The sequence below is a fragment of the Pseudosporangium ferrugineum genome, assembly GCF_003002065.1.
Classification (GTDB): domain Bacteria; phylum Actinomycetota; class Actinomycetes; order Mycobacteriales; family Micromonosporaceae; genus Actinoplanes; species Actinoplanes ferrugineus_A.
On the sequence record NZ_PVZG01000004.1, the window covers coordinates 57,672 to 112,929 of the forward strand.

Genomic DNA, 55,258 nt, shown 5'->3' on the forward strand with positions numbered 1-55,258 from the left:
CCGCGCCGACGGCCAGCGCCGCATCCGCGCTCGCCGGCGAGCCGACCGTGCCGCGCCCCTGGCCGCCCTGGTTGCCCGCGGCCACGACGAACAGGGTGCCGTGCTCGGCCGTGAGCCGCTCGACGGCCTCCTCCAGCGCGTCGGTCCCGGCGTCGTCGGGGTAGGTGAGGCTCATGTTGACCACCGGGGCCCGCGGGGCCGCCCACTCCATGCCGGCGAGAATGGCCGACTCGGGGCACCAGCCGTGCTCGCAGACCTTGCCGCTGACCAGCTTCGCGCCCGGCGCCACCCCCCGGAACTTCCCGCCGGACACGGCACCGCTGCCGGCGATGGTCGAGGCGACGTGCGTACCGTGCCCGTCGACGTCGTCGGCACCGGCGTCGGGCACGAAGTTCTCGCTCGCCACGACCTTGCCTTCGAGGTCGGGATGCCCGCCGTCCACACCGGAGTCGAGCACCGCCACCGTCACGCCGGTGCCGTCGAGCCCCTGCTGCCAGGCGGTCGGCGCGCCGACCTGCGGCACGCTGACGTCCAGGGTGGTCCGGCGCTTGCCGTCCAGGTAGATCTTCTCGATGCCGGCCCGCAGCGCCGTGCCGTTCCCGCTGGTCAGCGACTTCCACAGGTCGGCCCGCTCGGCGCGCGGCCCGCGCACCGCGAGCAGGTCCAGGCCCGGGAGGTGGCGACCCAGGCGGGCCGTCGCCCTGACTGCCGCCCGCGCGGTCCCGGGTCCCTTGTGCTGACCGCCGTCCGGGTACGCCAGGAGCAGCGGAAGATCCTTGCCGCCGGTGTACCCGAACTCGGCGAGCGTCGTGACGTCGAACAGGCGCTGGTCGAGCTTGCCCTTGCGCAGCAACGGCAGCGCGTCGGCCGGGACCACGTGCCGGTGCCCCTCGCTGGTCCAGCTCATGAACCGCACGCCGGCGCGGCCGGGTCCCCGCTCGACGGCCGTACCCCGCTCGGACACGATCACCCGGTCACCGGTGATCAGCGTGACGGTGGTCGGCCGGTCGGCCCGCTGATCCCCCACCAGCACGGGAACCTGCGCCGCGTCGCCCGTGTGCGGCAGCGCCGCGGCGAACGCGAGAGCGGTCCCGCCGGCGAGCGCGACGGCCAGCAGTCTTCGTAAGTGCATCGAACGACCCTTCAGGAGGCGATGGAGCCGAAGCTCATCTCGGCGATCCCGGGCGGTCCCGGTCTCGCTCCACACCTCCCTTACGCATCAGCCTCCCGATCCATTTACCTCCGGCACTGTCTTACTCTCGGCGCTGCCTCTCCACCCGGCGCTGCCTCCGTTCCCGGGCACCTCGCGGCCGTGGCTCGGTGCCCGGGGACGGGAGACCCTGGATCAGGCGTTCTCGTGCCAGGGGTTGGCGAAGCTGCCGACGAGGCCGCGCACCGCGACCGGGCGTCCGGCGTCGGCCGGCGCGCCGGCGGGAGTGGTGACCGCGCAGCCGAACTGCGGAACGACCCGCTGCTGGACGTACCCCGACTCGAACTTCAGCTCGATGCGCACGTCACCGGCCTCGCCGCCGTAGCAGGCGATGGCGTTGCCGGTCTCCCAGTTGATGCTCAGAGTGCTGCGCTCCACGCCGTTCTGGTCGACAATCGGCCACGGCCCACTGTCGGCGAAGTTGACGGCACCGGCGCCGGCAACCTGGACGGCGGGTGCGGACGCCTGGGCGGCACCGGCCGACAGGGTCAGAGCGCCGGCGAACGCCGCCGCGGTGGCCAGGCCGAGAGTGATGGTCCTGCGCAGATACATCCTTGCTCCTTGCTGCTCGGGAACTTGTCGATCTCGACTCTAAGCAGCAAAAAAGAACAAGAATTGCCAATAACGAACGCAACGACGCATAACAGTGCGACCTGCGTCACGCTCAATGAGCCCCCGGTCACACTTGGTATCCAGGGGTGCCCCTCACTCCGTCCGGAACTTCTCCGCCAGGCCCCTCTCCAGGTACTCCTCCGGCAGGTCGTGGATGACCACCTCGGCCTCGGCGCGCTCGCTGTGCAGCCGCCAGTAGGCGTCGGCGATCGCGTCCGGCTGGGAGGCGGGCCCGCCCTCACCGATGTACGCGGCGATGGCCACATGCACGGCGTGGACACCGGTGCCCGCCAGGTCGGCGTGCAGGTTGAGGATCCAGTTCCGCAGGCCCGCCGTGGCCACCTGGATGTTCGCCACGTGCGGAACGATCAGCGGGCCCGACCCGGCGCCGCTGGTGACCAGGACGGTGCCGGCGCCGCGTCGCAGCATTCCGGGCAGCACGTGCCGGACGGCCGCCACGCCGCCGAGCAGATACAGGTCCAGCTGGGCCAGCACCGCGTCGACGGTCAGCTCGGCGGCCCTGACGATCGGCGCCCGCACCAGGTCGGCCGGGGTCGACGCGGGCGAGTACTCGAGCACATCGATCGGCCCCAGCCGGTCCTCGGCGGCGGCCAGCGCGGCGTACAGGGCGGGACGGTCGGTCACGTCGGCGGGAAACACCCCGACCCGCGTACCGTTCTCCGCGACGTCCCGGGCGACCGACTCCAGCGTCTCCCGCGTACGGGCGATCAGGGCGACGTCGAACCCCTCGGCGGCGAACCGCCTGCCTATCGCACGTCCCAGCTGCGGACCCGCCCCGACGATGGCTATCGTGCTCAATTTCCCACCTCATGATCGATTGACCTCGGCAGGGACCATAGAACGATCGCCGGCGCGGAGGCTCGGATCCGCGCGCCAACCGGGAAGGGACGATCGCGACACCGATGAACGGCACCTTCACCGGCGCTGACGCCTACGGCGACTTCGCCCGGACCTGGGAGACACGGATCGGACGGCCGTTCCCGCTGGCACCGCTGAGCCCGGCGACCATCGCGGCCTTCCGGGCCCGATCGCACGGCTTCCGCATCCGGGACGTGATGGTCAACGGCTTCACCACCGAAGCGGCGCTCCGGACGACGGGCACGACCGTAGGATCGGACGATCACGTACGCCTCTGGATCGTACGCCGGGGAGCCTGGCACCTCGGCGACCGCCGCGGCACCGAGCACCCGGCACCGGCCGGCCGCTTCATGGCCCAGGCGGGCCGGCTCTCCCACTTCACCGCGGCGCCCCACACCACCGCGCAGGTGGTGGTCCTGCCCGCCGCGGCCGTCCCCCACCCCCGCGACCGGATGTCCTCGGGCCCGGCCACCGCCGCCGAGCTACGCCTCCTGACCGCCCACGCCGACATGATCCGCCGTACGCTCGACAACCTCGGCCCGGCCGGCCTCGACGCGGCCCGCGACACCCTGATCGAACTGGCCAGGGCGGCCATCCAGGGCACCGTCGACGAGACCGAACCCCGCCTCGCCCCGGCCCTCGCCCACGCGGCCCGCGCCCTGGCCGACCGCCGGCTCACCGACCCCACCCTCTCCCCCACCACCCTGGCCCGCCACCTGCACGTCTCACTCCGCACCCTCCAACGGGCCTTCGCCGCCGACGGCCTCTCGGTGAGCGCCTACATCCGCGACCGCCGCCTCGACGAGGCCCGCCGAGCCCTCACCACCCCGGGCCGCCCGACCACAATCGCGGAGATAGCCGCCCGCTGGCAGTTCGCCGACAGCGGCCACTTCGCCCGCGCCTTCCGCCGCCGCCACGGCCAGAACCCCACGGACTACGCCGCCTCCGCCACCCGCGAGCTCCCACCACCCCGCCCCGCACCCGAATCGCACGGCCCGTAGTCCACCGCCCGGCCACCGAACCCACCCAGCCGACCCGAAGGACCAGCCACCGCAAAGACAGCAGCCCCGGCCCGGCGCCAAGCACCGGCGCAGACCGCCCACCCGCACCAGCGTTAAGCGACGAACCGCAAACAGCGCCGGCGCTCCGCGAACGGAAGTCGAGCGGCCGCAACGCGGGCGGGAACCGGCAAGCGGCCGACAGCGCCGGCACGCGAGAGTGCAGACGCCCAGGCGAGCGTGCTCACGGGCGGAGGCGGCGCGGGCGGACGTGCGGTGCGGTGCGGTGGAGAAGGAAAACCGTCGGCACAGGCACGACGCACGTGCGCCCAGCCGAGTCCAACGCGCCCGCCCGCGCCCGACCGGATCCAGCCGGATCCAACCGGGCCCGGCCAGGTCCGAACCGGGACCGACCGGGTCCAACCGGGCCCGGCCAGGTCCGGACCGGGTCCGCACGGGCAAGTCCCGCGCGGCGCCGACCGCGGATGCTGCGTTGCGATGGTCGAGGTGGGTGGGTGGCGGGTGGGCCGGCGCCTTGGCGAGTCGCGGTGGTGCGAGTCGGGTGGGGTGCCGGCCCGCCCGCCGGGTTTGTCAGCGGCCGTAGGCCACCAGGCGGCCCGTTGCCGGTACCAGGAGGACGCCCTGGGCCGCTGCCAGGCCGGTCAGGGGGGAGGAGACGTTCTGCTCGTCCGGCGGGGTGATCTCGGCGCCCGTGTCGGCTGACCAGACGGACCGGCCCGTGGCCGGGTCGACCGCGTAGATGGTGCCGCTCTGGGAGCCGACGTAGATGTAGCCGTTGACGACGATCGGGGCGCTGCGGAGTTGGGCGCCGTCGCCGGTGAAGGTCCAGATGGGCGTGTCGGGGGTGGCGGCGTCCGCGGCGCGCAGGGTGCCGCCGCTGACGAAGTAGCCTGTGCGGCCCGCGAAGGCCGGCGCGGGCATGCTCCACGAGCCGAAGCGGTTCTTCACCTCGCCGGTGTTGAGGTCCAGCACCGGCAGCGGGCCGTCGAAGGTCTCGCGGACCCACAGGCCGCCCGCCGCGACGACCGGCGTCTTGCCGCCGCCGCCCGAGCAGCCGGTGGAGTGGACCCAGCGGGTGGTTCCGGTCGCCGGGTCGAACTTGTACGACTGCTCGCACGCGTACGAGACGTAGACGCCGTTGGAGGTGACCGCCGGTGAGCTGTTGTCGCCGTTCGCCACGGGGGCGGTCCAGACGACCGCGCCGGTCGCGGCGTTCACCGCATACACGGTGCCGCCGGAGCCCGCGCCGCCGGTGTAGACCATGCCGGCGCGGTACGTCGGCGCGGAGCTGAACGACCACTGGCCGGGCAGGTCGGTCTGCCACAGTTGCCGGCCGTTGCGGATGGCGAACGCCGTCAGCCGGCCGTCGCCGTTGACGGCGTAGACGCGCCCGTCGCCGAGGGTCAGCGCGGACCAGAAATACGTGCCGCCGAGCTCGATCGGGCCCCACACGTCCTTGCCCGTGCGGGTGTCGATCGCGTAGAGCGAGGTGCCGTACTCGTCGCCGGTGCGCACGGTCACGAACGCCTTGTGGTCGGCGATGACCGGGTAGGACACCGCCCGGCCCAGGTCGCGGTGCCACTTCTCGGTCAGCGGCGGCGCGGCCACTCCGGACGGGGAATTCCCGTCGTGCAGGGCGTTGATCTGGTACGCCGAGGCGACGCCGGTGTCCGCCGCAGCCCGGCCGGGCGCGGCGCCGAGGGTCAGCGCGAGTGTCGATGCGGCTGCGGCGGCGACAGCACCGCGCAGCACTTGTCGGAGGTCCATGGTAGAGCTCCTCCCCGTGTGGCATCCGGCCGGACAAGAACCGGATGTCTAACCAGGACTCACTCTAGAAGCGGGGTACGACACTTCGCTGACCCGTGCGGGGCCGGCCCGGAGGATTCCCGTGCCACGAATGCGGCGCCAAGAGAACCACGGCAGCAGCGCCGAGGAAGGGCCACCGAACCGACGCCCAGCAAGGGCCACCGAACCGGCGCCAAGGAGGGGCACGAGAGCAGCGCCGAGGGAGGGCACCGGGGGCGGCGCCAAGGAAGCTACCGCCGGGCCGGCGTACCGATCAGTGGTCTTCGGGGTCGTCGGGCGGGAACGTCGGGAAGGGCGGCGGCGTCACCGACGGGTCGGCCGTCGGGGGCGTGCCCGTGACCGGCGGCTGCGACACCGGGTGCCCGGGTGGCAGCGGGAGGCCGGGATCGCAGTCGGGGTCGGCGGGGTCGCAGGGGTCGTCGCCGCCCGGCGGGAACGGCGGCGGGGTCGGCGCCTCGCCCGAGGGCGGGGCGGGCGGCTCGGCCGGGCCGGACGGGATGGGCTTGTGGGGTGGTTCCGGGAAGCTCGGCTCCGCCGAGACGGCGGGCCCGAGCCCGGGTGTCTCGCCGGCGAAGGCAGGCCAGGCGGCGGCGAGGAGGCCGGTGGTGACGGCCGCCACCACGGACAGGGACAGGGCTTGCTTGCGTCGCATCGTGTTCCCCCGTTGCGGATCACGAGCCGCCGGGAGGCGGCTCGGCGCGAGCAAAGCTAACAGTCGATCTCCGGCGCCGCAGCCCCGTTCAGGTCAGGTACGTCCCGTGCCCGCGCACGACGAGACCGTCGCGGAAGGTGAGGACCTCGTTCACCAGACCCCCGTTCTGGTTGCGGAAGTTGATCACCACGGTGTCGATTCCCGCGTACGTGGCCAGGATCTCGAAACGCAGGTCCGGCATCCGCGCCAGCGCGGTCGTCCAGTAGTCGCGCAGCGCCGCCTTGCCGGAGACCACGCCGCCGGAGCCGGGGATCATCCGCGCCGCCACCGGCGAGGAGAAGGTGACGTCCTCGGCGAAGTGTGCGAGCAGGCTGTCGAGGTCGTGGTTGTTCCAATCGACGAGCCACTTGTCGGCGAACGCGATCGCCTCGTGATTGTCCATGCCGGCATCATGCCAAGCAAGGCCGCGGGCCCGCCAATATCCACCGTGGATCGGCGGCCTTGCCCGGGGTGAGCTCGTATGCGAGTATCGGATTCGAGCAATCCGAGCGGCACACACAGTCGTTTTGCAGCGTCGAATATGCAATGCGAAAACGCGGGGGTAACACTGTGTCCTGGATCCGGCCGACCATTCCCACCTGTCAGAACCTCGACAGATTGACCTCGGAGATCCGGCGTATACCGCCGGGTGCGGATACCTCCCTGGCCGCCCATCTGCCCGAGGGCGACTATTTGTTCCGGGTCCGATTCACGGCGCACGGCGTGCACATCGGCGCGCGGGCGACCTTCCGCGAGGAATGCGGCGCGGGCGGTTCCTGGTGGACGGCGCGCACCCGGCATGCCGGCGCGGCGTCGGGCCCGGATCTGCACGACCGGATCGCCGACGCGATGCTGGACGAGGTGACCGCCCTGCGGGACCGCTTCGACCGGCTCCGGGACCGGGCAGCCGCGCAGAGCGGCGCGGCCAGGCGGGACAGCGCGGCCAGGCGGGACAGCGCGGCCAGGCGGGACAGCGCGGCCAGGCGGGACAGCGCGGCCGGGCAGGGCGGCGCGGCCGGGCAGGGCGGCGCGGCCGCGCAGGGCGGCGCGGCCGGGCGGGGCGGAGGCTGAGCAGCGGTGCAAGCCTCCGACAGGCATCGGCGGGGCGACGTCCGTGCGTGACGCCGTCATCATCGGGGCCGTCCGCACGCCGATCGGGCGCCGGCAGGGTGCGATGTCCCGGCTGCATCCCGTCGACCTGGCCGCCCACGTGCTCGAGGGTCTGCGGGCGCGGGTGGGTTTCGACCCGGCGGACGTGGACGACGTCGTCTGGGGGTGCGTCTCGCAGGTCGGCGAGCAGGCGCTCAACATCGGGCGCAACGCCGTGCTGGCGGCCGGCTGGCCGGAGTCCGTGCCCGCGTACACGGTGGACCGGCAGTGCGGGTCGGGGCAGCAGGCGATCGTGTCGGCCGCCGCCGCGGTGATCTCGGGCCAGGCGGAGCTGGTGGTCGCGGGCGGCGTCGAGGTGATGAGCCGGATCCCGATGGGCTCCTCCGCCGGCGCGGAGCTCGGGCTGCCGTACGGGCCGGCGCTGCGGGAACGGTACGCGGGAACGGAAAGCGCCATTGTCGGGGAACCCATTTTGTTCGATCTGGGTGTCGCGGCGGAGATGATCGCGCGGAAATGGCATGTGAGCCGCGCGGAGATGGACGAATTCGCGTACGGAAGTCATCAGCGTGCGGCCGCGGCGGCCGACGCCGGGGAATTCGACGCGGAGCTGGTGCCGGTTTCCGGGGTGGCGGCGGACGAATGCATCCGGCGCACCACGTCGTTGCGCAAACTCGCGTCGTTGTCGACGCCTTTCCGGGACGGCGGAGTGGTGACCGCCGGCACCGCCTCGCAGAATTCCGACGGCGCCGCCGCCCTGGCCGTGACCACCTCGGCGTGGGCCGCCGCGTACGGTTTCCGGCCGCTGGCCCGCATCCACACGACGGCGGTCGCCGCCAACGATCCAGGCCTGATGCTGACCGCGCCGATCCCCGCGACCGAGAAGGTGTTGCGGCGGTCCGGGCTGGCCCTTGCCGACATCGGCGTCTTCGAGGTCAACGAGGCGTTCGCGTGCGTGCCGCTGGCCTGGCTGGCGGAGACCGGCGCCGACCCCGCGCGGGTCAATCCGCGGGGTGGCGCGATCGCCCTCGGGCATCCGCTGGGGGCGTCGGGGGCGCGCATCGCGACCACCATGCTGCACTACATGCTCGACCGGCGGTGCCGGTACGGCCTGCAGGTGATGTGCGAGGCGGGCGGCCTCTCCAACGCGACCGTCCTGGAGCTGCTCACCGGGCCAGCCGCCAGCTCATGACCCCGGCACCCCAGGTGAGGCCGGAGCCGAACGCCGCCATGCCGAGGAGACCCGCCGGCCGCAGGGTCTGCTCGCGCCGCGCCTGGGCCAGCGCGACCGGGATGGAGGCGGCCGAGGTGTTCGCGACCCGGTCGACGTTCGCGTAGACCCGCTCGGGCGGCAGGTTCAGCCGGGCCGCGACCGCCTGGATGATCCGCGCGTTCGCCTGGTGCGCGATGAACAGGTCGAGGTCCTTGACGTCCTGGCCGCGGGATTCGAGCAGTTGCTCGGCGGCCTGCACCATCAGGTCGACCGCGTGCTCGTAGACCTCGCGTCCCTGCATGCGCAGCAGCCCGTCGGCGCGGTTCGCGTAGAGCAGTTCGCGATGCTCCCCCGCCGACGCCAGCACGAACGACGGTTCCGGCGCGTCCGGCACGTCCGAGACCACGACCGCGCCCGCGGCGTCGCCGAGCAGGATCGCCGTGGCGCGGTCGTCCCGGTCGGTGATCCGCGAGAGGGCGTCGGCGCCGCAGATCAGCACGTGGCGGGCGCGTCCGGTCTCGATCAGCGCGGAGGCATGGTCCAGCGCGTACAGGAAACCGGCGCAGGCGGCCTGGAGGTCGAAGGCGGCGGGCCGGGGCACGCCCAGCCGGTCCGCGACGTCGACGGCGAGGGCCGGCGTCACCCAGTCGGAGGTGATCGTGGCGACAACGACGTGGGTGATGTCGGCGGCGCTCACGCCGGCGTCGGTCAGCGCCGCGTCGCAGGCCCCGGCGGCCAGCCCGCCGAGCGTCTCGTCGCCGCTGAGCCAGTGGCGCTGCCGGATCCCGGTACGCCGGACGATCCACTCGTCGCTCGTGCCGAGCTTCTCGAACGCGTCGTTGGCGATCGCCTGCCGGGGCAGCGCCGCCCCGGTGCCGATGATGGTGGCGGGCATCAGGTCTCCTCGTCGGACGGCGGTGGACGGTCGGCTCCGCCGGGCGGGCGGCCGTCGCGGACGCCCAGCGACACGGCGTGCATCCCGCCGTCGACGTGCAGGATCTCGCCGGTGATCCCGCGGGCCAGGCCGGACAGCAGGAAGAGGACGGCGCCGGCGGCGACCCGGGAGTCGCGCCGGTCCCAGCCCAGCGGCGCCTCCCGTTCCCAGCGCCGGGCCAGGTCGTCGAAGGTGCTGATGGCGCTGCCGGCGATCGTCTCGACCGGGCCGACGGCCACCAGGTTGACGCGGATCCGCGACGAGCCGAGGTAGAGCGCGAGGTAGCGGCTCAGGGACTCGAGGGCGGCCTTGCTCACGCCCATCCAGTCGTAGCCGTACCAGGCGGTCGCGGCGTCGAAGTCCAGCGCGACGATGCTGGCGCCGTCCGGCGACCGGCGCAGCAGGTCGAGCAGGTGGACGGTCAGCGAGTGCAGGGACACGGTGGCCGTGTGGAAGGCCGCGACAGCGCTCCGCGGCGGCGTGGTGAGGAAGTTGCCGCTGTGCGCGTCGGCCGGCGCGGCGGCGATCGCGTGGACGATGCCGTCCAGGCTGGGCCACCGTCCGGCCAGGTCGGCGGCCAGCCGGCGGTAGTCGTCGGCGTTGGTCGCGTCCAGTTCGAGGACCGGAGCCGGCTTCGGCAGTTGCGCGGCGGCGAGCTCGGTGATCCGCCGGGACCGGCCGAATCCCGTCAGGATCACCTCCGCGCCCGCCGATTGCAGGGCGGCCGCGGTGTGCCAGGCGATCGAGTCCTCGTTGAGCACGCCGGTGACCAGGTAGCGCCGGCCGTCGTGCGGGATCATCGGGCCTCCGCCAGGACCAGGGCCGCGTTGTGGCCGCCGAAGCCGAACGAGGTGGAGAGGGCCACGAGCCCGGCCGGGCCGGCCTTGAGGGTGCGTCCCGCACGGATCAGATCGAGGGGGCCCAGGTCCTCGTCCGGGTCGTCGAGCCCGGCCGTCGGCGGGGCGGTGGCGCTCTGCAGGGCGCGTACGGTGGCCACGGCCTCCACCGCCCCCGCCGCACCGAGCAGGTGGCCGAGATACGACTTGCTGGACGACATCGGGGTGCCGGCCAGGTGCTCGCCGAGCACCCGCCGCAGGGCGGTGACCTCGGCCCGGTCGTTGAGCACGGTGCCGGTGCCGTGCGCGTTGATGTAGCCGAGGTCGCCCGGACCGACCGCGGCGTCGGACAGCGCGGCACGCACCGCCGTGGCGGCGCCGGTGGCCTCGGGCTCGGGAGCGGTCAGGTGGTACGCGTCGGACGTCGCACCGTAGCCGAGCACCTCCGCGAGCACCGGAGCCCCTCGTGCCGCGGCGGCCCCGGCCTCCTCGAGCACCAGTACGCCGGCGCCCTCGCCGAGCAGGAACCCGTCCCGGCGCCGGTCGAAGGGCGCGGTACGCCCACTCTCGGAGAGCACGCCCGCGTTGCGGAAGGTGGCGTGGATCAGCGGGGACACGGCGGATTCGGCGCCACCGACCACCACCGCGTCAGCGGCGCCCGCACGCACCAGCCGCAGGCCCGCGCCGATGGACTGGGAGCCGGACGAGCAGGCGGAGGCGAAGCCGGCCGATTCGCCGCGCAGGCCGTACCGCATGGCCACGTGCGCCGCCGCGGCGTTGCCCATGACCATGGCGGTCAGCAGCGGCGACACGTGGCCCGCTCCCCGGGTGGCGAGGACCGCGCTCTGCTCCTCGGTGGTGGTGATGCCGCCGAGCGCGGAGCCGATGATGCAGGCGATGCGGTCGCCCGGGTACGGCAGCCCCGCGCCCCAGCCGGCCTGCCGCACGGCCTCGTCGGCCGCCGCGACGGCGAGCTGGCAGTACCGGTCCGTACGCCGGAGGTCGCGGCGGGACAGCCAGGCCGCGGGGTCGAAGCCGGCGCACCGCCCGACGCCGGTGTCCAGGCCGGTGTCCCCGGCCACGGCCCGCTCGTGCAGGGCCGTCGCGCCGACTCCCAACGGTGTGACAGCCCCGCAGCCGGTCACGACGACCCGTCTTCTCATACCGCTCCGGCCTGCCGGCACACGAGGGCGACCGCGTCGTGCACGGTGTCGACCTTGTCGAAGTCGGCCGCGCGGATGTCCACGCCGAACTCGTTCTTGATCGCCTGGCGCAGCTCGACGACGTCGATCGAGTCGATGTCGAGCTCGTCGAACTTCGCCTGCGCGGTGATCTCCGACCGCTCGACGCCGAACTGCACCAGTGTGTCGGCCACCAGCCTGGTGACGACCTCGCGGTCCACCACTTGCGCCATGCCGTTCCTGCCTCTCGTCCAAGGATGACCGCCGCGCCCGGGCGGCGGAAGCGCCGCGCCCGGCCGGCGGGGGCCGCGCCCTGGCGGCCGGGGGCGCCGCGCTCAGGCGGCGGAAGCGCCGCTCTTGCTGGCGTGGTACGGCGACCAGTGCCACTGCCGCCAGTAGCTCTCCGCGAGGTCGAGCCACAGTTCGAGCCGCTCCACACTGTCGAGGAAGCGGTGCATGCTCACCACGAGCCAGCTGTACACCGCCTGGCTGTCCCGGCATCCGCCGCAGTCGCCGGAGGTGCAGCAGAACTGGAGCGTCTCGTAGTCGGCGCCCCACACGGCGAAGCCCGGGAGCACCGGGTTGCCGTTGGCCACGCGCTGCTGGTGCACCGGCGCGTCCACGCTGATGCTCGGGCAGACGTCGTAGCCGAACCTGCCGCCCCAGTGGGACCGGCCGGTGATCAGCGCGTCGATGTAGTACGGGTGGCTGACCACCGTCTCGGGGAACAGCTCCTTGACCCGTTGCGCCTCGGCGAGGATGCGGGCCTCGTCGCGGATCCGCAGCGGGGTGTCGGTGCCGTGCTCGCTGTAGAAGTTGAAGGTCACGATGTTGCCGTTGTCGGCGATGCGCCGCACCGTCGGCTCGATGTAGGCCATGCCCGGCTCCGAGAGCGCGAAGATGAACATGACCCGCGGGTCGCCGGTGTAGTGGCCCAGCGCCTTGTCGAAGAGGCCGTCGAAGGTCCTGCCGCTGGGCCGGATCGCCCGCAGGTCGTCGTCGAGCGGCCCGCCGCCGAACAGGCTGACCACCAGGGAGATCTTCTCGAATCCCTGCTTGGGCATCGGGCGCAGGCCGTTGGTGGAGACGGTGACGAACGGCAGCTCCGCGACGAACGCCTCGATCCGCTGCGGCACCAGGGTCGGTTCCCCGCCGATCAGCGTCGCCTGGGTCATCCCGTCGGCGGCGATCCGCCGGGCGAACCGGCGGATCTGCTCCAGGTCGGTGAGTTCCTTCACCGCGTCGTCGAAGCCGCCCTCGAAATACCAGCATCCCTTGCACCGGATGTTGCAGGCCGTCGTCAGGTGGACCTCGCAGGCGCGGACGGTACGGGCGAAGCGCCGTACGTCGCGCAGGCGCCCGGCCAGGTCGGGACGTCCGGTCAGGAGCTCGGCGACGCGGCTCTTGGCCCACCGCCGGTCGGGTGGTGGTGGTGCGATGGATACCGGTACGACCATGTCATGCTCCCGTCAGGCCTGCGGTACGGTCAGGCCGAGCTTCTCGATCCGCGGGGTGACCCGCTCGCGCCACAGGTCGGCGGCCTCGCCGTTGGTGGTCTTGCGGAGCCCGAAGCGCACGGCGAGCTTGGCGCGTTCGGAGCGCCGGCTGCCGAAGATGCCGAGGAACGTCGGCCACAGCCGGTCGAGCGCCTGCTGGAGGCTCTCGCGGCCCTCCTCGGTGATCGCGAGGTTGCGGCAGACCCGGGCGCCGTGCCCGATGTGGATCTTCTCGTCCAGGATGATGGTGCGGACGGCGTCGGCCCACGGCTTGTAGCTGCCCTGCGCGAACTCCTCGAGCATGACCATCGCGGTCTCCTCGCCGACGTACGAGAAGATTCCGCGCTCCGCCCAGGTGGTGCACTGGTGCAGCTCGGTGGCCGAGAACAGCTGCCGCTCGGTCAGCTTCTGCTTCTCCATGTAGCCGGTGTCGATGCCGAGGTCGGCGAGGACCTTGCTGCCCTTCTTGTAGTGGTCGAACTCCTCGACCGCCCGCTCGGCGCACACCATCGCCTCCTCGGCGTTGGGCGCGAGCGGGTAGAAGACCTGGATGTAGTCGTCGGCGCCGGAGAGCTCGCCCTCGGTGTTCACCATGATTTGCCGCAGGGCCACCTCGCGGTATTCCTCGGGCATGCGCAGGAATTCGTCGGGGGTCCGGACGACGACGGCCTCGTCAGGCAGAACGGAAACAGACACGTGACATTCCCTCCGGAATGAATAGGATTCCCGGCGACCCGGCGAGGGCGTCGGACAACGACTCGATAGAGCACCTCGAGGCAATGCGGGCGCCAATGCCCGGCCCGACCGAAATCGGTCAGGCATGCCATTCAATGGCGTACAAAGGCGGCACGTCCGGCGCACGTAACCGTGCACCACAAGGACGGAACTTTCAGGAGATCGACAGGTCGGCGCCCCGTTGACTTTTTTTTTGCAGCGACCGTTCGAGAGCCAATGTACAAGTACCACCCGACCGTAGCAAGGCCCTCGCCCGATTTTGGCAACGGGGTGACTACCCCTGGTGATTGGGCTATGGTTGCCCGGGCGCCGCACCAAAGTGGACGGCCCGAAGATCTTGCTGCGTCGGGTTTCCGGCACCACGGGGGTGTTGATAGCCGGCAATATGTCCTGAACGGACAGACCCTGACAAATTAAGCGCCTCACAATGGTCGTGATCGGCGCGGCAGTGCGCGTCACCACGGGGAGAATCATGATCGAACGCTCTCAATTCATATCTGCTTTCGAGGAATTCGTCGCGGGGATCGGGCCGGATCGTTCGATCACTGCGCTGCAGCCCGGCGACAACCTCTTCGACGCCGGTGTTCTCGACTCCTTCACCGTCGTGCGCGTGATCGTTTTCCTGGAGGAACTGCTCGGCCGGCCGGTCGATCTCGACGACGCCGGCATCGACTCCTTCGCGACGATGGACAGCATCTACGGCACGTTCGTGGCCACCGGATGATCCTCGTGACCGAGCGTGGAGGGTGCCGTGCGGCGGGTTGACTTCCTGGTGGCCCCCGGCGACGGGACGGCGGCGGTCTACCGGCGCTACCGCGCCGGCGAGCCCGTGCTCTGGGAGCCGTCGGTGCAGATGTACTGCGTGTTCCGCTTCGCCGACATCCGTACGTGCCTGACCAGCCCCGACTTCACCGTCGAATATCCGTTCCGGGTCTCGCGCACCGTCTTCGGCCGGACCCTGCTGGACGTCGACGGGCCCTGGCACGTGCGGGGACGGCGCCTGCTGACCGGGCTGCTGCGCGGGCGCATCGAGAACCTGCCCTTCGCCGACATCGTGGACGCGGAGGTGGACCGGGCCGTCGACGCCCTCGCGGACGCCCACCACGTCGACTTCGTCGAGCGGGTCGCCCGGCCGCTGCCGACCGCGGTCACCGCGGCGTTCCTCGGGATCGCGCCGGAGCACCGGGCCCGGATCTTCTCCCACCTGGACTACCTGCTCGACCATCTGGACGGCAGCAGCCGCGAGTTCGCCACCGCCATCGAGCTGCGACGCGAGATCGAGGCCGTGGTCCGGCGGATGCTGCACGACGGCGGCGCCGAGCCCGGGACGGTCATCGGCCGGCTCACCCCGGCCGTGCGGTCCGGCGAGGTCGGCGTCCCCGACGCCATCGGCCTCGTCCTGCTGGTGCTCGCCGCGGGCGTCGAGACCTCCTCGGGCATGCTGGCCAACACGATGGCCGCGTTCGGCCGCTTCCCCGGCTGGGCCGCGCCGGCCGCCGCCGATCCCGAGGTCATGCGGCGCTTCGTCCGCGAGGTGCTGCGCTTCGATCCACCCCAGACCGAGACCGTACGCTTCGCCCGGGTCGACACCCGGCTCGCCGGCGTCCCCATCGCGGCCGGTAGCGCCCTCAAGCTGGTGCTGAGCAGCGGCAACCGGGACGAGACGGTGTTCGCCGACGGCGACCGCTTCGACCCGGCGCGCACCGAGCGGGCCTCGCTGAGCTTCGGCCACGGTCCGCATTCCTGCCTCGGCCTGCCCCTCGCCACCGGCCTGGCCACGACGTTCTTCACCGCCTTCTTCCGGCGCTTCCCGCGGGCCCGGCCCGACGACCCGGTCCCGCCGGCCGAGGGCTCGACCTTCCGCCGTCCCGCGACCCTGCCGACGACGCTGGAGCCGCCCGGCGGCCGGGGGCGGGCGGCCGAGGAGACCAGGTCATGAGCGAGACCAGCACCGTCCAGCGGCTGCGCGCGGTGTGGGCCGAGGCGCTCGACGCCCCCGCCGACTTCCCGGACGAGGCGAGCTTCTTCGAGCTCGGCGGGTATTCGCTGCTCGCCCTGGCCGTCGCCGACCGGATCGGCGCCGAGCTGAGGGTCGAGGCGCCGCGGATGCTGATCTTCGAGCACCCGACGTTCCGCGACCTGGCCGGGTGGGCCGCGGCGCAGGAGCCCGGGCCGGCCCCCGGGGAGCAGGACGCCGCTCCGCAGACCGCACCCGGGGAACCCGCCACGTTCCCGATGTCGCCGCTCCAGCAGGCGTACGTGCTCGGCGAGATCGGCTCGTTCCCGTTCTCGTCACCCGCGCAGTTCGTCGAGGAGTACCGGTGCCCGGCGCTCGACGTGGAGGCGTTCGGCACGGCCGTCCTCCGCCTCGTCGACCGGCACGAGATGCTGCGCGCGGTCTACACCGACGTCGGTGAGGGCCGGGTCGCCGCGCCGCCGGAGCGGGCGCCGGTCGAGGTGCGGGATCTGCGGCATCTCGACGCCGGCGACGCCGTGGAGGTCATCACCGGCAGCCGGGAGGAGCTGGCCCGCACTCCCCCGCCGCTGGGGTCCGCCGAGATCGTCAGGTTCCGGCTGTTCCGGCGTACGGATCACTGGCATGTGCAGGTCGCCGGGCGGCTGCTGACCTTCGACGGGCGCTCCGGCGACGTCTTCGCCGACGAGCTGCGCGACCTGCTCGACGGCCGGCCGCTCCCACCGCTGCGGTACGGCTACCCGCGGTACCGGCGGGCGGTGGCGGATGAGAGCCACGAGGACGACCGGAGGTACTGGGTCGACCGCCTGCCGTCGCTGCCCGCGGCGCCGGAGCTGCCGTACCGGCCGGAGGTGGTGTCGGGGTCGCTGCGGCGGCGCACGGTGACGGTCGAGGGCGACGCCTGGCGGGCGTTCAAGGCGGGCGCGGCACGGCACGGGATCACCACCACGGTCGCGCTGTGCGCCGCGTTCGGTGAGGTGCTGCGGCACTTCTCCGCCGCGCCGGACTTCACCCTCAACGTCATGTACGGCGAACGCCGCCCCCTGCACGACGACGTGCCCGCGGTGATCGGCAACTTCAGCGACACCCTGCTGCTCGCCTGCCACGACGCCCCCGGGGAGACCTTCCTGGGCCGGGCCCGCCGGCTCGGGATGCAGCTCGTGACCGACCTGGCGCACGGCCGGCACAGCGGCGTCGAGACGATCCGCGAGTTCAACCGGCATCACGGCACGAGCCGGCACGCCGCCATGCCCGTGGTGTTCGCCAGTGTCATCGGCAACGGCGCTTCGGACGGCATCTTCCTGGAGCGGCTCGGGTGGGAGCGGCTCGGCGGGCAGATCCACACCCCGCAGGTGTGCCTGGACCACCAGGTCTTCGACGCCCGCGACCGGCTCACCGCCAACTGGGACTGCGTCGAGGAGGCGTTCGCGCCGGGGGTGCTCGACGCCATGGTGGACGCGTACCGCCGGTTGCTCGGGCGGCTGTGCGCGGAGCCCGGGGCGTGGGACGAGCGGCGGTTCGACCTGACCCCCGCCGCGCAGCTCGACGTGCGGGCGGCGGTGAACGACACCGCCCGTACGTTCGCTCCCGGCACCCTGCACGGCGGCGTTCTCGCGCAGGCCCGGCGTACGCCGGCCGCACCGGCCGTCCTGACCTCCCGGGAGACGCTCACCTACGCCCAGCTCGCCGAGCGGGCGACGGCCGTCGCGGCGAGCCTGGCGGCCCGGGGCTGCGGCCCCGGCGACCGGGTCCTCGTCCACGCCGGACGCGGCCCCGCGCAGATCGCCGCCGCGCTCGGCACCCTCGTCGCGGGATGCGTCTACGTTCCCCTCAACCCGCGGTGGCCGGACGCGCGGCTGCGGCAGATCGCCGGGACCGCCGTGCCGTCGGCCGTGCTCACCGACCGGCGGCCCGCCGAGGTGGCCGCGTGGGCGGGGGCGCTGACCACGCTGCCGGTCGAGGGTGACCACCCCGCAGGGCCGTTCCGGGCGCCGCGCACCGACCCGGAGTCGGTCGCGTACGTCATCTTCACCTCCGGCACGACCGGGCGCCCCAAGGGGGTCGTCATCCGGCACGAGGCGGCCCTGAACACCATCGCCGATCTGGAGGAACGCTTCGCCCTCGGGCCGCGGGACCGGATGCTGGCGATCTCCGAGAGCACCTTCGACCTGTCCATCCACGACATCTTCGGCCCGCTGCGGGTGGGCGGCGCGGTCGTGGTCCCGGACGAACGGCAGGCCGACGACATCGCGAGCCTGCACGAGCTGGCGGCAGGGCACGCGGTGACGGTGTGGAACAGCGTGCCGGCGTACCTGACCATGCTCGCCGACTACCGGCGCGTCACCGCGCGGCCGGGCCTGCCCGCGCTGCGGCTCGCCATGGCCAGCGGCGACTGGGTGCCGGTCACGCTCGCCGCCGCGCTGCGGGAGACGCTGCCGGGCCTGCGGGTGGTCGCCCTGGGCGGCGCCACGGAGGCCTCCATCTGGTCCAACTGGTACGACGTGCCGGAGGCGCTGCCACCGGGCTGGCCCAGCGTCCCGTACGGCCACCCGCTGGCCAACCAGCGTTTCCGGGTCCTCGACGCCGCCGGCGCGGACCGGCCGGACTGGGTGCCGGGTGACCTCTTCATCGGCGGCCACGGCCTCGCGGACGGCTACCTGCACGCACCCGGCCTCACCGCCGCCGCCTTCCGCACCGATCCGCGCACCGGGGACCGGCTCTACCGCACCGGCGACCGGGCCCGCTACCGCCCCGGCGGCACGCTGGAGTTCCTCGGCCGCGCCGACGACCAGGTCAAGGTCAACGGCTTCCGGGTCGAGCTGAGCGAGGTCGACGCGGCGCTGCTCGCGCACCCCGGCGTGCGGGCGGCCGCCGCGGTCCTGCGCCGCGACGACCGCGGCGGCACGCTCACCGGCCACGTGGTCCCCGGGCCGGGCGCCGGCCCCGGGCTAGAGCGCGACCTGCTCGCGGCCCTGCCCCGGCGGCTGCCCGACTACATGGTTCCCGGCGCGATCCGGCTGCACGACTCCCTGCCGCTGACCGCGAACGGCAAGGTCGACCGGGCCCGGCTGAGCGCCCTGCCCGCGCAGGAGGAGCCCGGCACGGCGCAGGAGCCGGCCTCCGACGTGGAGCGGCGGATGCTGGAGTTGTGGCGGCAGGCGGTGGCCGTCCGGGGCGTCACGGACGACTTCTTCGCGTACGGCGGACACTCGCTGGCCGCCGCCGCGCTCATGAACGCCGTGGAACGCGAGTTCGGCGTGCGGCTGCCGCTCGCCGCCCTGTACGAGCACCGGACCGTCCGCCGGCTCGCCACCCTGCTCGACCGGCAGGCCGCCCACGGACCGGTACGCGTCCGGATGGGCGGCCGGGGCAGTCCCGTCGTCCTCGTGCACCCGGTCGGCGGCGACATCCTCTGCTACCAGCCGCTGGTTGCCGCGCTGGGCGACCACGCCACCCTGTGGGGCATCGCCGCGAGCACCCACCCGGACGGCGAACGCACCGTCCCCGCCCTCGCCCGGGAGTACGCGGACCTGGCGGACGGCGACACCGTGCGCCTGGCCGGATGGTCCTTCGGCGCCGTGGTCGCGTACGAAATGGCACGGGTCCTGGTGGATCGCGGCCGCCGCTGCGACCTGGTGATGATCGACCCGTGGCTGCCCGCGACGCCCGGCGCCGACGTGGACGACGCCACCCTGCTCGCCTCGTTCGTGCACAACCTCTCCGAGGGACGGCTGCGCGGGCACGCGGCCGGCGGCGACCTGGAGAGCCTGGTCGCGGGCGAGCCGCGGCTGGCCGGGATGAGCGTGCCGGCCCTCACCGAGATGTTCGGCCGCTACCGCGCCAACGCCCGCGCCCTGAACCGCTACGAGTTCACGGCCGACGCGCGGCTGCGGCCCGTGGTGCTGACCGCGACCGAGGGGCTCGGTGCGGGCGGTGCGGCGTACCTGACGCCCCTGTCCGCGTCCCGGTACGCCGCCGCCCTGCCCGGGGCGACCTGGCACGAGGTGAACGGTGACCACTTCTCCGTGGTCGACCCGGTGCGGACGCCGTCGCTCACCGCTCTGCTGCTGGCGGGCCTGCCCGGATGAACCCGCTGGTGCAGGTCATCGGTTTCGGGCCGGCCGCCCTGGGGCTGCCGCTGTCCGCGGACCGGACCGGTGACCTGGCCGCCCTGGCCGACGCCGGCGTCGCGTTCCTGGAGCGGGCACCGGCGGACACCGCGCGGGCCGGCCGGATGCCGTACCTGATCGACTCGAACTCCCCCGCCGCCGACTTCCTCGCCGGGATCGATCCGGGCGGCCGGTTCGGCGCGGTGCTGCGCCGGCGGCCGGCCCGGGCGCTCGCCGAGCGGGGCCGCTCCCCGGTGCCGCTGCGCCTGGTCGCCGGCCTCCTCGGCGACATCGCCGACGCGGTCGCCGCCTGGCTCGCCGGGACCGGCGGCGAGCTGACCTACGGCCGGGACGTCCGCGAGATCCGGCACGGCCCCGGCGGCACCTTCACCAGCGTCGGGGCGGACGGCCGGGAGCTGGTCTCCCGTGCGGTGGTGTTCGCCACCGGCGGCGGCGAGCAGGATCCGCGCCCGGCCGGGCCGCCGCCGGGCGCGGTCCCGGCGCGGGTGATGACCTCGCAGGAGGTGCTGTCCGGCAGCATCCAGCCGGCCGTCGCGGCGCTGCGGGCCGGCCTGCCGGTGGTGATCGTCGGCGGCTCGCACAGCGGCTTCTCCGTCGCCGACCTGCTGCTGCGCAGCTGCGGCACGAAGCTCACCCCCGGGCAGATCACCATCCTGTACCGGCGGCTCGACCTGTGCTTCGACTCGATGTCCGAACTGGACGCCTCGGGCTGGCGGCCGGGATACGCGCCCGCGGTCTGCCCCGACACCGGCATGGTGAACCGGCACCGGGGCCTGCGGGGCCGCTCCCGCGACCTGTGCCTCGCCGTGCTGAAGGGCCGCGAGCGGCGGGTGCGGCTGTGCCGGGCCGAGGCGGAGGCGTACGGCCGGGGTGCCGGCGTGGTGGTCACCGCGACCGGCTACCGGGCGACGGCGCCGCCGCTGATCGGCCCGGACGGGCGGCGGGTGCCGCTGCGGATGAGCGCCGGCCGGTACGAGCTCGACCCTCGCGGCCGGCTCCTCGGCCCGGACGGCGCCGTGCCGGGCCTGTTCGGGATCGGGCTGGGCTACGGCCGGCGCGACGCCCACGGCGACTACGACGTCGGGCTCAACTTCTTCCACGGCCGCCACGCCGAGGAGATCGTCGACGGCCTGCTGCGCCCCGAGCCGGCCCGACCGAGATGACCACGACGAAAGGCAACGAAGATGTCGAAAGCCATCGGTGACCCCGCCGGACCGGGCGCGGACCGCAAGTGGTCGAACAACCTGCGCCGGGGCCGGGTGCCCGGCCCCCGCCTGCCGGAACAGCGGGTCATGGACGACGACCTGGGGATGAGTACGCGCAGCGTGCACAGCGGCACCTACATCGACCCCGCCACCGGATCGGTCGGCACGCCCATCTTCACCAGCAGCACGTACGAGTTCAACGAGCACACGTACGGCGCCTTCGACCAGGGCCACATCCGCGACGTGCCGATCTACGGCCGCTACGGCACCCCCAACCAGTGGGTGGTGCAGGAGAAGGTCGCGGCGCTGGAGAACGCCGAGAGCGCGGTGGCGTTCGCCTCCGGGATGGCGGCCATCACCACCGCCCTGCTGACCCTGACCAACCGCGGCGGCCACATCGTCAGCTCCCGCGACGTGTACGGCGGCACCTACAACCTGCTGCGCGAGGACATGCCGCAGTTCGGCCGGGACGTGACCTTCACCGACCCGACGGACATCCGCGAGATCGAGGCGGCCGTACGCCCGGAGACGCAGGTGCTGTTCTTCGAGACGCTGACGAATCCGCTGCTGAAGTCCATCCCGCTGCCGGAGCTGGGCGAGCTGGCGCGGCGCGAGAACCTGCTGCTCGTCATCGACAACACGTTCCTCACGCCGTACTGCCTGCGGCCCCTGGACCTCGGGGCGCACGTGGTGATCCACAGCGCGACCAAGTACCTGGGCGGCCACAGCGACCTGACCGCCGGGGTGGCCGCGGGTTCGCGCAAGTACATGGACCGGATCTGGACCGAGCTGCTCAAGCTCGGCGGCTCCCTCGACGCGTTCGGTTGCTTCCTGCTCGAGCGCGGGCTCAAGACGCTCGCCGTGCGGATGCGTACGCACATCGAGAACGCCAACCTGCTGGCCGCGTTCCTCAACGAGCACCCGCGGGTCACGGCGGTGCACCACCCGTCGCTCAGCGGATACCCGTACCCGCGGCTGCGCGAATGGTGCGCGACCGGCTTCGGCGGCATGGTCAGCTTCGAGGTCGAGGGCGGTGACGAGGCCGCGCTGAAGTTCCTCGACCGGCTCACCATCCCCGCGGTCGCGACCAGCCTCGGCGGCGTCGAGTCGCTGGTCAGCCTGCCGTTCAACACGTCGCACAGCTTCCTGACCGTGCGCCAGCGCCGCGAGCTCGGCATCCAGCCCGGGCTGGTCCGGCTGTCCGTCGGCATCGAGGACAGCGCCGACCTCATCACCGACATCGACACGGCCCTGACCGGCATCTGACCGCTCGACCCAGGAGGCCCACAGCATGCGTAACGGACTCAACATCAGCGGCGTCTCGGAGATCGTGCACGAGATCCGCGAGAACGGGGCCGAGGCCGTCATCCGCTTCTCCACCAGCACCGCCGTGGCCGGCGACCGGGCGGAGGTCACGGTCGGCACCGCGCACCACGGCACGTTCCGGATGGCCCGCGACTTCCGGCTGGCGCTCACCGGCGCGGAGGCCGCCGATCCCGGCCTGACCCCGGTGGAGGCAGCCGCCGCGGCGATCGGCGCCTGCGTGCTGATCACCCACGTGCACGGCTACTCGGCGCGCGGGATCAGCCTCACGTCGCTGGGTGTCCGGGTCACCGCGACGGTGCCCACCGACGCCGCCGGGCGCGTCGCCGACCCGTCCGCGGGCCTGCGCGACCTGCGGTACGACATCACCGTGGACGCGGAGGCGACCGAGGCGGCGCTGGCCCAGGTGACCCAGTTCGTCACCTGCTTCAGCCCCAACCACCGGGCCTTCCTCGACGCCGGCGACTACGACCTGTCGAGCGTGCTGGTCCGCCCCGGCGGCACCGCCACGAGCCGCCCGGTCCCGGTGACCGCCCCGGCCGCCACCGCGCCCGCGGCCGGCGAGCTGACGGTGGTCGCCGAGTTGCAGTGGGAGTACGGCACCGAGGCGCACGTGAGCACGGCGGTCAGCCCGGGCATCGAGGCCCGCCGGGCGGCTCCCACGCTGGTGGTCGACCAGTCGAAGCAGATGCTGGGGATCGACCGCGGCCCCAACCCGCAGGAGATGCTGCTGACCGCGATCTCCGCGGAGCTGGCCCTCGGCCTCTCCGCGCTGGCCCGGGAGCGCGGCCTGCCGCTGTCCCGGATCGAGGTCGACGGCGGCGGGCGGCTCGACATCCGCGGCATGATGAACGTCGACCCGGCGGTGCCGGCGCGCTTCCACGAGATCCGTTTCGTGGTGCGGTGCGAGGCGGACCTCGACGACGACCCCGACGACGACAAGGTCGCCGCGCTGGTCACCGAGTGCGCCGCGAACAGCACCCTGCTGGCGGTCCTGCGCCGGGCCAACACCGCCGACGTGCGGCTGCGCTCGCCCGGGGCGGAGATCCTCACGCTGCGCAGCGACGCGGCGCAGGTGAGCGCGTTCATCGAGCAGATCGTCCGGCAGCAGCGCGAGCAGCAGGCGGCGGCCGCGCGGGCCGGCGGGGATCCCGCATGAGCGCGCGGCTCTTCCACGAGTACCTGCTGGCCCGCGCGGCGGCGCACCCGGACCGGCCGGCCGTGACCTCGGTGCGCTACCGCCGCACGCTCACGTACGGCGCGCTCGCCGCGCTGTCCCGGCGCTGGGCCGCCGAGTTCGACGAGCGCGGACTGCGTGCGCGGGACGTTCTCCTGCTGGAGCTGGATCCGCGGCCCGAGGCGGTCGCGCTGATGATCGCCGCGGCCTCGCGGGCCATCCCGTTCGTCGCGGTCGATCCGACGCTGCCGGAGGCGCGCCGGCAACAGGTGATCGCGCAGGTGCGACCGGCCGCCCGGATCACCGGCGTGCCGGGCGACGGCACCACCGCCGTGTCGGGGATCCTCGGCGCCGACGGGACGCTGCGCCTCGCCGGGCGGCGGGACCCCGCCACCGGGCCGCGGGCCGCCCGCGAGGACGACCTGGCGTACGTCGTGTTCACGTCCGGCTCGACCGGGGTTCCCAAGGGCATCATGATGTCGCACCGCGCGGTGGTGTCGTTCTGGTCGGGCTTCTGCGGCTTCGGGGTCCGGCCGGGCGTACGGCTGGGCAGCACGTCGCCGCTGCAGTTCGACTTCTCCCTGCTCGACCTCGGCATGGCGCTCGGGGCCGGCGGCACCCTGGTGCAGATCCCGAGCATCCTCACCCACCAGCCGTCCGGGCTGCTCGACACGTTGCGCCGGCAGCGCGTCCAGCAGATGAACGGCGTGCCGTCGATCTGGCGCGACCTGCTCGCCGGCGACGACGCCGCGGCCCTCGCGGACACCGGCGTGGACACCGTCCTGTACGCCGGGGAGGGCTTCCCGGCCGCGGGCCTGCACGCCCTGCGCCGCGCCCACCCGGAGGTACGCATCGTCAACGGCTTCGGCCACTCCGAGTCGATCGCGTGCGCGTACCAGATCCTCGGTGAGCCGCCCACGGACGCCGACGGGCGGGCCCCGTTCGGCACCCGGGCCATCGACGGCATGCGGATGTACCTGGTGGACGACGCCGGCCGGGTCGTCGACGGGCCGGACCGCCCCGGCGAGCTCTACATCGAGGGCGACAGCCTGTTCGACGGCTACTGGGAGAACCCGGAGGCGACCCGGGCCGCGCTGGTGCCCAGCCCGGTGTCCGCCGGGCGGCGCGCGTTCGCGTCGCGCGACCGGGTCGTCCGCGACGCGGCCGGGCAGCACTACTTCCTCGGCCGCCTCGACGACCAGGTCAAGCTGCTGGGCAACCGGATCGAGCTCGCCGAGGTCGACACCACCCTGCGCCGCCACCCGGCCGTCCTGGAGACCAGCACGGTGCTGGCGCCCGGGGAGCCGCCGACGCTGATCTCGTTCGTCCGAGTCGGCGCCGGATGGTCCGGGAACCCGCGCCTGATCACCGAGTTGCGCGCGCACTGCGGCCGGCTGCTGCCGCGCTACATGGTGCCGGGCCGGATCGTGGTCGTGCCCGGCTTCCCGCTCACCCCCAACGGCAAGGTCGACCGCGAGGCGCTGCTGGCCGGGGAGCGGGTGTCATGACCGCGCTCGCCGTCGACGGGATCAGCTACCGGCACGGCGGCTGGCGGGACGTCGACGACCTCCCGGCCGCCCGGCCCGACCAGATCAAGGCGTTGAACGCCGGTGGCCTGCGCCGCTACTCCGTGCTGGACCGGCCGCCCCGGGAGTGGTACGCCGAGTGCGCCACCGAGTCCCTGGAGAAGGCCGGCGTCGCCCCCGCGGACGTGGACGCCGTCGTCTTCATCTCGTCGACGTTCGCCGCGTACGACGACCACGCCGACCTGATCACGCTGGCGCACACCCTCGGCATGAGCCACGCCCTGCCGCTCGGGGTGTTCCTGGGCCAGTGCACGAACTTCTCCCAGGCCCTGATGGTGATCGACGGGCTGTTCCGGGCGGGCCACGCGCGGACGGTGCTGCTGGTCGGCGCGGACGCGCTGGACGAGGGCCGCGCGAGCCGGATCCTCGACGGCAACCTGTCGGTGTTCAGCGACACCGTGTTCACCTGCGTGGTGACGGCCGGCGGCGCGAGCGGCTTCCGGCTGCGGCACGTCCGGCACCGCGTGGTGCCCGAGCTCAGCGCCCTCGACCCGGCCCGGCAGTTCCTGCGGATCATCGATCTGTTCGCCGGGAACCTCGGTGCGCTGTGCAGGGCCACGTACGAGGAGACCGGCCACGGCCCGGACGATCTCGCCCGCCTGGTGCTGGCGAACCTCGCCGTGCCCGTCCTGAAGAACTACGCGGCCGTCGCGGCCGTCCCGTTCGACCGCGTGCCGGCCGCGAACATCCCCCGCTTCGGGCACTGCTTCGCGTACGACCAGCTCATCACGCTGTCCACGCTGGCGGAACGGGACGAGGTGCGCCCCGGCGACCTCCTGCACGTCGTCGGGGTCGGCGGCAACTACGTGTTCAGCTCCCTGCTGGTCAGCCGGCTGTGAGCGCGGAGATCCGGCTCGCCGGGCCGGCGTACGCGCTGGGCCGCCCGGTGCCGGTCGAGGAGCTGGTGCCGTCCGGGGAGCTGGCGGCCCGCCTGCGGGCCCACGGGTTCGACCGTTGCTCGGTGGCGGCGGAGCCACCGTCGGCGCTCGCCCTGCGCGCGGTGACGAGGCTGTTCGAGAGCGTCGCGGTGCGGCCCGGCGAGGTCGACGCGGTGGTCCATGCGAGCTGCAGCTACGGGGCCGAGCCGGGGGCGGGGTCCTCGGTGGAGGCGACGCTGCGCGACCGGGTGCTGCGGCCGGCCGGGCTGGGCGGGCTGCCGGCGTACCCGATGTGGCTCGCCGAGTCCGGAAACCTGGCGAGCGTGCTGCGGGTGGCCCGCGCGCTGGTGCTGCGGCCGGGCGTCCGCACCGTCCTGTGCGTCACCGCCGACCGGATGCCGGCCGGGCCGGGCGAGTACCGGGCGATGCCCAACGCGGTGACCATCAACGGCGACGGCGCCGCCGCGTGCCTGCTCACCACGCGCCCGGCCGGCGACTACCGGCTGGACGGGCTGGCCCAGGTCGCGGCGCCGGAGATGGCCGCGTACGTCAAGGGCCAGGGGCTCGCCAAGCATCTCAAGATCATGAGCGGGGTGCGGCGCGCGGCCACGCGGCTCGCCGAGGAGACCGGTGTCCCGTCCACCGGCTACCGGTGGCTGATCACGAACAACTACGCCGAGCGCACCACCGGCGAGTTCGCCGACATGGCGCAGGTGCCGCGCGACCGCCGCCTGCCGGCCGCGCCGGCGCACGGGCACGTCTTCGCCGCGGACGGCCTGATCAACCTGGCCGCGCTCGGCCCCGACCGGGTGCGGCCGGGCGACCGGCTGCTGCTGCTCGCCAGCGGCCCGCTCTCCTGGGGCGCGATCGGCCTCACCCGTACGGCGCCGCCCACCGACCGAGGAGCATCAGGATGAGGATCACCCCGGAATTCATGCGGAACCCCTACCCCACGTACGCCGACATGCGCGCCGCCGCGCCGCTGCACCTCTCCGACGCCAACACCGGCCGGACCTGGTTCGTCCCGCGCTACCGCGACGTCGTCGACGTGCTGCGCGACGACCGGTTCTCGACCTCGCTGAAGGCGCCCGGGTTCATCAACCAGTTCCCCCCGGAGGCCCGCCCGGAGTTCGAGCCGTTCAACACGTCGGTGGCCGGCTGGATCGTGCTGCAGGATCCGCCGCACCACCGCCCCTTGCGGCAGCTGATGAACAAGGGCTTCACCCGCCGGCTCATCTCGACCATGCGGCCCAAGGTCACCGCGGTGGCCACCCGGCTGGTGGACGCCATGGAACGCCAGGGTTCGACCGAGTTCATGGCCGATTTCGCCCAGCCGTTCCCGGCGGCGGTCATCGCCGAGATGCTGGGCGTGCCGCCGGCCGACATGCAGACGTTCGTCACCTGGTCGGATTCGATCCTGCACTTCACCGGCTCGCTGAAGCCGACGCTGGAGGAGGCGCGCGCGGCCCAGCACGGCCTGCTGTCGATGGGCGAGTTCTTCCGCACCGTGCTGCCCGAGCGCCGCGCGCACCCCGGCGACGACGTGATCAGCCTGCTGGTCGGCGCGCGCGAGGGCGGCGACCGGCTGACCGACGAGCAGGTGCTGGCGAACTGCGCGCAGCTCATCGTGGCGGGGCACGAGACGACCCGCAACCTGGTCGCGAACGGTCTTTGGGCGCTGCTGGCGCACCCCGACGAGCTGGCCAAGCTGCGGGCCGACGAGACGCTGATGACCAGCGCGATCCGGGAGATGATGCGGTTCGACAGCCCGCTGCAATTCATCCGCCGGGTGGCCCGGGAGGACTTCGACTACGCGGGGCAGCGGATCCTGCGCAACGACGGCGTGGTCACCGTGCTCGGCGCGGCGAACCGCGACCCGGAGATGTTCCCCGACCCGGACCGCTTCGACGTGACCCGCAATCCGATCGGGCACGTGGCGCTCGGCTACGGCGCCCACGTCTGCCTCGGCGCCGCGCTGGCCGAGATGGAGTCGGAGGTCGCCTTCCAGCTGATCCTGCACCGGTTCCCCGGCCTGCGCGCCGTCGACGAGGAGCCCGCCCGGGTGCCGAACCCGATGCTGCGCGGCTTCGCCGAGCTGCACCTGACGTGGTGAGCCGCCCGGCCGCGGCGGGCCCCTGCCCCGGCGGCGACGTGCTCGGCGACTGGGAGTCGGCGGCGGCCGGGGCGGTCGCGGCGGCGCTGGCCGCCGGGCAGGTGCGGGCCGCCGACGTCCCGCTGGTCCTGGTGGGTTACGCCCGGCCCGGCACGGGCCGCACCACGCCGCTGCTCGACGGCGAGGTGGCCCGGCGGGCCGTGCACCGGATCCTGGTGGACAACGGCCTGCTCGCGGCGGTTCCCCTCGGGATCGCCGCGGAGGAGGACCGGCTCGCCGACGCCGCGATCGACTGCGCCTCGGCCATCATGGACGCCGAAGGGCTGCCGGTGGCGCTCGTCGTGACGGTCGGCGGCACTCCCCCGCGGGCCCGTTGCCGCGTGCTGCGTCCCGGCGCGGACGGACAACCAGGAGGGACGTGCTGACGTGCGTACGTGGTTCATCACCGGAGCGACCCGCGGGCTCGGCCGCGAGATCTCCCTCGCCGCCCTGCGGCGGGGCGACGCGGTGGTCCTGACCGGGCGCGACCCCGCCGCGCTGGACGCGGTCGTGGAGTCGGCGGGTGCGGCCGGGGCCGCCCTGACCGTGGGCCTCGACGTCACCGACGACGACGCCGTCCGCGCGGCCGTGGCGGCGGCCCTGGACCGCTTCGGCCACCTCGACGTGGTGGTGAACAACGCCGGGTGGGGGCTGATGGGCGCGATCGAGGAGGTGTCCGACGCGGAGTGCCGGGCGGTCTTCGAGACGAACGTCTTCGGGCTGCTCGCCGTCACCCGGGCGGTGCTGCCCCACCTGCGCGCGCGGCGGTGGGGGCGGGTCATCAACATCGGCTCGGTCGGCGGGTTCACGCAGAGCGCCGGCATGGGCGTCTACGGCGCCACCAAGTTCGCCGTGGAGGCCATCACCGAGGCCCTGCACGCCGAGCTCTCCGGGCTCGGCATCCACTCCACCGTGGTCGAGCCGGGCGCGATCCGCACCGACTTCCTCGATCCGTCCAGCCTGCGGCACAGCGAGCGGCGGATCCCCGACTACGACGCCACCGCCGGGGCGCGCCGGGAATGGGCCGAGAAGATCAACGGCAGCCAGCCCATCGATCCCGTACGGGCGGCCGAGGCGATCGTGGCGCTGGCCGACGAGGACGTCCCGCCGCTGCGCGTCCAGCTCGGCGCGGACGCCATCGCCCGGGTCGAGGCCAAGCTGGACCTCGTGCGCCGGGAGCTGACGGCGTGGCGCGAGGTGGGTCTCTCGGTGGACCGTCCGGCCTTGGAACAATGACCGGATGACCGCAGTCACCCTGATGATGCTCGCGCGCATCCCCGAGGACGGCCTCCCGGCGTTCGACACGTACGAGAACACCGTGCTGCCGCTGCTCGCCCGCTACCGGGGAACGCTGGAACGGCGGCTGCGGGGCACGGACGACCGCACCGAGATCCACCTGATCACGTTCGCCAGCGAGGCCGACTATCAGGCGTACCGGAAGGACCCGGAGCGGCTCGCCGCCGCGCCGGGCCTCCAGGCGTCCCGGGCCGAGGTCGAGGTCTTCACTGTCCGCGACCTCGGCTGAGCGCCGCACCACTCATTCGCTGAGGTGCGCGCCGATCTCCGTCTCGCTGACCCGGGTGGGCTCGAGCACGCGGTGCAGGAAGGCGCGGGTGCGCTCCTCCCGCGGCCGGCCGAACACCTCGGCGGGCGGGCCCTGCTCCACGATCACGCCGCCGTCCATGAAGACGACCCGGGAGGCGACCTCGCGGGCGAAGGCCATCTCGTGCGTGACCACGAGCATGGTCATGCCCTCGGCGGCCAGGCCGCGCATGACGGCCAGCACCTCGCCGACCAGTTCCGGGTCGAGGGCGCTGGTCGGCTCGTCGAAGAGCATCAGCTTCGGGTCCATCGCCAGCGCCCGGGCGATGGCGACCCGCTGCTGCTGGCCGCCGGAGAGCTGGGCGGGGTACGCGCCGGCCTTGTCCGCGAGGCCGACGCGCTCCAGGTTCTCCGCCGCGATCCGGTGGGCCTCGGCGCGTCCGCGCTTGAGGACCCGGCGCTGGGCGATGGTGACGTTCTCCCGGACGGTGAGGTGGCCGAACAGGTTGAACTGCTGGAACACCATGCCGATGCCGCGGCGGACCTCGTCGATGTCGCAGTCGGGGTCGGTGACCTCGACGCCGGCCACCCGGATCGAGCCGGCGGTCGGCTCCTCGAGCAGGTTCACGCAGCGCAGCAGCGTGGACTTGCCCGAGCCGGACGGGCCGATGACGCACACGACCTCGCCCGGGTCGACCGACAGGTCGATGCCGCGCAGCACCTCCAGCTTGCCGAACGACTTGTGCAGGCCGCCGATCTGGATCGTGGACATCCCGGTCACTTCTCCCTCCCGGCCCGGCGTTCCAGGCCGCGGACCAGCTGCGACAGCGGCAGGGTGATCACCAGGTAGAGCAGCCCGGCCACCACCAGCGGCGTCGGGTTGACGCGCGTGTTGAGCGCGTCGCCGGCGAACTTGGTCAGCTCGATCGTGGTCGAGGTGACCCCGAGGACGTAGACCAGCGAGGTGTCCTTGGTGAGCAGGATGATCTCGTTGGTCAGCGGCGGGATGACGATCCGGAACGCCTGCGGCAGCACGATGGAGAGCATCGCGCGGGGGTGCGACATGCCCAGCGTACGGGCGGCCTCGAGCTGGCCCTTCGGCACCGCCTGGATGCCGGCGCGGATGGTCTCCGCCATGTACGCCGCGGCGGTGAGGCCGAGGCCGACGGTGACCGAGCCGTACACGCCGCCGGGGATCTCGCGGTCCGGGAAGGCCAGCGGCACGCCGTAGCCGACCATGAACAGCACCAGCAGCGCGGGCAGCCCGCGGAACAGCTCGATGTAGGCCGTGGCGGCCCACCGGTACGGCAGATTCGACGACAGCCGCATCAGCGCGAGGACGAGCCCGAGCGTGAGGCCGAACACGAACGCCATCAGCGTGTACAGGATGGTGTTCCGCAGCGCGACCGTGATCGCCTCGGGGAACATGCTCCGGGCGACGTCGGACCGGAGGAACGCGTCGGACAGCCGGCCCCAGTCCGCGGCGCTCGCCGCGGCCAGGATCGCGAGGGCGAAGACGACGTAGCCGGCGACGCGGACGAGCCGCTGCCGCCGGCGCCGGCCGAGTTTCATGGCGCTCAACTGGCCGGCTTCTCGCCGATCCAGTTCTTGTAGATCTTGTCGTACGTGCCGTCGGAACGGGCCGCGGCGAGGGCGTCGTTGACGGCCTTGAGCAGCGGCGCGTTGCCCTTCTTGACGGCGAAGCCGTACTGCTCGCCGGTGTCGAACCCGGCCGCGACGGCGACCTTGCCGGGGTTGGCCTTGATGTACTCGTTCCAGACCGGGAGGTCGTTGACGGCGGCGGCCACCTGGTTGGTGCTGAGCGCCTGCTGGAGCGCGGCGAGGTCCTTGTACGAGACCACCTCGATCTTGAGGCTCTTCTCCTTGACCTGCGCCTTGATGTAGTCCTCGCCGGTCGTGCCGCCCTGCACGCCGAGGCGCTTGCCGGCGAGCTCCTCCAGCGTCTTGACCTCCTTGCCGGTGACCACGGCGAGCGCCTGGGTGGCGTCGAAGTACGGCTCGGAGAAGTCGAGCACCTGCTTGCGCTCGTCGGTGATGGTCATGCCGGCCGCGGCCACGTCGCACTTGCCGGAGTTGAGGTCGGCGCCGGACTTGATGCCCTCGAACGGCGTGTCGACGATCGCCTGGGTCACGCCCAGCTTCTTCGCGACCAGGTCGATGAGCTCGACGTCGAAGCCGACGACCTTGCCGGTCTGGTCCTTCGCCTGGAACGGCGCGTACGGGAGGTGGGTGCAGGTGGTCAGCGTGCCCGCCTTGATCAGCGCCACCCCGCTCTCGGTGGTGCCACCCTTGTCCTCCTTCGCGCAGCCGGCGGCGCCGCCGATCACCAGCATCGCCGCGGCGGCCAGCGCGCCCGCCCTGTGTCCCAGCTTGTTCATGCATCTCTCCCTGGTCGGCCCCCGTTGTCGCGAGGCCAGGACAGGCTAGTCGAGGAAAATCACAATTGTTGATACACCTGTGACGAGGCCTTCCACACACTCTGTCGACGTTGGTGCGAACAGTCACGGCTCCGATCCCACCGGCACGTGACCCGGCGCGACGCCGAGGCCGAGTTCTCCCACCTGGACCGCACGGTCGACGTGATCGACACCCCGACCGGGCCGGTCAACCTACTACCGGCAGGAGATCCCCGTGCCGGCCGGGTGGACGACCGGCCGTGCGGGTTCCTGCTGTTCGGGCCGCCGTACGACCGCACGGCCGCCGAGGCGCGAGACCGCGGCTGGGCCGTGGAACACCTGCCCGGCGGCCACCTGCACCAGCTGGTCGACCCCGGCTCGGTGGCCGCGCGGCATCCTCACCATGACGGCGAGATGGCGCTCTCCGGCACCCTGACGGCGAACGGACGTGCCAATCATCAAGGCCGTGGGGGGCGCCAGCCGATCTCTTTCCCGCTTGCCTCATGGCCGATGTTTCGTCAACCATTTCTCGACGTCGTCCGCCAACCAGACCCGGCCCTGTGAGAGGCGAGCTACGGGAACGGGAAAGTCGGGCCGGCTCATGGTCGCAGCGGTTTGCCGCCTGCTGACGCCTTCGAGCCGTCGACAGATCTCCTGCGGGCCCATCAGCCTGACGGCCGCGCGTCCGTCAACGGCCGGAGGAGTTGAGCCGGGCCGGTCCTCATGGCGGTGACCAGCTTGGTTCCCGCGTTGCAGGCTCGAGCGTGCCGGCTTCGTGGTCGTCGTGCTTGCCCTGATTTTCATGGCCGCGGTCAGCCGTTCCGGGCGGGTCGCCACATGCGGCGCAGGGGCGGGACACCGTCGGCGATCCGGATCCCGGGTGGCGTCATGGGCTGGTAGCCGTGTGTGGCGTACAGCTTTTCGTTGTTCTCGTCGGTGGCTTCGAGGTAGGCGGCGTGCCCTTGGGCGTCGAGCCATTCATGGGTGTGGTGCAGGAGCATGCTGCCGAGTCCTTGGCGTTGCCGGCCGCGGCGCACTGCCAGGAACAGCAGATGCCAGTGCGGATCGTGCGGGTGGTTGTTCTCCATCTGCCGGTCGAGGTGTTCGAACTGGGGCAGGTCCGCACCGACGAGTGCCGCGAGTCGCTTCGCGTAGTTGCCGGGCTCGCTGCTCTCGCCGGTGCGGTCGAACCACACCGCAACGGCGCTGTCGTCCGCTGTCAGGACGACCCGGCCGGCGCCGTCGATCGCGTGCTGGACGTGCAGTTCGTACCAGGCGCGTGACACCGGGCGGCGTCGTGCCGGGTCCGGGACGAGGAACCGGATGACGCCGAGGGGGTCGAACGCGTCCGCGACGATGTCCGCGGCCACGAGGGCATCGGCTCGTCCGACACCGATGCGCAGGGTGGGGGTGGTACTGGTCATGGTGGGTTCCCTTCTCAGAGGACGGTGGCGCTGCGGGTGCCGCGTCCGATGCCCGCGTACACCGGAGGGTTGAGGAATCTGAGGACCACACCCCAGCCGGTGCCGGCGGCGAAGACGACCAGCAGAGCGATCGGGACGGCCCGGGCCGGGCCGGTGCCGCCCTCGACGGCGTACTGGATGGGCAGACTCTGCAGGGCCTTGACGGAGACGAACAGCAGGATCACGGTCGCGAGCAGCGGGGCGATGCGGCGGTGCCACAGGCTCTCGCCGCGGGAATCACGCCAGAAGTAGACGATGACCGCAGCGCTGGTCAGGGTGATCAGGAGCAGGATGCCGAGACCACCGGTGGTGGAGCCCCAGTAGAAGAGCTGAACCAGCGGGTCCCATCCGGCGATCGCGTACGTCGCGAGCACGCAGAAGGCAAACGCCGTCTGGACGATGGACGCGTTGCGCGGGGCGCCACCTTTGACGGTGGCGCCGAACGTCCGCGGGAGGACACCTTCGCGACCGAGGGCGAACACGTACCGGGCGATGGCCTGGTGGAAGGAAACGGCCGCCGCGAACAGGCTCGATCCCAGTGCGGCCTTCCCGACGAGTAACGCGGTCTGGCCCAGCACCACAGCCGACATGGTGAAGAACAGCTCGCTGCCTTCGGCGCTCGCCCTGCCGATGATCTGCGGACCGCCGGCGGAGATCACCACCACCGAGGCGAACACGTACACCGCGGCGACGACCAGGATGGTGCCGTAGGTTGCCCTCGGGATGGTGCGTTCACGGTTCTTCGACTCTTCTCCGTAGACGACCGATTGCTCGATCCCCGCGTACGCGGTCATCCCCAGCACGATCAGCGTGCCGACGCCGGGCATCCACAGATTGCGCACGGACAGAGCGTCCAGGCTGAAGTGGAAGCCCGGCGTGAGCATGATCGCGACGGTGAACGCCACGACCAGGACCGTTTCCAGGATGACCAGCACCATCAGGATCCGGCCCGACAGCTTGACCTCGTGCGCCCCGAGCAACCCGACCACGGCCCAGGCGGCAAACGCGAAGACCCACCACGCCACGGCAATGCCGGTCGAGCTCCGGATCAGCGGGGACGTGAGCGCTGCGAGCGCCCCGATCCCGCCGTAGCAGCACAGCTGGAAGCTGTTGTAGACGAACAGCGCGAACCAGGCGGTGCCCACTCCGAGCGGCCGCCCGAGCCCTTGGGCGACGTAGGCGTAGAACGCACCGGCATTGTCGATGTGACGCGACATCGCCATATAGCCGACGGCGAAGACCATCAGAATCGCCGCGACCGCGAGGATCGCGACCGGGACGCCGATCAGACCGGTGACGGCGAGCGCGGTGATGACCACCAGGGCCACGACGGTCAACGGCGCCACCGACGAGGCGATCGCTGAGCCGATCTCAAGCACGCCGAGCCGATCGCGGGCCAACGCCCTCGACACACTGGTTGCGGGCACGATGGATTCCTCCTGCATCGTCATGACGGGAAGGTTCGGTGATGTGTCAGCGGACAGCCGCGTCGCTGACGGCGACGTCCGCGGCCTTCAGCAGCGCCCGGGACTGCCCGTCCAGCGCCTTGAGCCGCGAGAGCAGCTCCGAGCGGCAGGCAGACGTCAAAGTGAACAACGCATGCTGATCGAGGCCGGTGACCAGCAGAAGTCCTGTCAGGAGCAAATCCGCCCCGGACAGCTTGAGCCCGTGTTGCACAGCGGTGCGAATCCTGCTCGCCGGAAACCCTGTCACGTTGAAATCGACCGGCTCATGCCGCACCGTCGTGCCACCGAACACCCGCCGGCGCTCTTCACGCCTGACCCGACCCACACGAACGAGCCGTTCCCCAACCAGCAGGTCGGCCCGCCCGTCGTAAGCCAGCCATGACAGATACTCACGCAGATCATGACCGAGCCCGCGGGGATGGAACTGTCCCACCGCCGACGGCCGGATCGAGACGGCTGGCGCCGCTCGCGGCCAGTAAGCACCCACGTCCGGCAACGCATGGACGGCCCGGTAAGTCGCCTGTCGCGGCTGCCGGGACGACGGCGGCCAGTCCTTCTCGTCCAGCCGCATCTGGTCGAGAAGTGCCCGCAGGGCGGCATCCGCGGGCGCATCGGCATCCTCACGAAACAACCGGCCCTCATTCAGCCGGCACCAGCCGCCGTGAATCAATTCCGCGAGCAGCCCCGCGGCCAGTCCGATCCCGAGCGGCCAATCACCGAGCAGCCGTGTCTTACCGACGCCGTCATGCGCCGTCAACCAGAAGTCGCCGGTAGGCCCGGCCGATGCCTCTGACATGACAGATCCCTTCACACATACTCGCCGAAGCAATCTCAAGAAGTCTTGGGAGGCGGCGAAGCGAGGCTGCCTATGCTGACTTCTACGTCTCATTCTCAGGACAGGAGGATTTCATCTCGGCGCCAGGAAAGGTAAGTGCGGAACGCGATCATCAACGCCTATCTCCAGGCCGATCAGTTATACCGATCAGCTCGACCGATCACCGGTTCCGCAGTGGGCGACCTCGGCGTTATCCTTCGGATCACAAATACTGAAAGCATGGAGTGCCCGTGAACTCGACTCGGTCCGACGGGGGTCCTCCCCCGCCGAGCATCTGGGAGAGCCCGCCGATGCGCGCCGCTCTCGCCCGACACGATCTCGCCTCCGTCTTCCGGCACCTGAGCAGGTGCGGGTTCTCTCAACGCCGGATCGGCCAGCTGACCGGGCAATCTCAGTCGGAGATCTCTGAGATCGTGGGCGGCCGGATGGTAATGGCCTACCCCGTACTGCTGCGCATCGCCGACGGACTCCGGATTCCACGCGGCTACATGGGACTGGGCAACTATGACCATGAGGTTCATACACAGGTCGAGGACGCCTTGACCACGGGCGTGACGGGGGCCGGAGAAGCAGAAGAGATCCGTCGCTCACTTCAGCACGCCGCGGAAACCATGATGGGAACTTCCCTGCCAGAGACGGACCGATGGTGGCAGCCGCTCCTGCGCACCCGGACGCCCCCTCCCGGCCTGATCGGGTACAGCGACGTGGACAACCTCGAACACCTGACCCGGATTCTGCGCGCTGTGGACTACCAATACGGTGGGGGCGCTTGCCGCGAGGCGGTCCTGGCGCAAACGGACTACGCCCGCTCGATGTTCGGCGCCAGCTGCACCGACGACGTCCGGCGGCGTCTCTGGTTGGCCACAGCGGACCTGCATAACCTTGCGGGCTGGGCCTCTTTTGACGTTGGGCTCTACACCAGCGCTCGCAGGCATTTCGCGCTCGCCTTGCAGCAAGCCAAGGCCAACGACAATCTGTCCCTGGCCGCAAATGTGCTCTATCGGCTCGGCCGTATACATCTGCACCGCAGCCACATCGAACAGTCGCTCCGGTTCTTCCAGCTCGGTCAGCTCGCCGCTCAGGAAGCAGAGGATCCTCTGACTGTCGCGATGCTGCACGCCAACGCCGGCTGGGCCTACGCTCTGATGGGCAATGGCGACAGGGCCGTCAGCGCTCTCGACCGCGCACAGCAGGAGTTCAGCCGGGGGATGGACAACGTGTCCGCCTGGGTCGCGTTCTTCGGCGCCGCCGACCTCTCAGCGCTCACAGGGATGATCTACGCGGAGCTCTCTGGCCACGAGGGAAACGACGACGGCATGGACAGTGCTGTCCAGCACCTGACAACCAGCATCGAGGCGCGGGGCGCAGCAGACACCCGCAGTGCCATCTTCGAGTTGACCGCGCTCGCCACGGCACGGCTGAAAGCTGGCGACAGCAGGCAGGGGATCGTTGAAGGTCACCGTGCCGTCGACCTGGCCGGCGAGGTGCGGTCCGTGCGAACCGTCGACCGGCTCGTTCCGCTGTTGGAAGCGGTTGAAGGAGAATCCGACGACGAGGCTGCGGCGCTCGCGCAGCGCATTGTTATCCTCCGGGGAGGATGACAGGCAGAAACCCACCGTCGAGCGGGCGGATTCCAGGTGAGCGCTTGCACGCAGTTCTTGCACGCGTGCAAGCGACCGCCGGCATCGATGTGTCCGATGCACATTTAATCAAATTCACCAATAACGCGGTCTTCGCGCTCCCCGCTGCCGGTGTTGTGGCTCGCATAGCGGCATCCACGACGATGGCTGACCGAGTCGACAAGGTAATTCAGGTCGCCCGCTGGCTTGAGGACGGTGGCGTCCCGGCGGTCCGGCTCCTCGGCGGCGACCAGCCCTTGATCGTCGACGACCTCAAGGTGACCCTCTGGCACGAGGTGCCCAGCACCGACCACCAACTGACCGGCGCCGACCTCGGAGCGATCCTGCAGCAGTGGCACGCGCTCGCCCCACCGGAGACCGGCTTTCCATCTTGGAATCCGGTGGGTGAGATCCGGAGCCGCCTCGATGAGCCGGACGGAGTCGATCTCCGAGACCTGGCGTACATGCGTGCCGAATGCGATCGCCTGGAGGATGCAGTCGCCACCCTCACCTACGAACTTCCACCCGGTCCGATCCATGGTGACGCGTTCATGGGAAACCTGATCGCCGGTGTCGGCGGTCCGGCGATCTGCGACTTCGACTCCAGCTGCGACGGCCCCCGAGAATGGGACCTCGTCCCGGTTGCCGTCGGCAAACTGAGATTCGACTACCCGGGCGACGACCACGGAGCCTTGACCGGCGGGTACGGCTTTGACGTGCTCGCCTGGCCCGGCTTCCCCACCCTGCGCCGACTGCGGGAGCTGAAACTGGTCACCAGCCTGGTTCCCGTCCTCGCCAGCCGTCCGGTGCTGCAGCCGGAATGGCGACGACGGCTGGAGACCTACCGCAGCGAAGATGAATCCGCACGCTGGTCCACCTACACCCGCGCCCCGTAGACGGGACCACGGCCGGGTCAGCGCCCGGGCGCGCGCGGGCTGATCAGGGGGCAGGTGCGCGGGGTGTCGGAGCCCGGCTCCGGGATCGTGAAGATCAGGCGGACGGTGGTCCGGGCCGGGCCGCCGCTCTGGATGTGTGTGGCCAGGGCCGTGCAGACGATCTGGTCGGCGCCCGGTGGGGTCACCTCGCCGGCGGCCAGGGGCAGGCGCAGCTCGATCGTGCCGGGGGTGGTGACGGCCTCGGCGCGGGGGGATTCGGAGGGGCTTATGCCGGTGCGCAGGCCGGACTGGCCCGGGCCGTACAGCAGCAGGGTGACCGCCTCGGCGACCGTGCCGAGGCGGCCGGACCTGCGCTGCTGCGGGCGCAGCGTGCCGTTCTGGTCGAGGAAGTAGAGGGTGACGCCGGGGGCGATGCCGGTGGGCGCCTCCGCCGCGTCGGTCACGCCGGAGGGTTGCACGCCGCAGCCGCCGAGCAGCAGCGCCGCCACGACGGTGGCGGACCGGGCCCGGTTCATCGCGTCTCCTGCGCGTCTCGGGGCAGGTGCAGCAGGAAGCGGGCGCCGCCGCCGTCGGCGTTCCCGGCGGTGAGCCGGCCGCCGTGCAGGCGGACGTTCTCCAGCGCGATCGCGAGCCCCAGCCCGTTGCCCGGGCCGGTGCGCGACGAGCCCGCCTTCCAGAACCGCTCGAAGACGTGCGGGAGCGCCGACGCCGCCAGGCCGGGGCCGCCGTCGGTCACCTCGGCCCACACCTCGCCGGGCGTCGCACCGAGGCGGACCCGCACCGGCGGCCCGCCGTGCCGCAGGGCGTTGCCGGCCAGGTTGGCGACGACGACGTCGAGGCGGCGGCGGTCCGCGCGTACCGGAAGGGGGCCCGGCGCCTCCACCTCGACGCGGTCCAGCCAGCCGCGGGCACGCAGGGATTCGCGGACCGCCACGGCCAGGTCGATCTCCTCGACCCGCAGCGCGGCGGTGCCCGCGTCGAAGCGGGACACCTCCATCAGGTCCTCGGCCAGCCGGACCAGCCGGCGCGTCTCGGCGATCGCCAGCCGGGCGGACTCGCGGGCGTCCGGTTCCATGTCGTCGGCCGTGTCCGCGAGGACCTCCATCACCGCGGTCAGCGTGCTCAGCGGGGTCCGCAACTCGTGCGACGCGTCGGCGGCGAACCGGCGGGCGTCCGCCTGCATCCGCCGCATCGCCGCCATGGACGCCTGCACGGATCCGGCCATCTCGTTGATGGTGACGGTCAGGTCGGCCAGTTCGTCGGCGCCGACCGGCGCCGTCCGCGCCCCGAGGTCGCCGGCGGCCAGCCTTCCGGCGGTGTCCCGGAGTTCGCGTACGGGCCGCAGCACGCTGCGCGCCGCCAGCAGGGCGAGCAGGGCGGCCAGCGGCAACGACAGCGCCGCGGCACCGATCGCCGAGCGGGTGAGGTCGTCGATCCGGCCGTCGACGCCGGTCAGGTCGCGGGCGGTGTACACCTCGATGCCGGAGGGCCGGCGGGTGCCGTCCACGGCGGTGATCACGACGGGCGTGCCGATCAGCAGCCACGGCGTGCCGCCCGCCACGACCCGCTGGGTGACCAGGCGGTTCCCGTCGCGTACGGCGTCGCGCAGTTCGGGGGTGACCAGCCCCGGACCGGTGCCGGCGGCCGACCGCAGACCCCGGTACGTGACCAGCGTGTCGCCGCCGACGGCCGCGCGCAGCCGGTCGAGCGTCGCCTGGTCCGGCGGGTAGCTCAGGCTGGGCGTGACCGCGCCGACCTGGTCGGTCACGGTCCGGGTGAGCTGCTGGCCGTGCGAGGCGAGCAGCGCGTCGCCCGCCGATTCCGCGCCGGCCCAGGCGGCAGCGCCGGCCGCGGCGAAGGCGACCAGGGCGCAGGCGGCGAGCAGCCTCACCCGCAGGCCCCGCGGCCACCACCTCACAGCGGCCCGAACCGGTATCCGAATCCGCGCACCGTCTGCACGTACACCGGATCCGCCGGCGTCTTCTCGATCTTCGTCCGCAGTCGCTGCACGCAGTTGTCGACCAGGCGGGAGTCGCCCAGGTAATCGTGTTCCCAGACCTCCTCCAGCAATTGGGTACGGCTGAACACCCGTCCCGGCGCGCGGGACAGCGTGAGCAGCAGCCGCAGCTCGGTCGGCGTCAGCGACACCGGTTCGCCGGCCCGCGAGACCGTGAGGGCGCTGGTGTCGATGCGCAGGTCGCCGTGCGTGCGCACCTCGTCGCCGCCGGACGTGATCCGGCGCAGGACGGCCCTGATCCGCGCGTCCAGCACGGTGGGCTGCACCGGCTTGATCACGTAGTCGTCCGCGCCCGCCTCGAGTCCCTCGACGACGTCCCAGTCGTCGCCGCGCGCGGTCAGCATGATGACCGGCACGTCGCCGGTCCTGCGGATGCGCCGGCACACCTCGAACCCGTCGACGCCGGGGAGCATCAGGTCGAGCACCACCAGGTCCGGCACCGACGCCGCGAACTCCCGCAGCCCGGTCTCGCCGGTCGCGGCGGACCGCACGTCGTGCCCGTGCCGGCCGAGCGCCAGCTCCATCCCCCGGCGTACCAGCGGGTCGTCCTCGATCAACAGCACGGAGGCCATCACCGGAGTATGCCCATCCCGCGCCACCGGCGCCCGGCCGCGAGGCGCTCTGCGACAGAACCGGGACACGACGGCGGAGGCCGCGGGACGCACGGCAGCCAGCCTGGACGCATGGTCAACCTTCGTTTCTCCGTACCCGTCATCGCCGTCCTGTCGCTGCTGCTCGCCGGCGCCTGCGGTGACCGGGCCACGGTCGCCGGCGACGGCTCACCGGCGGAGCTGGGCCCGCCCGGCCCCGGCCTGTCCCGGGTGATCCTCGTCGGCGACGACATCGCGATGAACCACGGCGAGGCCCTCGGCGCCGCGCTGGACGCCGCCGGCGTCGAATTCCACTCGATGGCCTCCGAGGGCGGCGGGACGGTGGTCGGGCCGCTGTCCGGGGACCTCTGGGCCACCCTGCCCGACCGGCTGCGCACGGCGAAGCCGAGCACGGTCGTCTACCAGATCACCGGCTTCGACTGGGGCACCGAGGGGCAGCAGAGGTCCGCGTACGAGCGGCTGCTCACCACGGTGAACGGCGCCGGCGCGAAGCTGGTCGTGGTCACCATGCCCCCGATCCGGCCGCAGGAGCCGTACGCCGGCCACCTCGGCGACCTCGCCCGCGCCCCGCGCGTCGCCCGCCAGGTGACGGAGGCGGCCGGCGACCGCGCCGCCTTCCTCGACGCCGCCGCCGTCTGGGGCGACACCTACCAGCGCGTCCGGGACGGCGCGGCGGACCGCAGCTCCGACGGGATCCACACCTGCCCGCAGGGCGCGGCCCGGTTCACGACCTGGCTGCTGGGCGAGCTGGCGAAGCGGTACCCGGGCTTCACGCCACCCGCGGCCGAGAAGTGGGCGGACACCGGCTGGTCCGCCGACGATCACTTCGTCGGCTGTCCGGCGGCGCAGTAACCGCACACCGATCTATCCCTGACGCAGCTGGGGGAGGGTCAACCGGAAGCGGGCGCCCTCCCCCAGCGCCGTCTCCAGCTCCACGTCGCCGTCGTGGGCGCGGGCCAGGGAACGGGCGATGGCCAGCCCCAGGCCCGCGCTGGCGCCGCCGGAGCGGGCGCGGGAGCGGTCCGTACGGTAGAAGCGGTCGAAGACGTGGTCCGCCTGGCCCGCCGTCATGCCCGGGCCCTCGTCGGCCACCTCCAGCACCGCGCGGCCGTCCGCGGTCCCGACCCCGATGCGCACGGGCGTGCCCGCCGGTGTGTGCGCGACCGCGTTGCCCACCAGGTTGGCGACGATCTGCCGGAGCCGGTCCTCGTCGGCGTGCACCGGCGCGGGACCCGGTGGGCCGTCGCCGCCCGGGCCGGTCAGCTCGACCGGACGGGACGGGTCCAGCGCCCGCAGGTCGTGGCGGGCGTCGGTGGCGAGGGTGCGCAGATCCATCGGGGCCCGGTCGAGGTGGGTCTCCGAGACGTCGTCGAGGCGGGCGAGCAGCAGCAGGTTCTCGGCGAGGGCGGTGAGCCGGGTGGCCTCGTTCTCGATGCGCCGCATCGCCTCGTCGGCGTCGCCGTGACCGGTCACCGCGCCCATCCGGTACAGCTGGGCCGAGCCCTTGATGACGAACAGCGGCGTGCGCAGTTCGTGGCTGACGTCGGAGACGAAGGTCCGCATCCGCGCCTCGGAGGCGGCCCGCGCGGCGAAGGCCCGTTCCAGCTGGCCGAGCATGGTGTTCAGCGACGTCGCCAGGTGCCCGATCTCCGTGCCGGGGGCGGCGTCGACGGGCACGCGCCGGCTCAGGTCGCCGGAGGCGATGGCCGCCGCCGTGTGCTCGATGCGGCGCAGCGGGCGCAGGCCCCGGCCGAGGGCGTACCAGCCGGCCGCCGTCAGCAGCACGAGCAGCACGCCGCCGCTGATCACGCTGGTCCCCCGCACCCGGGCCACGGTGGCGTCGGCCGCGGCCAGCGGCGCGGCGGCGATCGCCGTGCCGTCCGGCCCGGTCGTGGGACGGGCGACGGCCCGCCAGCGGGACGTGCCGTCGGCGCCGGGCAGGTAGACCGGGGCGCCGTCGGCGGGGACGCCCCGCAGCGCGCCGGGGGCGGGCAGGGTGGCCCGGTCCAGCCCGGACGTGTGGACGTCGCGCACCACCGCGCCGCCGCCGTCCAGGTAGACCAGGTACGGCGCACCGATCAGGTCGAGCGCCGGGTCGATCATCGCCGGCGACGCGGTGACCACGGGAGCGCTGGGAGCGGTGGGAGCGGTGGCCGGCATCTGCGCCAGCAGGGCGGTGAAGGAGCGCAGCTGGGTGTCGACCCGGTCCAGCTGATAGCGCTCGAGCTGCCCGGTGACGACCGTGGTGACCAGGGCCAGCCCGGCGAGCAGCAGGGTCGCGGTGAGCAGCAGCAGCCGTACGCGCAACGACAGCAGCCGCAGCAGCCGCCTCATCGCCGGGGCTCGCGCATCACATAGCCGACGCCGTGCACGGTCTGGATGAGCCTGGGCTCCCCGACGTCGACCTTGCGCCGCAGATACGAGATGTACGTGTCCACGATGCTGGCGTCGCCGGCGAAGTCGTAGTGCCACACCCGGTCCAGGATCTGCGCCTTGGACACGACGTGACCGGCGTTCTCCATCAGGTAGCGCAGCAGCCGGAACTCGGTGGCGGTCACCCGCAGCGGCAAGCCGTCCCGCGTGACCTGGTGCCCGTCGGGGTCGAGCGCCAGCGCGCCCACGGTCAGCACGCCGGTGTGGTGGCCGGCGGTGCGCCGCAGGATCGCCCGGATCCGGGCGATCAGCTCCTCGAGGTCGAACGGCTTGGTGACGTAGTCGTCGGCGCCGAGGGACAGGCCGGTCACCTTGTCCGCCTGAGCGTCGCGGGCGGTGAGGAAGAGCACCGGCACGGTCACCCGCCGGTCCCGCAGCCGCCGGACCACCTCGAAGCCGTCCATGTCCGGCAGCATGACGTCGAGCAGGACCAGGTCGGGCGGTTCGCCGATGGCCGCGACGACCGCCTCTCCGGCGGTCGCCACGGACGTCACCTCGAAGCCGGCGAACCTCAGCGTGGCGGCGAGCAGCTCACGGACGGTCGCCTCGTCCTCCACCACCAGCAGCCGCCCGCCGCCCGTACCGGATGTCATCTCCTGGCCCGTTCCTCGCATGCCGATCACAATAGAAACAGCGCGTCACGCCGGAGGAGCACGAACACCGCCAGCAGCAGGGCCAGGAACAGCGGGTCACACATCGCGGCGCCCGAACAGGACGACGGCGCCCGCGAGCAGGACGGCGACGCCGGCGGCCAGCCCGGCGAGGTTCACCCAGGGATGGGGATAGGCGGGGTCGGGCAGGGTCGCCACGACGGCGGACCCGCCGATCGTGGGCCAGAAGTCGAACAGCCCGTCCAGCCATCCGGGGAAGATGTCCGCCAGGGCCGGCACCAGCAGCACGATCGCCACCAGCGCGGCCAGGGCGCCGGCCGTCGCCCGCAGGATCGTGCCGAGGGCCACCGCCAGCAGCGCGATGACGGCGAGATAGAGGCCGGTGCCGACGATCGCCCGCAACACGTGCGGATCGCCGAGGGCGGCGTGCGGCGCGCCGGCGGCGCTGAGGCGGTTCTGCCCGAGGAAGAAGGCGGCGAACATCAGCACCTGCCCGGCCACCACCGCGACGGCGGCGACCACGGCCACCTTCGCCAGCAGCAGCCGGTGGCGCCGCGGGGTGGCGGTCAGCGACGTGCGCAGCAGGCCGGTCGCGTACTCGGAGGTCACCACGAGCACGCCCAGCACGCCGATGATCAGCTGGACGACGAAGAACAGGGTGAGGCTGAGCCGCGTCGGATCCCACTCCAGCCGTTCCTCGGCGGTCAGGTCCGGGTACGAGTCCGCGATCGCGCTCATCGACAGGAACGTGATGCCCAGCCCGGCGACGACCAGGCCGGCGAGGGTGAGCCAGGTCGAGCGCAGGCTGTAGAACTTGATCCATTCGGCGCGCAGCGCGTTCATGCCGTGGCTCCCTGGTAGTCGAGGCTGTCGCTGGTCAGTTCCATGAACACGTCCTCGAGCGAGGCCCGCTGCGGGGACAGTTCGCTGAGCGCGACGCCGTGGTAGGCGGCGAGCTTGCCGATCTGCTCGCCGGTCATCCCGGAGACCACCAGGGACGATTCGGACCCTTCGCGTACGGTCGCACCCGCGGTGGACAGCCGTTGCGCGAACGCGGCGGGATCGGCCGTCCGTACGAGCACCGTGCCCTCGCCGTTGGCCCGCATGAACTCGCTCATGCCGGTGTCGGCGATCAGCCGTCCCCGCCCGATGACCACCAGGTGGTCGGCGGTCTGCGCCATCTCGCTCATGAGGTGGCTGGAGACCAGCACCGCGCGCCCCTCGCGGGCGAGCGAGCGCATGAAGTCCCGGATCCAGCGGATGCCCTCCGGGTCGAGCCCGTTCACCGGCTCGTCGAAGATCAGCACGCGCGGGTCGCCGAGCAGCGTCGCCGCGATGCCCAGCCGCTGCCGCATGCCGAGCGAGAACTCCCCGGCCCGCCGGCCGGCCACCCCCTCCATCCCGGTGCGCACCAGCACCTCGGCGACCCGGCGCCGCGGGAGCCCGTTGCTCGCGGCCAGCGCGAGCAGATGGTGGTACGCGGTCCGCCCGCCGTGCACCGCCCCCGCGTCCAGCAGCGCCCCGACCTGGGTCAGCGGCACGGGCAGGTCCCGGTAGCGCCGGCCCGCGATGGTGACCGATCCGGCGCTCGGGGCGGCCAGGCCCACGATCATTCGCATGGTGGTGGACTTGCCGGCGCCGTTGGGCCCGAGGAAGCCGGTCACCTGCCCGGCGGAGACGGTGAACGAGAGGTCGTCCACCACGGTGCGGGGCCCGTACCGTTTGGTCAGCCCGCGTACGTCGATGCTCGTCATGCCGGGAATCCTGGAGGCCCGCACTGGCCGGCTCCTGGGAAGTTCTGGGTGATCCCTGAGAATCCCGCCCCCGGGCCGCCCGGCAGCGGTCCGCGGGCCGGGGATTCACAGAAAGGTCACGGCAGACCGTCCAGAGCCTCGCGTACGGCGGTCAGGATGGCGCCGTGGCCGGCGCCGGTCGCCCTCGCGCGCCGGACGAACTCCTCGGCCGCGTGCCGCAACGACGACGGCTCGCCGGGGACCGGGACGTCGGCGACCCGGGTGCCCCGGCCGCGCCGCGATTCGACCAGACCGGCGGCCTCGAGCTCCCGGTAGGTGCGCGCCACCGTGCCGACGGCGAGTCCGAGGTCGCCGGCGAGCTGGCGCAACGGCGGCAGCCGCTCCCCTGCCGTGACGACGCCGTCGCGGATGAGGGCGGCCAGCTGGCGGCGCAGCTGTTCGTACGGTGGAGTCGGGTCGGAGGGGCGGACCTCGATGGCCGGCAGCGGGTTCACGCCTTCTCCCCGGACGGCCCGGCCGACGGCAGCAGCAGGATGCCGCCGCACCACGCCGCCGCGAGGAAGGCCGCGAGCGCCACGCCGGTCAGCAGGGGCCCGTTGAGCACGCCCAGCGGGTCGCCGCACCCGGCGACGTACGACCGCATCGCCAGGCCCGCCGTCGCCGCGATGCCCATCAGCGGCGTGAGCACGAGAATGCCGGCCGCCGCCGTCACCACCTCGGCCGATCGGCGCCGCGAGACGTCGTCGGGTTCGGCGGCGTCGTCGGCCCGGGGGCGCCGCACCACCCGGCGCAGCACCAGCCCGGCCAGCACCAGCCCGGCGGCGACGACGGTGACCCCCGGGACGGTGTAGGCGGCGCCGGGCCACGGCCCGCCGTCGAAGGTCACCGGTCCCGCCTCGCACACGAGGTGCCCGTCCTCGAGGATCCAGCCTCCGGACACGCCCAGCGTCGTCGTCGCCGCGAGCGCCACCAGGACCGCCGCGGAGACGGCGACCAGCGCGCCGAGGCGGCGGGGCAGGTAGTCGACGAGCCGGCGGACCCGCAGCCCGGCGCGGCGCACCGGGCCGGTGGGGGCGGGGACGCTCAGCTCCCCCGCCAGCGTCCCGGCGAGCACGCCCAGGCCGAGGACGGGCCAGGCGACCATCGCGCCCCACGACTCCCCCGTCGCGAGGGCCGCGACGGCGCCGGCCGCCCCGGCCGCCAGGCCCGTCCAGCGCCACCGCACGGCCGGCACGACGGTGCCGCCCGGCCGGCCCGGACGCCGGACGGCCACGTCGTCGTCCGCCCAGGACAACCTGCCGACCGGAACCGGGGAGCGCTCGGGCCAGAACAGGCGGATCACGATCAGCGCGCCGATGGTCAGGGCCAGGAAGACCGAGAACACCGATGCCACCACGGGTACGAACGACACGAGGCCTCCTCTTGTATCACGTACTTGATACAAGAGGAGGCCTCAATGTGTCAACACAAGTGGGGAGCCGTCAGCGCGTGCCTCGCCGGACGATGCCGCGCCCGACGAGCAGGGCGACGACGGTGCCCATGCCCAGCGGGACGGCGGCGAATGCGGCGACCTCATCCTCGTCCAGCGTCCCGACCATCATGGACAGCGAGTCCGACCACGACACCAGCACCGCGGTCACCCCCGCCAGCAGCAGGCCGCCGAGCTGCGCGACGATCAGCGCCACGGGCCACGCCACCACGGACATCACCAGGGTGCGCAGCGTTCGGCCGCCGGCCAGCCCGGCGATGCCGGCCAGCGCGGTGATGAACACCGTCTGCATCACCATGAAGACGATGCTGTGCTTGTGGGCCACCTGCAGCAGGGAGTAGCCGAACTCCCCCACGATCAGCGTGTAGCGGGCCGCCGCCAGGCGGAAGGCGACGGCGACGGCGGCCGTGCAGACCGCGCCGGCCGCCAGGGCCCACAGCAGCTTGGTGAACAGCCAGCGCATCCGGGGCACCGACTGGGTGAGCACGAAGGCGTCGGTCGACTCCTCGCGCTCCCGGGCGAACAGCGGCACGCCGAGGATCAGCCCGATCAGCAGCGGCACGAACGTGGCGACCAGCACCACGGCCTGCGCCAGGCTCGTCGCCGTGCCCGCCGGCAGGCAGCTCACTCCCCGCTCGCAGAGGCCGGTCCGGTCGGGCACGTAGCCGGCGACCACGATGCCGTGCGCCTCGGCCTGCTGCCGGATCACCCGGGCCCCGGCGAGGACGAACGCCGTCGAGAGCGCGCTCAGGGCGGCGGCGACGATCAGGTACGGGCGCAGCAGACGCAGCGCGAGCCAGTTCATGCGAGGGTCACCTTTCGTTCCGGCTCCGGTCCGGGCGCCCGCAGGTACCCCAGGAGCAGTTCCTCCAACGTCGGGCGGTGCCACGCCAGGCTGCCCACCGGCTCCGCCGACCGGACCAGGGCGGTGGCGTCCCTTCCCACCGCCCGCGCCTCGACGATCGCCGTGCCGTCGAGCGCGCCGACCTCGCTGCCGGCTCCGACCGCTACCAGGTGGGTGGCCAGCGCCTGGTCGACGTCGGCGGCGAGGCGCACCCGCCCGTCGGCGAGCACCACCACCCGGTCGCAGACGCCGTCGATGTCGGCGACGACGTGCGACGACAGCACCACGGTCGTGCCCCGCCCGGCGACCTCGGCCATCAGCGCCCCGGTGACCTCCGTGCGGGCGACCGGGTCGAGCGGGGCCAGCGGCTCGTCCAGCAGCAGCAGGCCGGGACGCTTGGCCAGCGCCATCACCAGCGCCAGACGGGCCCGGCGCCCCGGCGCGAGGGTGCCCACCCGCGCCCCGGAGGGCAGCGCCGCGTCGTCGGCGAGGCGCCGGGCGTACGCGGCGTCCCAGCGCGGGTTGAGGCGGCCACCCAGGGCGAGGGTCTGCGCCACCGTCAGCATCGGATAGAGCGGGGCGTGCTGGCCCACGTACCCGATCGCGGGAAGCGAGGCGTCGCCGGCGACCTCGCCGAACACCCGCACCCGGCCGCGGTCCGGCCGCAACAACCCGGCGGCGGCCCGCAGCAGCGTGCTCTTGCCGGCCCCGTTGCGCCCGACCAGCGCGGTGACGGCGCCTGCGGGAACCACGAACGAGCAGTCGTCCAGCGCGCGCCGCGGCCCGAAGCTGTGGCCGACCCCGGCGACGTCCAGCGCCGCCTCCGTACGCTCAAACGGCACGACGCGCCTCCCCCGCACCCGGCACCGTCCCGGCCGCCACCTCGGCCACCAGGGCCTGCATGTCGGTGACGTCCAGCCCGGCGGCGCGGGCCCGGGCGGCCCAGGCGGCCAGCTCGCGCCGCAGCCGCCCGAGGTTGTCGGGCAGCGGCGCGAGATGCTCGCGCACGAACGTGCCGGACCCCTGCCGCGCCTCCACGAGCCCCGCCACCTCCAGCTCCCGGTACGCCTTCAGCACGGTGTTCGGATTGATGCCGGCGTCCTCCGACACCTCCCGAGCCGTGGGCAGCTGGTCACCGGGCGTCAGCCGGCCCATCCGGATCGCCTGGCGCACCTGCTGCACGAGCTGGACGTACACGGCGGTCCCGGTCCGGCGGTCGATCCGGAAGATCACGTCAACCGCCAATCCCCTAGTCAACTAGTGGACCGAGACTCCCGGACGCCGCCACCGTCTGTCAAGAGGCATGCAGAACGGTTCTCGCTTTGCCATCACGCAGCGCCGAATGGCACTGCTCGATTTCTCACGGGACTGCCTTCGGCTCGATGGAGGATGCCAGGGTCAGGAGGCCCGGCGCCGCCTGGAGGAGGGCTCGCGAACGCGAGTTGATGTGCGCGACCCGTGCCCGGAGGGCGGCGGTGATGTCGGATGTGCGGGCGTGTTGCCGCAGGGCCGGCAGGAGTGCTTGCAGCGGCGGGATGCGATAGCCCGCGAGGCGTAGTTGGTGCACGATCCGCGCGTCTCGGACGTCGGCGGGGGCGTAGACACGGGCATGTCCGCCACCTGCGCGGGCGGGGGTGAGCAGGCCCTGCCTGTCCCAGTACCGCAGCGTCGAGGTGGGCACTGCCAGCGCGGCCGCGAGTTCGGAGATGGTCATGGCGTCGCCGGGGCGGACGTCGCCGAGGGTTTCGGCGGAGATCGCGGCGACCGCGTCTCCGGCCAGCTCGACGTCGCGCCGTTCAGCGTGCAGGCGGGCGTGCGCCATGTCGACGAGGGCCAGTACGTCAGCCTCCGTGCCGGCCCGTGCGACGCGAAGGAACCTCTTCGCCTCGGCGGCCCCGACGCCCGCGGCGAGGACGACGTAGGTCGCCGCCGCCAGCGCGTGGATCTCGGTCCACGCGCGATAACCCGACGGAGTACGCGCGGCCGATTCCAGAACCCCGTCACGTTCGAGGTTGCGCACCAACTGGACGGAGCAACCAGCGCGCCGCGCCACCTCGGCGGTTCGCAACGGGCGGTGGAGGGTTTTCGTGGTCATCGTTGAGGCCTCGCGTTCGGAAGTCTCCACAAGCAGTTCAATGTAACGCTGGAACACATGGACATGGACGACATCATCGACCACGCGAGGACGCTGGACGCCGTGCTCATCCTGCGGCCACAACCCGGCGATCCGTCGCCGGAGGTCAGCTGGGGAGACGCATTCATCTACTACGCCCCGGGCGGCGTCCTCCCGCCGACGCAACCCTTCGCCACGATCGTGACGAAGGACTACCCCGACGAGCCCCCCTCCGGCCTGGACCGGCCGGGCGCCTTCCGGCTCAACATCGCCGCGCCCGGGGCGGATTTCGCGCGAGTCATCGGCTCATCACCTCGCGACGCCAGGAACGCCGATCACGACACCCGCGCCCGCGACACCTGGTTCCCTCATCCGGTCTACGGCGGAGCGGGCTGGTTGTCCGTCGTCAACCCCGACACGGCACTCCCCGAGGCGCTGAGCCTGCTCGAGGCCGCCCACAAGGCCGCGCGCGACCGGCATCAGCGGCGAACGGCGAACAACGACGCCGACTAGCGACACGAGACCGGCCAGCGCCGACCGGCTCGCCGGCTCACCGGGGGAGGTCGGGCAGGGCCGGGAGGTAGGTCATGACCACGGCGGCGATCACGGGGGCGGAGCCGGCGACGTAGGAGTGCGGCAGGTCGGCCCGGTAGCTGATGAAGTCTCCCGGGGCCAGGTCGTGCAGGTCATCGGCCGGGCCCGTGCTGAGGCTTCCCGCGATCAGGGTGATGTGCTCGGTGGTGCCGGTGGCGTGCGGCTGCCGGTCGAGGCGTTCGCCGGGGCCGAGCCGCAGGCGCCAGAATTCGGTCATGCCGCTGCCGCCGACGCGGGTGAGCAGGTGCTGGCTGGGGGTGGGCTCGGTCGGTGCGGGGCTGCGGTCGAGGCGTACGGACGGTGGGGCCAGCTCCGCGACGAGGTCGACGAGCGGGAGGCGGAGTGCCGCCGCGAGCGCGCCGATCGTGTCCAGGGTCGGATTGCCCTGACCGGCCTCGATCTTCGACAGGGTCGCCCGGGCCACGCCGGAGGCGCGGGCGAGTTCGGCCGCGCTCATCGCCCTCTCCTCGCGGAGCCTTCGCAGCCGCCCGCCCAGCGCCACTTGCAGATTCGAGCCGTCCATGTGTCTACTATAACGAACGCGCTGTTCAGTTAACTAGACACTCCTGGAGGAGCGATGGAAACCGCTCAAGGGCACCGGGTACGGGCTGCGGTCGCCCAGGCCACGCCCGTCGTCTTCGACACCGCGGCCACGCTGGAGGTGGTGGCCGACTGGTCGGCGCGCGCCGCCGCGGCCGGCGCCGAGCTGCTCGTGTTCCCGGAGGCGTTCCTCGGCGGCTACCCCAAGGGCAGCACCTTCGGCGCGGTCGTCGGCGACCGGACCGCGGCGGGCCGGGAGCAGTTCCGCCGCTACCTGGACGCGGCCGTCACCGTGCCGGGGGCGGAGTGCGAGCGGCTGGGCGACATCGCCCGGCGGGCCGCCCTGCACCTGGTCATCGGCGTCGTCGAGCGCGACGGCGGCACCCTCTACTGCAGCGTGCTGTTCTTCGCACCGACCGGCGAGCTGCTGGGCAAGCGCCGCAAGCTCATGCCGACCGGCGCCGAGCGCATGATCTGGGGCTTCGGCGACGGCTCGACCATGGACGTCCACCCGACGCCGATCGGCCGGCTGGGCGCCGTGATCTGCTGGGAGAACCTGATGCCCGCGGCCCGGCTCGCCATGTACGCCAAGGGGATCGAGCTGTACTGCGCGCCGACCGCCGACGGGCGCGACGGCCACCACGCGACGATGCGGCACATCGCCCAGGAGGGGCGCTGCTTCGTCCTGGCCGCCAACCAGGTGACCCGCGTCCGGGATTTCCCCGCGGACCACTTCGACCCCGGTGCCGCCACCACGCCGGAGCAGCTCGTGTCGCGGGGCGGCAGCAGCATCATCGGCCCGCTCGGGCAGGTTCTCGCCGGGCCGGCGTACGAACAGGAAACGCTGTTGATCGCGGACCTGGACCTCCGGCAGATCGCGAGGGCCAAGTACGACTTCGACGTCGTGGGGCACTATGCCCGGCCGGACGTCTTCCGCCTCGTCGTGGACGAGACTCCGAAGCGGGCCGTCACCCGGAGCGTCGCGTGATCCCCGCGGACGGGGACCTGGCCGGGGCCCGCGACCGCCTGCGGGGCCGGGTCCGGCACACCCCGGTCGTCCGCGTCGACGGCCGGGATGTGGGGTCGCGCGGCGAGCTGACGCTGAAGCTGGAACAGTTGCAGTACACCGGTTCCTTCAAGGCCCGGGGCGCGCTGAACGCCGTGCTGACCATGCCCGCCGGGGCGGCCTCCGTCACCGCCGCCTCGGGCGGGAACCACGGGGCGGCGGTCGCCTGGGCCGCGCACCGGGCCGGCGTACGGGCGACGATCTTCGTCCCGTCCTTCTCCCCGCGGGTCAAGCAGGACGCGATCCGCCGGTACGGTGCGGACCTGCACCTCGTCGACGGTTTCTACGCCGACGCGCTGGAGGCCGCCCGGAAGTTCGCCGCCGAGCACGACGCGGTCCACATCGACGCGTACGACGACCTCGCCACCGTGGCGGGGCAGTCGACCGTCGGCGCCGAGCTGGCCGGGCAGATCCCGGCCGGTGACACCGTCATCGTCGGCTGCGGCGGAGGCGGCCTGTTCGCCGGGGTCAGCCTCGCCCTGCGCGGCCGCAACACCGTCGTCGCGGCGGAACCCGAATCCGCGCCGTCCCTCGCGTCCGCGATCGCCGCCGGACGGCCCGTCGACATCGACGTCGACCGCGCCGGGGCCGCCGTCGACAGCCTCGGCGCGCGCCGCGCCGGGTCCATAGCCACCGCGGTCGCGCTGGAGCTGCGCTCCCCTGTCCTCCTGGTCCCCGACGAGGCTGTCCACCGCGCACGGCAACAGCTGTGGGACAACTTCCGCATCGCCGCCGAACCGGGCGGCGCCACCGCCCTCGCCGCCGCCCTGCACCACGCCGGCGACCTCCCCCGCGACCGCGTCACCATCCTCATCAGCGGCGCCAACGCCTGAGGCGCCGGACGACGCCACCGGCGACGCGGCCGGCCCGGCCGGTGCTCCGGCCGCCGGCCGGCGACACCAGGAAGCCGGCCACGTCCGCGATGTCCCCGGGCTCGCCGATGCGGCCCGGCAGGCGACATCGGTCCGGCGCGGTCGCCCTCAGCCGCCGTACGCCGGGATCAGGCCGCCGCTCACCGGGGCGGAGGCGTCGCCGGCCAGGACGGTGATCAGCCCGGCGAGCGCCTCCGGGGCGACCGCGTGGGCCAGCAGCCGCGGCGGCAGGGCCGCCCGGTTGGCGGCGGTGGCGATGAGCTGGGGCAGGATGACGTTGACCCGGATGCCGTGCGGGCGCAGTTCCAGATCCAGCACCCGGCCCAGGTGCGCCAGGGCGGCCTTGGTGATTCCGTACGCGGCGGCGCCCGCGGCCGGCTCCACTCCGGGTCGCGCTCCGGTGTGGATGATGACGCCCGCGCCCCTGCGGCGCATGTACGGCGCCACCGCCTGGGTCAGCCACAGCGCCGCGCCCAGGTTCACGTCCATCAGCGCCCTGAGCCCCTCCGGCGTCACCGTGCTGAAGTCGCCGGTCCCGTGGGCCCCGAGGGTGTTGACGAGAACGTCCGGCGGGCCGGCCGCGGCGACGACGCGGTCCATGAGCGACGGGAGGGCGGCCGGATCGGTGGCGTCGGCGATCTCGCGGTGGACGCCGGCCGGCAGGTCGTGGAGTTTCGCCGCGGTGCGGTCGACGGCGACAACAATCAGGCCGGCCGCGTGCAGGGCGGCGGCGGTGGCGCGTCCGAGGCCGCCGCCGGCACCGGCGACGAGGGCGACGCGGGTGCTCGTGGTCGTCACCGGGGCAGCTCCGGGAGGGCGATCGAGCCCGTGCGCTCGATGATGTCCGCGATCCGCTGGTTGCGTTCGATGCCCCATGGCTCCGGCCGCCCGCCGGGCACGGGGTCGTCGCCGCCGTCGATGAACAGGTCCTCCAGGCCGCCGGGCGTGAAGATGAAGAGCAGGCGGGCATCCGAGCCGCCGATGTTGGTGAAGCGGTGGCGGTGCAGCCGCGGCACGAACACGAACGCGCCGGTCTCGGCCACGAAGGTGCGTTCGCCGTCGAGGAACTCCAGCGCGCCGTCCAGCAGGTAGAAGGATTCGTCGGTCGCCTTGTGCGCGTGGGCGATCGGCCCGGCGCCTGGCGGCACGACCGCCTCGACGAAGCCGAGGGCACCGCCCGTGGACGACTTCGTCGCCTTGATCGTATAGATGTCGCCCGACACCCACTTGACCAGGCCCTCCTCGGCGGGAACGTGCAGCACGCCGCCGGTTTCGATCGTCGGGAAGCTCATGGGTAGATGTTTGCACAAACAAATACTTCCGGCAAGGAGGGGCGGCGGAGCGAGATTGTTAGGCTGCCCGGGTGCGGGCGGACGAGAGTGATTTCCAGCCGCTGACTCCCGACGAGGAGGCGGCGTGGCGGGCGCTGGCGCGCGTGCTCGTGGCGCTGCCCCGGGCGATGGACGCCGACCTGCTGCGGCGGGCCCAGCTGAGCCTGAGCGACTACCGGGTCCTGATGTTCCTGTCCGAGGCGCCGGACCGCTCGTTACGCATGTCCGAGCTCGCCGACCTGGTGCAGATCAGCTTCAGCGGCCTGACGAGGCTCATCGAACGCCTTGAGCGCCGTGACCTGGTCGAGCGCGTCAAGGCGGACACCGACGGCCGCGGCAGCCGGGCGGTGCTGACCGGTTTCGGTCTCGAACGGCTGCGCGAGGCGTGGCCCGACCACCTCCGCGGCGTCCGCCTCATGGTGATGGACCACCTGCGGGGCATCGACCTGCCCGCCCTGACCGAGGCCCTGAACTCGATGATCGTCAAGAACGACATGGTCGGTCCCACCGGCCGCCCGGGCGCACGCCCCTCCCGGGACTGAGCGTCCCGGGAGGTCAGAACCGCGCGAACGCCCGGGCCGGGTGCTCGATGGCGTCGGC

59 protein-coding genes (2 of these 59 only partly in view) are annotated in these 55,258 nt (G+C 72.8%); 24 read left to right on the forward strand and 35 right to left on the reverse strand.

From position 1 onward, the window contains the following. The 3 genes from CLV70_RS09915 to CLV70_RS09925 all read right to left on the reverse strand — a co-directional run. Positions 1–1,132: the 5' portion of a S8 family peptidase gene (locus CLV70_RS09915; RefSeq protein WP_106126134.1), read on the reverse strand. 2,150 nt of this gene lie to the left of the window's left edge; 1,132 of the gene's 3,282 nt are visible here — the first part of the coding sequence; its start codon is at positions 1,130–1,132; the stop codon falls past the left edge of the window. Between the two features lie 213 nt (positions 1,133–1,345). Then, the gene (locus CLV70_RS09920; protein WP_106126135.1) at positions 1,346–1,762 is read right to left on the reverse strand and encodes a hypothetical protein; all 417 of its coding nucleotides are present in this window, start codon (positions 1,760–1,762) and stop codon (positions 1,346–1,348) included. Positions 1,763–1,915: 153 nt separating this feature from the next. Continuing rightward, positions 1,916–2,641 (reverse strand): SDR family NAD(P)-dependent oxidoreductase, encoded by a 726-nt coding sequence (locus CLV70_RS09925; RefSeq protein ID WP_106126136.1) that lies wholly within the window; start codon positions 2,639–2,641, stop codon positions 1,916–1,918. Between the two features lie 104 nt (positions 2,642–2,745). Between CLV70_RS09925 and CLV70_RS09930 the strand changes: the two genes are divergently transcribed. Then, complete coding sequence (locus CLV70_RS09930; protein WP_106126137.1) at positions 2,746–3,702, forward strand: helix-turn-helix domain-containing protein; 957 nt, start codon at positions 2,746–2,748, stop codon at positions 3,700–3,702. A gap of 588 nt (positions 3,703–4,290) precedes the next feature. Here the strand turns inward: CLV70_RS09930 and CLV70_RS09935 are convergent. The 3 genes from CLV70_RS09935 to CLV70_RS09945 all read right to left on the reverse strand — a co-directional run bounded on the left by CLV70_RS09935 (position 4,291) and on the right by CLV70_RS09945 (position 6,620). Continuing rightward, positions 4,291–5,487, reverse strand: a complete 1,197-nt coding sequence (locus CLV70_RS09935) for an outer membrane protein assembly factor BamB family protein (RefSeq protein ID WP_106126138.1) — start codon at positions 5,485–5,487, stop codon at positions 4,291–4,293. A gap of 292 nt (positions 5,488–5,779) precedes the next feature. Next, the gene (locus tag CLV70_RS09940) at positions 5,780–6,178 is read right to left on the reverse strand and encodes a hypothetical protein (RefSeq protein ID WP_146164016.1); all 399 of its coding nucleotides are present in this window, start codon (positions 6,176–6,178) and stop codon (positions 5,780–5,782) included. 88 nt (positions 6,179–6,266) lie between these two features. Further along, positions 6,267–6,620: a nuclear transport factor 2 family protein gene (locus tag CLV70_RS09945; protein WP_106126140.1), complete on the reverse strand. Its 354-nt coding sequence runs from the start codon at positions 6,618–6,620 to the stop codon at positions 6,267–6,269. 215 nt (positions 6,621–6,835) lie between these two features. Between CLV70_RS09945 and CLV70_RS39645 the strand changes: the two genes are divergently transcribed. Then, positions 6,836–7,288, forward strand: a complete 453-nt coding sequence (locus CLV70_RS39645) for a hypothetical protein (protein WP_245908180.1) — start codon at positions 6,836–6,838, stop codon at positions 7,286–7,288. Positions 7,289–7,331: 43 nt separating this feature from the next. Further along, positions 7,332–8,516, forward strand: coding sequence for a thiolase family protein (locus CLV70_RS09955; RefSeq protein WP_106126141.1), 1,185 nt, complete (start codon positions 7,332–7,334; stop codon positions 8,514–8,516). Here the strand turns inward: CLV70_RS09955 and CLV70_RS09960 are convergent. The 6 genes from CLV70_RS09960 to CLV70_RS09985 all read right to left on the reverse strand — a co-directional run bounded on the left by CLV70_RS09960 (position 8,491) and on the right by CLV70_RS09985 (position 13,680). Continuing rightward, positions 8,491–9,432 (reverse strand): 3-oxoacyl-ACP synthase III family protein, encoded by a 942-nt coding sequence (locus tag CLV70_RS09960; RefSeq protein WP_106126142.1) that lies wholly within the window; start codon positions 9,430–9,432, stop codon positions 8,491–8,493. The two genes, CLV70_RS09955 and CLV70_RS09960, sit on opposite strands and share 26 nt — an antisense overlap. Next, positions 9,432–10,271 (reverse strand): enoyl-ACP reductase FabI, encoded by an 840-nt coding sequence (fabI, locus tag CLV70_RS09965; protein ID WP_106126143.1) that lies wholly within the window; start codon positions 10,269–10,271, stop codon positions 9,432–9,434. Before fabI ends, CLV70_RS09960 begins: the two co-directional genes overlap by 1 nt. After that, the gene (locus CLV70_RS09970) at positions 10,268–11,470 is read right to left on the reverse strand and encodes a beta-ketoacyl-[acyl-carrier-protein] synthase family protein (RefSeq protein ID WP_106126144.1); all 1,203 of its coding nucleotides are present in this window, start codon (positions 11,468–11,470) and stop codon (positions 10,268–10,270) included. Before CLV70_RS09970 ends, fabI begins: the two co-directional genes overlap by 4 nt. Beyond that, positions 11,467–11,721: an acyl carrier protein gene (locus CLV70_RS09975; RefSeq protein ID WP_106126145.1), complete on the reverse strand. Its 255-nt coding sequence runs from the start codon at positions 11,719–11,721 to the stop codon at positions 11,467–11,469. Before CLV70_RS09975 ends, CLV70_RS09970 begins: the two co-directional genes overlap by 4 nt. Positions 11,722–11,823: 102 nt before the next feature. Beyond that, complete coding sequence (locus tag CLV70_RS09980; RefSeq protein WP_106126146.1) at positions 11,824–12,945, reverse strand: radical SAM protein; 1,122 nt, start codon at positions 12,943–12,945, stop codon at positions 11,824–11,826. A 12-nt stretch (positions 12,946–12,957) separates the two neighbouring features. Then, a complete protein-coding gene (locus CLV70_RS09985) occupies positions 12,958–13,680 on the reverse strand; it encodes a Phenylacetic acid catabolic protein (protein WP_245908143.1) in 723 nt (240 codons plus the stop codon). Between the two features lie 466 nt (positions 13,681–14,146). Here CLV70_RS09985 and CLV70_RS09990 point away from each other — a divergent pair, with 466 nt between their 5' ends. Genes CLV70_RS09990 through CLV70_RS10050 form a run of 13 tightly spaced genes read left to right on the forward strand, consistent with a single transcriptional unit; the run spans position 14,147 to position 29,670 of the window. Beyond that, a complete protein-coding gene (locus CLV70_RS09990; protein ID WP_106126148.1) occupies positions 14,147–14,443 on the forward strand; it encodes an acyl carrier protein in 297 nt (98 codons plus the stop codon). Between the two features lie 27 nt (positions 14,444–14,470). Beyond that, positions 14,471–15,658, forward strand: a complete 1,188-nt coding sequence (locus tag CLV70_RS09995) for a cytochrome P450 (protein ID WP_245908144.1) — start codon at positions 14,471–14,473, stop codon at positions 15,656–15,658. Beyond that, the gene (locus CLV70_RS10000; RefSeq protein ID WP_245908145.1) at positions 15,655–19,782 is read left to right on the forward strand and encodes a non-ribosomal peptide synthetase; all 4,128 of its coding nucleotides are present in this window, start codon (positions 15,655–15,657) and stop codon (positions 19,780–19,782) included. The genes CLV70_RS09995 and CLV70_RS10000 overlap by 4 nt, the downstream gene beginning before the upstream one ends. Next, positions 19,779–20,987 (forward strand): NAD(P)/FAD-dependent oxidoreductase, encoded by a 1,209-nt coding sequence (locus tag CLV70_RS10005; protein WP_245908146.1) that lies wholly within the window; start codon positions 19,779–19,781, stop codon positions 20,985–20,987. The genes CLV70_RS10000 and CLV70_RS10005 overlap by 4 nt, the downstream gene beginning before the upstream one ends. Before the next feature lie 21 nt (positions 20,988–21,008). Then, entirely contained in the window at positions 21,009–22,295 is a 1,287-nt protein-coding gene (locus CLV70_RS10010; RefSeq protein ID WP_106126149.1) for a trans-sulfuration enzyme family protein, read from the forward strand. Between the two features lie 25 nt (positions 22,296–22,320). After that, entirely contained in the window at positions 22,321–23,511 is a 1,191-nt protein-coding gene (locus CLV70_RS10015; RefSeq protein WP_106126150.1) for an OsmC family protein, read from the forward strand. Further along, a complete protein-coding gene (locus tag CLV70_RS10020) occupies positions 23,508–25,037 on the forward strand; it encodes an AMP-binding protein (RefSeq protein ID WP_106126151.1) in 1,530 nt (509 codons plus the stop codon). The genes CLV70_RS10015 and CLV70_RS10020 overlap by 4 nt, the downstream gene beginning before the upstream one ends. Then, on the forward strand, positions 25,034–25,954 hold the full coding sequence (locus CLV70_RS10025) for a 3-oxoacyl-[acyl-carrier-protein] synthase III C-terminal domain-containing protein (protein ID WP_106126152.1): 921 nt from the start codon (positions 25,034–25,036) through the stop codon (positions 25,952–25,954). The genes CLV70_RS10020 and CLV70_RS10025 overlap by 4 nt, the downstream gene beginning before the upstream one ends. Continuing rightward, positions 25,951–26,910 (forward strand): beta-ketoacyl-[acyl-carrier-protein] synthase family protein, encoded by a 960-nt coding sequence (locus CLV70_RS10030; protein ID WP_245908147.1) that lies wholly within the window; start codon positions 25,951–25,953, stop codon positions 26,908–26,910. The genes CLV70_RS10025 and CLV70_RS10030 overlap by 4 nt, the downstream gene beginning before the upstream one ends. Continuing rightward, positions 26,907–28,106 (forward strand): cytochrome P450, encoded by a 1,200-nt coding sequence (locus CLV70_RS10035; RefSeq protein WP_106126153.1) that lies wholly within the window; start codon positions 26,907–26,909, stop codon positions 28,104–28,106. The genes CLV70_RS10030 and CLV70_RS10035 overlap by 4 nt, the downstream gene beginning before the upstream one ends. Further along, positions 28,100–28,531, forward strand: a complete 432-nt coding sequence (locus CLV70_RS10040; RefSeq protein WP_106126154.1) for a hypothetical protein — start codon at positions 28,100–28,102, stop codon at positions 28,529–28,531. Before CLV70_RS10035 ends, CLV70_RS10040 begins: the two co-directional genes overlap by 7 nt. A gap of 1 nt (position 28,532) precedes the next feature. After that, positions 28,533–29,381: an oxidoreductase gene (locus CLV70_RS10045; RefSeq protein ID WP_106126155.1), complete on the forward strand. Its 849-nt coding sequence runs from the start codon at positions 28,533–28,535 to the stop codon at positions 29,379–29,381. A 4-nt stretch (positions 29,382–29,385) separates the two neighbouring features. Then, the gene (locus CLV70_RS10050; protein WP_106126156.1) at positions 29,386–29,670 is read left to right on the forward strand and encodes a hypothetical protein; all 285 of its coding nucleotides are present in this window, start codon (positions 29,386–29,388) and stop codon (positions 29,668–29,670) included. A gap of 12 nt (positions 29,671–29,682) precedes the next feature. Here CLV70_RS10050 and CLV70_RS10055 read toward each other — a convergent pair whose 3' ends face one another. Genes CLV70_RS10055 through CLV70_RS10065 form a run of 3 tightly spaced genes read right to left on the reverse strand, consistent with a single transcriptional unit; the run spans position 29,683 to position 32,086 of the window. Then, a complete protein-coding gene (locus CLV70_RS10055; RefSeq protein WP_106126496.1) occupies positions 29,683–30,459 on the reverse strand; it encodes an amino acid ABC transporter ATP-binding protein in 777 nt (258 codons plus the stop codon). A gap of 5 nt (positions 30,460–30,464) precedes the next feature. Next, entirely contained in the window at positions 30,465–31,259 is a 795-nt protein-coding gene (locus CLV70_RS10060; RefSeq protein WP_106126157.1) for an amino acid ABC transporter permease, read from the reverse strand. 5 nt (positions 31,260–31,264) lie between these two features. Next, on the reverse strand, positions 31,265–32,086 hold the full coding sequence (locus tag CLV70_RS10065; RefSeq protein WP_106126158.1) for a basic amino acid ABC transporter substrate-binding protein: 822 nt from the start codon (positions 32,084–32,086) through the stop codon (positions 31,265–31,267). A gap of 147 nt (positions 32,087–32,233) precedes the next feature. Between CLV70_RS10065 and CLV70_RS40370 the strand changes: the two genes are divergently transcribed. Beyond that, positions 32,234–32,668, forward strand: coding sequence for a hypothetical protein (locus CLV70_RS40370; RefSeq protein WP_211303711.1), 435 nt, complete (start codon positions 32,234–32,236; stop codon positions 32,666–32,668). 248 nt (positions 32,669–32,916) lie between these two features. On the opposite strand, the gene CLV70_RS10080 is transcribed toward CLV70_RS40370, so the two are convergent. From CLV70_RS10080 to CLV70_RS10090, 3 genes are read right to left on the reverse strand one after another with little or no spacing between them, the layout of a single operon-like run. Further along, a complete protein-coding gene (locus CLV70_RS10080; RefSeq protein WP_106126160.1) occupies positions 32,917–33,528 on the reverse strand; it encodes a GNAT family N-acetyltransferase in 612 nt (203 codons plus the stop codon). A 14-nt stretch (positions 33,529–33,542) separates the two neighbouring features. Next, positions 33,543–35,018, reverse strand: coding sequence for an APC family permease (locus CLV70_RS10085; protein ID WP_245908148.1), 1,476 nt, complete (start codon positions 35,016–35,018; stop codon positions 33,543–33,545). 22 nt (positions 35,019–35,040) lie between these two features. Continuing rightward, complete coding sequence (locus CLV70_RS10090) at positions 35,041–35,829, reverse strand: GPP34 family phosphoprotein (protein ID WP_158277739.1); 789 nt, start codon at positions 35,827–35,829, stop codon at positions 35,041–35,043. A 329-nt stretch (positions 35,830–36,158) separates the two neighbouring features. Here CLV70_RS10090 and CLV70_RS10095 point away from each other — a divergent pair, with 329 nt between their 5' ends. Together CLV70_RS10095 and CLV70_RS10100 are read left to right on the forward strand one after the other, a co-directional pair. Continuing rightward, on the forward strand, positions 36,159–37,469 hold the full coding sequence (locus CLV70_RS10095) for an NsdA family TPR-like regulatory protein (protein ID WP_106126162.1): 1,311 nt from the start codon (positions 36,159–36,161) through the stop codon (positions 37,467–37,469). Between the two features lie 44 nt (positions 37,470–37,513). After that, positions 37,514–38,383 (forward strand): phosphotransferase enzyme family protein, encoded by an 870-nt coding sequence (locus CLV70_RS10100; RefSeq protein WP_211303712.1) that lies wholly within the window; start codon positions 37,514–37,516, stop codon positions 38,381–38,383. A 17-nt stretch (positions 38,384–38,400) separates the two neighbouring features. Here the strand turns inward: CLV70_RS10100 and CLV70_RS10105 are convergent, their stop codons facing one another. From CLV70_RS10105 to CLV70_RS10115, 3 genes are read right to left on the reverse strand one after another with little or no spacing between them, the layout of a single operon-like run. Next, positions 38,401–38,898 (reverse strand): hypothetical protein, encoded by a 498-nt coding sequence (locus CLV70_RS10105; RefSeq protein ID WP_106126164.1) that lies wholly within the window; start codon positions 38,896–38,898, stop codon positions 38,401–38,403. Continuing rightward, entirely contained in the window at positions 38,895–40,274 is a 1,380-nt protein-coding gene (locus tag CLV70_RS10110; protein WP_211303713.1) for a sensor histidine kinase, read from the reverse strand. Before CLV70_RS10110 ends, CLV70_RS10105 begins: the two co-directional genes overlap by 4 nt. A gap of 23 nt (positions 40,275–40,297) precedes the next feature. Further along, complete coding sequence (locus tag CLV70_RS10115) at positions 40,298–40,972, reverse strand: response regulator transcription factor (protein WP_106126498.1); 675 nt, start codon at positions 40,970–40,972, stop codon at positions 40,298–40,300. A gap of 111 nt (positions 40,973–41,083) precedes the next feature. On the opposite strand from CLV70_RS10115, the gene CLV70_RS10120 reads away from it, so the two are divergent. Then, positions 41,084–41,863: an SGNH/GDSL hydrolase family protein gene (locus CLV70_RS10120; protein ID WP_211303714.1), complete on the forward strand. Its 780-nt coding sequence runs from the start codon at positions 41,084–41,086 to the stop codon at positions 41,861–41,863. 12 nt (positions 41,864–41,875) lie between these two features. On the opposite strand, the gene CLV70_RS10125 is transcribed toward CLV70_RS10120, so the two are convergent. From CLV70_RS10125 to CLV70_RS10170, 10 genes are all read right to left on the reverse strand, one after another. Next, a complete protein-coding gene (locus tag CLV70_RS10125; RefSeq protein ID WP_211303715.1) occupies positions 41,876–43,345 on the reverse strand; it encodes a HAMP domain-containing sensor histidine kinase in 1,470 nt (489 codons plus the stop codon). Then, positions 43,342–44,037 carry a response regulator transcription factor gene (locus CLV70_RS10130; protein ID WP_106126165.1) on the reverse strand — a complete coding sequence of 232 codons (696 nt, stop codon included), beginning with the start codon at positions 44,035–44,037 and terminating at the stop codon, positions 43,342–43,344. The genes CLV70_RS10125 and CLV70_RS10130 overlap by 4 nt, the downstream gene beginning before the upstream one ends. A gap of 96 nt (positions 44,038–44,133) precedes the next feature. Further along, positions 44,134–44,898, reverse strand: coding sequence for an ABC transporter permease (locus tag CLV70_RS10135; RefSeq protein WP_106126166.1), 765 nt, complete (start codon positions 44,896–44,898; stop codon positions 44,134–44,136). Then, a complete protein-coding gene (locus tag CLV70_RS10140) occupies positions 44,895–45,809 on the reverse strand; it encodes an ABC transporter ATP-binding protein (RefSeq protein ID WP_106126167.1) in 915 nt (304 codons plus the stop codon). Before CLV70_RS10140 ends, CLV70_RS10135 begins: the two co-directional genes overlap by 4 nt. 116 nt (positions 45,810–45,925) lie before the next feature. Next, a complete protein-coding gene (locus CLV70_RS10145) occupies positions 45,926–46,303 on the reverse strand; it encodes a GntR family transcriptional regulator (protein ID WP_211303716.1) in 378 nt (125 codons plus the stop codon). Next, positions 46,300–47,220 carry a hypothetical protein gene (locus CLV70_RS10150; RefSeq protein WP_106126168.1) on the reverse strand — a complete coding sequence of 307 codons (921 nt, stop codon included), beginning with the start codon at positions 47,218–47,220 and terminating at the stop codon, positions 46,300–46,302. Before CLV70_RS10150 ends, CLV70_RS10145 begins: the two co-directional genes overlap by 4 nt. Before the next feature lie 70 nt (positions 47,221–47,290). Next, entirely contained in the window at positions 47,291–48,103 is an 813-nt protein-coding gene (locus CLV70_RS10155) for a hypothetical protein (protein ID WP_106126169.1), read from the reverse strand. Continuing rightward, the gene (locus tag CLV70_RS10160; RefSeq protein ID WP_106126170.1) at positions 48,100–48,984 is read right to left on the reverse strand and encodes an ABC transporter ATP-binding protein; all 885 of its coding nucleotides are present in this window, start codon (positions 48,982–48,984) and stop codon (positions 48,100–48,102) included. Before CLV70_RS10160 ends, CLV70_RS10155 begins: the two co-directional genes overlap by 4 nt. Beyond that, positions 48,974–49,387 carry a GntR family transcriptional regulator gene (locus CLV70_RS10165; RefSeq protein ID WP_106126171.1) on the reverse strand — a complete coding sequence of 138 codons (414 nt, stop codon included), beginning with the start codon at positions 49,385–49,387 and terminating at the stop codon, positions 48,974–48,976. Before CLV70_RS10165 ends, CLV70_RS10160 begins: the two co-directional genes overlap by 11 nt. 115 nt (positions 49,388–49,502) lie before the next feature. After that, positions 49,503–50,321, reverse strand: coding sequence for a MerR family transcriptional regulator (locus tag CLV70_RS10170; RefSeq protein ID WP_245908149.1), 819 nt, complete (start codon positions 50,319–50,321; stop codon positions 49,503–49,505). On the opposite strand from CLV70_RS10170, the gene CLV70_RS10175 reads away from it, so the two are divergent. Further along, complete coding sequence (locus tag CLV70_RS10175; RefSeq protein ID WP_106126172.1) at positions 50,295–50,768, forward strand: DUF6194 family protein; 474 nt, start codon at positions 50,295–50,297, stop codon at positions 50,766–50,768. The genes CLV70_RS10170 and CLV70_RS10175 overlap by 27 nt on opposite strands. 37 nt (positions 50,769–50,805) lie before the next feature. Here the strand turns inward: CLV70_RS10175 and CLV70_RS10180 are convergent, their stop codons facing one another. Further along, positions 50,806–51,372, reverse strand: a complete 567-nt coding sequence (locus CLV70_RS10180; protein ID WP_106126173.1) for a helix-turn-helix domain-containing protein — start codon at positions 51,370–51,372, stop codon at positions 50,806–50,808. 54 nt (positions 51,373–51,426) lie between these two features. Here CLV70_RS10180 and CLV70_RS10185 point away from each other — a divergent pair, with 54 nt between their 5' ends. Further along, a complete protein-coding gene (locus CLV70_RS10185) occupies positions 51,427–52,377 on the forward strand; it encodes a nitrilase-related carbon-nitrogen hydrolase (RefSeq protein WP_106126174.1) in 951 nt (316 codons plus the stop codon). Beyond that, on the forward strand, positions 52,374–53,288 hold the full coding sequence (locus tag CLV70_RS10190) for a pyridoxal-phosphate dependent enzyme (protein ID WP_106126175.1): 915 nt from the start codon (positions 52,374–52,376) through the stop codon (positions 53,286–53,288). Before CLV70_RS10185 ends, CLV70_RS10190 begins: the two co-directional genes overlap by 4 nt. A 147-nt stretch (positions 53,289–53,435) precedes the next feature. On the opposite strand, the gene CLV70_RS10195 is transcribed toward CLV70_RS10190, so the two are convergent. After that, positions 53,436–54,125 (reverse strand): SDR family NAD(P)-dependent oxidoreductase, encoded by a 690-nt coding sequence (locus CLV70_RS10195; RefSeq protein ID WP_245908150.1) that lies wholly within the window; start codon positions 54,123–54,125, stop codon positions 53,436–53,438. Continuing rightward, positions 54,122–54,619, reverse strand: coding sequence for a cupin domain-containing protein (locus CLV70_RS10200; RefSeq protein WP_106126177.1), 498 nt, complete (start codon positions 54,617–54,619; stop codon positions 54,122–54,124). The genes CLV70_RS10195 and CLV70_RS10200 overlap by 4 nt, the downstream gene beginning before the upstream one ends. 71 nt (positions 54,620–54,690) lie before the next feature. On the opposite strand from CLV70_RS10200, the gene CLV70_RS10205 reads away from it, so the two are divergent. Continuing rightward, positions 54,691–55,200, forward strand: coding sequence for a MarR family winged helix-turn-helix transcriptional regulator (locus CLV70_RS10205; protein WP_245908151.1), 510 nt, complete (start codon positions 54,691–54,693; stop codon positions 55,198–55,200). A gap of 13 nt (positions 55,201–55,213) precedes the next feature. On the opposite strand, the gene CLV70_RS10210 is transcribed toward CLV70_RS10205, so the two are convergent. Further along, positions 55,214–55,258 carry the final stretch of a dihydrolipoamide acetyltransferase family protein gene (locus CLV70_RS10210; RefSeq protein WP_106126178.1) on the reverse strand. It continues 1,290 nt past the right edge of the window, so 45 of the gene's 1,335 nt are visible here — the last part of the coding sequence; its start codon lies off the right edge, out of view; the stop codon is at positions 55,214–55,216.

Bases quoted from the DNA above. Each gene is read 5' to 3' on its own strand.
- CLV70_RS09980 (WP_106126146.1), bottom strand. From the start codon at position 12,945: ATGGTCGTACCGGTATCCATCGCACCACCACCACCCGACCGGCGGTGG.
- CLV70_RS10090 (WP_158277739.1), bottom strand. From the start codon at position 35,829: ATGTCAGAGGCATCGGCCGGGCCTACCGGCGACTTCTGGTTGACGGCG.
- CLV70_RS10020 (WP_106126151.1), top strand. From the start codon at position 23,508: ATGAGCGCGCGGCTCTTCCACGAGTACCTGCTGGCCCGCGCGGCGGCG.
- fabI (WP_106126143.1), bottom strand. From the start codon at position 10,271: ATGATCCCGCACGACGGCCGGCGCTACCTGGTCACCGGCGTGCTCAAC.
- CLV70_RS10060 (WP_106126157.1), bottom strand. From the start codon at position 31,259: ATGAAACTCGGCCGGCGCCGGCGGCAGCGGCTCGTCCGCGTCGCCGGC.
- CLV70_RS09990 (WP_106126148.1), top strand. From the start codon at position 14,147: ATGGTCGTGATCGGCGCGGCAGTGCGCGTCACCACGGGGAGAATCATG.
- CLV70_RS09930 (WP_106126137.1), top strand. From the start codon at position 2,746: ATGAACGGCACCTTCACCGGCGCTGACGCCTACGGCGACTTCGCCCGG.
- CLV70_RS10035 (WP_106126153.1), top strand. From the start codon at position 26,907: ATGAGGATCACCCCGGAATTCATGCGGAACCCCTACCCCACGTACGCC.
- CLV70_RS10135 (WP_106126166.1), bottom strand. From the start codon at position 44,898: ATGAACGCGCTGCGCGCCGAATGGATCAAGTTCTACAGCCTGCGCTCG.
- CLV70_RS09945 (WP_106126140.1), bottom strand. From the start codon at position 6,620: ATGGACAATCACGAGGCGATCGCGTTCGCCGACAAGTGGCTCGTCGAT.
- CLV70_RS09960 (WP_106126142.1), bottom strand. From the start codon at position 9,432: ATGCCCGCCACCATCATCGGCACCGGGGCGGCGCTGCCCCGGCAGGCG.
- CLV70_RS10000 (WP_245908145.1), top strand. From the start codon at position 15,655: ATGAGCGAGACCAGCACCGTCCAGCGGCTGCGCGCGGTGTGGGCCGAG.
- CLV70_RS09920 (WP_106126135.1), bottom strand. From the start codon at position 1,762: ATGTATCTGCGCAGGACCATCACTCTCGGCCTGGCCACCGCGGCGGCG.
- CLV70_RS10065 (WP_106126158.1), bottom strand. From the start codon at position 32,086: ATGAACAAGCTGGGACACAGGGCGGGCGCGCTGGCCGCCGCGGCGATG.
- CLV70_RS10010 (WP_106126149.1), top strand. From the start codon at position 21,009: ATGTCGAAAGCCATCGGTGACCCCGCCGGACCGGGCGCGGACCGCAAG.
- CLV70_RS10180 (WP_106126173.1), bottom strand. From the start codon at position 51,372: ATGGACGGCTCGAATCTGCAAGTGGCGCTGGGCGGGCGGCTGCGAAGG.
- CLV70_RS10105 (WP_106126164.1), bottom strand. From the start codon at position 38,898: ATGAACCGGGCCCGGTCCGCCACCGTCGTGGCGGCGCTGCTGCTCGGC.
- CLV70_RS10155 (WP_106126169.1), bottom strand. From the start codon at position 48,103: ATGAACTGGCTCGCGCTGCGTCTGCTGCGCCCGTACCTGATCGTCGCC.
- CLV70_RS10015 (WP_106126150.1), top strand. From the start codon at position 22,321: ATGCGTAACGGACTCAACATCAGCGGCGTCTCGGAGATCGTGCACGAG.
- CLV70_RS10080 (WP_106126160.1), bottom strand. From the start codon at position 33,528: ATGACCAGTACCACCCCCACCCTGCGCATCGGTGTCGGACGAGCCGAT.
- CLV70_RS09940 (WP_146164016.1), bottom strand. From the start codon at position 6,178: ATGCGACGCAAGCAAGCCCTGTCCCTGTCCGTGGTGGCGGCCGTCACC.
- CLV70_RS09975 (WP_106126145.1), bottom strand. From the start codon at position 11,721: ATGGCGCAAGTGGTGGACCGCGAGGTCGTCACCAGGCTGGTGGCCGAC.
- CLV70_RS10115 (WP_106126498.1), bottom strand. From the start codon at position 40,972: ATGGCCTCCGTGCTGTTGATCGAGGACGACCCGCTGGTACGCCGGGGG.
- CLV70_RS10095 (WP_106126162.1), top strand. From the start codon at position 36,159: ATGCGCGCCGCTCTCGCCCGACACGATCTCGCCTCCGTCTTCCGGCAC.
- CLV70_RS10055 (WP_106126496.1), bottom strand. From the start codon at position 30,459: ATGTCCACGATCCAGATCGGCGGCCTGCACAAGTCGTTCGGCAAGCTG.
- CLV70_RS10050 (WP_106126156.1), top strand. From the start codon at position 29,386: ATGACCGCAGTCACCCTGATGATGCTCGCGCGCATCCCCGAGGACGGC.
- CLV70_RS10140 (WP_106126167.1), bottom strand. From the start codon at position 45,809: ATGACGAGCATCGACGTACGCGGGCTGACCAAACGGTACGGGCCCCGC.
- CLV70_RS10185 (WP_106126174.1), top strand. From the start codon at position 51,427: ATGGAAACCGCTCAAGGGCACCGGGTACGGGCTGCGGTCGCCCAGGCC.
- CLV70_RS09970 (WP_106126144.1), bottom strand. From the start codon at position 11,470: ATGAGAAGACGGGTCGTCGTGACCGGCTGCGGGGCTGTCACACCGTTG.
- CLV70_RS10085 (WP_245908148.1), bottom strand. From the start codon at position 35,018: ATGACGATGCAGGAGGAATCCATCGTGCCCGCAACCAGTGTGTCGAGG.
- CLV70_RS10200 (WP_106126177.1), bottom strand. From the start codon at position 54,619: ATGAGCTTCCCGACGATCGAAACCGGCGGCGTGCTGCACGTTCCCGCC.
- CLV70_RS10125 (WP_211303715.1), bottom strand. From the start codon at position 43,345: ATGAGGCGGCTGCTGCGGCTGCTGTCGTTGCGCGTACGGCTGCTGCTG.
- CLV70_RS09935 (WP_106126138.1), bottom strand. From the start codon at position 5,487: ATGGACCTCCGACAAGTGCTGCGCGGTGCTGTCGCCGCCGCAGCCGCA.
- CLV70_RS10120 (WP_211303714.1), top strand. From the start codon at position 41,084: ATGGTCAACCTTCGTTTCTCCGTACCCGTCATCGCCGTCCTGTCGCTG.
- CLV70_RS10025 (WP_106126152.1), top strand. From the start codon at position 25,034: ATGACCGCGCTCGCCGTCGACGGGATCAGCTACCGGCACGGCGGCTGG.
- CLV70_RS10175 (WP_106126172.1), top strand. From the start codon at position 50,295: ATGGACATGGACGACATCATCGACCACGCGAGGACGCTGGACGCCGTG.
- CLV70_RS10130 (WP_106126165.1), bottom strand. From the start codon at position 44,037: ATGACATCCGGTACGGGCGGCGGGCGGCTGCTGGTGGTGGAGGACGAG.
- CLV70_RS10005 (WP_245908146.1), top strand. From the start codon at position 19,779: ATGAACCCGCTGGTGCAGGTCATCGGTTTCGGGCCGGCCGCCCTGGGG.